Genomic DNA, 56,437 nt, shown 5'->3' with positions numbered 1-56,437 from the left:
TCTGTGAGGGGGCGGGCAGTCCGGCGGAGATCAACCTGCGCCGGACCGACATCGTGAATATGGGGATCGCCAGGAACGCCGGGCTGCCCGTGCTCGTGGTCGGGGACATCGACCGCGGGGGCGTCTTCGCCTCCTTCTTCGGGACCGTGGCACTGCTGTCGCCGGAGGACCAGGCCCTTGTCGCCGGGTTCCTGGTCAACAAGTTCCGGGGCGACGTCTCGCTGCTCGAACCGGGCCTCGACATGCTGCACGGGCTCACCGGGCGGCCCACCTACGGCGTCCTCCCCTTCCGGCACGGGCTCGGGATCGACGAGGAGGACGGGCTTCGGGTTTCTCTGCGGGGAACCGTCCGGGAGTCGAACACAGCCCCGCCCGTCGGGGAGGACGTGCTGCGGGTCGCCGTCTGCGCCATCCCCCTGATGTCCAACTTCACGGACGTGGACGCGCTGGCCGCCGAACCCGGCGTCGTGGTGCGGTTCGTGGACCGGGCGGAGGAACTCGCCGACGCCGACCTCGTCATCGTTCCCGGCACCCGGGGGACGGTCCGCGCCCTGGAGTGGCTGCACGAGCGGGGGCTCGCGGACCCGCTCCGGAGGCGCGCTGCCGACGGGCGGCCGGTGCTCGGCATCTGCGGTGGCTTCCAGATCCTCGGCGAGCACATCGAGGACGAGGTCGAGAGCCGCAAGGGGGCCGTCGACGGGCTCGGGGTGCTGCCCGTGCGCGTCCGGTTCGCCCGGGAGAAGACACTCACCCGGCCCGTCGGGGAGGCCCTCGGCGAGCGGGTCGAGGGGTACGAGATCCATCACGGGGTCGGCGAGGTGACCGGAGGCGAGCCGTTCCTGGACGGCTGCCGGGTCGGGCAGACCTGGGGCACGCACTGGCACGGCTCCCTGGAGTCGGACGGCTTCCGGCGGGCCTTCCTGCGCGAGGTGGCGGCCGCCGCGGGCCGCCGATTCGTGCCTGCCCCCGGCACCTCGTTCGCCGCGCTGCGCGAGGAGCAGCTCGACCGGCTCGGCGACCTGATCGAACAGCACGCGGACACGGACGCGCTCTGGCGGCTCATCGAGTCGGGCGCGCCGCAAGGACTGCCTTTCATTCCACCGGGAGCGCCCGCATGAGCACTGTGTTGTTGTTGTCGACCGCCGACACCGATCTGCTGGCGGCCCGGGCCGCCTCCGGTGCCGACTACCGGATCGGCAATCCGACGCGCGTCGACGTCGCGGAGGAGCTGCCCGCGCTGGTCGCGGGCGCGGACATCGCCGTCGTACGGCTGCTCGGCGGCAAGCGCGCCTGGGAGGACGGGCTCGCCGCGCTGAAGGCCGCCGCGATCCCGACCGTGCTGCTGGGCGGCGAGTCGGTGCCGGACGCCGAGCTGATGGCCGAGTCGTCGGTGCCGGCGGGCGTGGTCGCCGAGGCGCTCAGGTACCTCGTCGAGGGCGGCCCCGCCAACCTCACCGAGCTGGCCCGGTTCCTCTCCGACACGGTGCTGCTGACCGGCGAGGGATTCGCCGAGCCGCAGAAGATGCCCGAGTACGGCGTCCACGGCGCCCGTACCCGGCAGAGCGGCCGGCCGACGGTCGGGGTGCTCTTCTACCGGGCCCACGAGCTGAGCGGCAACACCGGCTTCGTGGACACCCTGTGCGACGCGATCGAGGCGCACGGCGCCAACGCCCTCCCGGTGTACTGCGGTTCGCTGCGCGGGGCGGACGCCGGGCTGTACGAGCTCCTCGCCGAGGCCGACGCGCTGGTCGCGACCGTGCTGGCGGCCGGCGGCGCGCACGCCTCGCAGGCCTCGGCCGGCGGCGACGAGGAGGCCTGGGACATCGGGGCGCTCGCCGACCTCGACGTGCCGGTGCTGCAGGGCCTCTGCCTGACCTCGTCGAAGAGCGCCTGGGACGAGTCCGACGCCGCCCTCTCCCCCATGGACGCGGCCATGCAGGTCGCGATCCCGGAGTTCGACGGACGGCTGATCACGGTGCCGTTCTCCTTCAAGGAGCAGGGGCCGGACGACGTCCCGGTGTACGTCGCCGACCCCGAGCGGGCCGGACGCGTCGCCGGGATCGCCGTACGGCACGCGAAGCTGAAGCACAAGCCGAACGCCGACAAAAAGCTCGCCCTGGTCTTCACCGCCTACCCGACCAAGCACTCCCGGGTCGGCAACGCGGTCGGCCTCGACACGCCCGCCTCGGCGGTACGGGTGCTGGACGCGCTGCGGGACGCCGGATACGTGGTCGAAGGTCACCCCGACGACGGCGACGAGCTGATCCACCGGCTCATCAACGCCGGTGGCCACGACGTCGAATGGCTCACCGAGGAGCAGCTGGCCGTCGCGCCCGCGCGGGTGCCGCTCGCCGACTACCGGGCGTGGTTCGAGAAGCTCGACCCGGAGCTCAGGGACGCGATGACGCGGGCGTGGGGTGAGCCGCCGGGCTCGCTGTACGTCGACGGCGAGGACATCGTGCTGGCCTCCCTGCAGTTCGGGAACGTCGTCGTGATGATCCAGCCGCCGCGCGGGTTCGGCGAGAACCCGATCGCGATCTACCACGACCCGGACATGCCGCCGTCGCACCACTACATGGCGGCGTACCGGTGGCTCGACGACTCCTTCGGCGCCGACGCGATCGTGCACATGGGCAAGCACGGCACGATGGAGTGGCTGCCAGGCAAGGGCCTCGGCCTGAGCGCCGGTTGCGCGCCGGACGCCGTGCTCGGCGACCTGCCGCTGGTCTACCCATTCATCGTCAACGACCCCGGCGAGGGCACCCAGGCCAAGCGGCGCGGGCACGCCACGGTCGTCGACCACCTGGTGCCGCCGATGGCCCGTGCCGACACCTACGGCGACCTGGCCAAACTGGAGCAGCTGCTCGACGAGTACGCGCTGGTGTCGGACCTGGACCCGACGAAGGCGCCGGCCGTCCGCGCCCAGATCTGGACGCTGGTGAAGGCGGCCGAGCTCCACCACGACCTGCACGTGGACGAGCAGCCGGAGGACGACGACTTCGACTCGTTCGTCATGCACATCGACGGCTACCTGTGCGAGATCAAGGACGTGCAGATCCGCGACGGCCTGCACATCCTCGGCGGCGGCCCGGTCGGCGAGCCGCGGGTGAACCTGGTGCTGGCCGTGCTGCGCGCCTCGCAGGTGTGGGGCGGGCAGGCGAACGCGCTGCCGGGGCTCAGGGCTTCGTTCGCGGCCCACTTCGGGCTCAGTGAGAAGGAGTTGCTGGCCGAGCCGGGTGCGCCGGTGAAGGTGCCGGTGGAGCTGTCGGACCTGGTCGAGGGTCCGGCGCGTACCGCGGCCGACGCGGTCGACCTGCTGGAGCAGCTGTGCCGCCGGGTCGCGGAGGGCATGGAGCAGCGGGGCTGGGCGGCGGCCGAGAGCCGCGCGCTGGTGCGGGAGGTCCTCGGCACCGAACTCGCCGACGCCGTCGCCGTGCTGGAGTTCGCGTGCACCGAGGTCGTGCCGCGGCTCGCGCGCACCACGGACGAGATCGGGCACATCCTGAAGGCCCTGGACGGCGGTTACGTCCCGGCCGGTCCGTCCGGCTCCCCCACCCGAGGGCTGGTCAACGTCCTGCCCACCGGCCGGAACTTCTACTCGGTCGACCCCAAGGCCATTCCCTCCCGGCTGAGTTGGGAGGTCGGCCAGTCGCTCGCGGACTCGCTGGTGCAGCGGTACCTGCAGGACACCGGCGCCTACCCGAAGTCCGTCGGCCTGACGGTCTGGGGCACCTCCGCGATGCGCACCCAGGGCGACGACATCGCCGAGATCCTGGCGCTGCTGGGCTGCCGTCCGGTCTGGGACGACGCGTCGCGGCGCGTCACCGGCTTCGAGGTGATCCCCCTGGCCGAGCTGGGCCGGCCCCGCGTCGACGTCACGGTCCGCATCTCCGGCTTCTTCCGGGACGCGTTCCCGCACGTGGTCGGGCTGATCGACGACGCGGTGCGCACGGTCGCCGAGCTGGACGAGCCGGCCGAGTCCAACTACGTGCGGGCGCACGCCGACGAGGACACCGCCGAGCACGGCGACCGGCGGCGCGCCACCGCCCGCATCTTCGGCTCCAAGCCGGGGGCCTACGGGGCCGGGCTGCTGCCGCTGATCGACGCCCGCAACTGGCGCTCCGACGCCGACCTCGCCGAGGTGTACGCGGTGTGGGGCGGTTACGCCTACGGGCGCGGGCTGGACGGGCGGGCGGCGCGCGGGGACATGGAGACCGCGTTCAGGCGGATCGCGGTCGCCGCGAAGAACGTGGACACCCGCGAGCACGACCTCGTGGACGCCGACGACTACTTCCAGTACCACGGCGGCATGGTCGCCATGGTGCGCCACCTGACCGGCGCCAACCCCGAGGCCTACGTGGGCGATTCGGCCACCCCGGACCAGGTGCGGACCCGGACGCTCGGCGAGGAGACGCACCGCGTCTTCCGGGCCCGGGTGGTCAACCCCCGCTGGATGGCGGCCATGCGCAGGCACGGCTACAAGGGTGCCTTCGAGATGGCGGCGACCGTCGACTACCTCTTCGGCTACGACGCCACCGCCGGGGTCGTGGACGACTGGATGTACGAGAAGCTCGCGTCCGAGTACGTGTTCTCGCCGGAGAACCAGGACTTCATGCGCAAGTCCAACCCGTGGGCGCTGCGCGGCATCACCGAACGGCTCCTGGAGGCCGCCGACCGGGGCCTGTGGGCCGAGCCGGACGCGGACACCCTGGAGCGGCTGCGGGCCACGTACCTGGAGCTCGAAGGCGACCTGGAAGGCAACTCGGAGGGCGACGACCAGTGAGTACCCCGTTCCCGTTCACCGCCGTCGTCGGCCAGGACGACCTGCGGCTCGCGCTGCTGCTGAACGCCGTCTCGCCGGCGGTCGGCGGCGTGCTGGTGCGCGGCGAGAAGGGCACGGCGAAGAGCACCGCCGTACGTGCCCTCTCGGCGCTGCTGCCCGCCGTGGACGTCGTCGCCGGCTGCCGTTTCTCGTGCGACCCGGCCGCCCCGGACCCGGCCTGCCCGGACGGACCGCACAACCCGCCCGGGGCCTTCGAGTCCCGCCCGGCGCGCATGGTCGAACTGCCGGTCGGCGCCTCCGAGGACCGGCTGGTCGGCGCCCTCGACATAGAACGCGCCCTGGCGGAGGGCGTGAAGGCCTTCGAGCCGGGCCTGCTCGCCGACGCGCACCGGGGCATCCTCTACGTCGACGAGGTCAACCTCCTCCACGACCACCTGGTCGACCTGCTGCTCGACGCGGCCGCGATGGGCGCGTCGTACGTGGAGCGCGAGGGCGTGTCGGTCCGGCACGCGGCGCGCTTCCTGCTCGTCGGCACGATGAACCCCGAAGAGGGCGAACTGCGGCCGCAGTTGCTCGACCGGTTCGGCCTCACGGTCGAGGTGGCCGCCTCCCGCGAACCCGACCAGCGGGTGGAGGTCGTACGGCGGCGGCTCGCGTACGACGACGACCCGGCGGGGTTCGCGGCGCGCTGGGCCGGCGAGGAGGCCGCCGTGAGGCAGCGGATCGTGGCGGCACGGGAGTTGCTTCCGTCGGTGCGGCTGGGCGACGGTGCGCTGCGGCAGATCGCGGCGACCTGCGCGGCCTTCGAGGTCGACGGGATGCGCGCCGACATCGTGATGGCCCGGACCGCGACCGCGCTGGCCGCGTGGGCCGGGCGGACCGAGGTGCTGGCGGAGGACGTGCGCCGGGCGGCGCTGCTCGCGCTGCCGCACCGACGGCGCCGCAACCCCTTCGACGCCCCCGGCCTCGACGAGGACAAGCTGGACCAGACGCTGGAGGAGTTCTCCGGGGAGGACGAGAACGAGAGCGACGACGATCCGGATCCGGACGGTCCCGGTGGGGGTGGCGGCCAGCCGGCGCCCGACGACGGCGGTCCGCAGGGCGGCGACACGGCTGCCCGGCCCGAGGCCGGAGCGGACGGCGAACCGCAGACCCCGGGCGGCACGTCGGGCGAGCAGGCCCCGGCGCCGGCCGCCGAGCCCTTTCGCACCAAGGTGCTGAGCGTGCCGGGGATCGGCGAGGGTGCCGCCGGGCGGCGCTCCCGGGCGCGGACCGAGCACGGCCGTACGACGGGTGCGCGACGGCCGCGGGGTGCCCTGACCAAGCTGCACCTGGCGGCGACCGTGCAGGCGGCCGCCCCGCACCAGCGGGCGCGCGGGCGGTCGGGACCGGGGCTCGTGATCCGGCGGGACGACCTGCGGCAGGCGGCCCGCGAGGGCCGCGAGGGGAACCTCGTGCTGTTCGTGGTCGACGCGTCCGGGTCGATGGCGGCCCGGCAGCGGATGAGCGCGGTGAAGGGGGCGGTGCTGTCGCTGCTCCTCGACGCCTACCAGCGGCGCGACAAGGTGGGGCTGGTGACCTTCCGGGGCGCGGCGGCCGAGGTGGCGCTGCCGCCGACCTCGTCCGTGGACGCGGCGGCGGCCCGCCTGGAGTCGCTGCCGACCGGCGGTCGTACGCCGCTCGCCGCCGGGCTGCTCAGGGCGCACGACGTGCTGCGGGTGGAGCGCTTGCGGGATCCGGCGCGGCGGGCGCTGGTGGTCGTGGTGACGGACGGCCGTGCCACCGGTGGCCCCGAGCCGGTCGCCCTCGCCGGACGGGCGGCGCGGCTGTTCGCCGCCGACGGGGTCGCCTCCGTGGTCGTGGACTGCGAGTCCGGGCCGGTACGGCTGGGGCTCGCCGGTCAGTTGGCGGTCGAGTTGGGCGCTGCCGCGGTGACGCTCGACGAGCTGCGGGCGGATTCGATCGCCGGGCTGGTGAAGGACGTTCAGGGTCGTTCGAGGAGGGCCGCGTAATGCCGCAGGGACAGCCGAGTGTCGTGCCCGACGACGGGCTGACGACCCGGCAGCGCCGTAACCGGCCGCTGGTGGTCGTGCACACCGGGATCGGGAAGGGCAAGTCCACCGCCGCGTTCGGGCTCGCGCTGCGGGCCTGGAACCAGGGGTGGCCCATCGGGGTGTTCCAGTTCGTCAAGTCGGCGAAGTGGAAGGTCGGCGAGGAGAACGCGCTGCGGGTCCTCGGCGCCTGTGGCGAGGGCGGGACCGTCGACTGGCACAAGATGGGCGAGGGCTGGTCCTGGGTGCAGCGCGACGCGCAGATGGACAACGAGGAGAAGGCCCGGGAGGGCTGGGAGCAGGTCAAGCGGGACCTGGCAGCCGAGACGTACCGGCTGTACGTCCTCGACGAGTTCGCGTACCCGATGCACTGGGGGTGGGTCGACACCGACGAGGTCGTCGACGTGCTGCGGAACCGGCCCGGGACCCAGCATGTCGTCATCACCGGGCGGAACGCGCCGGAGAAGCTCGTGGACCTCGCCGATCTCGTCACCGACATGTCCAAGGTCAAGCATCCGATGGACGCGGGGCAGAAGGGGCAGAGGGGCATCGAGTGGTGATGTCCTCGTCCGTGCCCCGGCTGGTCGTCGCCGCGCCGTCGTCCGGCAGCGGCAAGACCACCGTCGCCACCGGGCTGATGGCCGCGTTCGCCGCCCGCGGGCTCGCCGTGTCCCCGCACAAGGTGGGGCCCGACTACATCGACCCCGGGTACCACGCGCTCGCGACCGGGCGGGTGGGGCGGAACCTCGACGCGTACCTGTGCGGGCCGGAGCTGGTCGGCCCGCTGTTCGCGCACGGTGCGCGGGGCTGTGACCTGGCCGTCGTCGAGGGTGTGATGGGGCTGTACGACGGGGCCGCGGGGGAAGGGGAGCTGGCGTCCACCGCTCATGTCGCCAAGCTGCTGCGGGCGCCGGTGGTGCTGGTCGTGGACGCGTCGGCGCAGTCGCGGTCGGTGGCGGCGCTGGTGCACGGGTTCGCGTCGTGGGATCCGGAGGTGCGGGTCGGGGGTGTGATCCTGAACAAGGTGGGGTCGGACCGGCACGAGGAGTTGCTGCGGGAGGCGCTGGATTCGGCGGGGGTGCCGGTGTTCGGGGTGTTGCGGCGGGCTCCGCGGGTGGCTGTGCCCTCGCGGCACCTCGGGTTGGTTCCTGTCGCCGAACGGCGGTCGGCTGCGGTCGAGGCGGTTGCCGTGATGGCCGCGCAGGTCTCCGACGGGTGTGACCTGGAGGGGTTGCTGGGGCTTGCGCGGGGGGCCGGGGTGCTGCCGGGTGCGGCCTGGGATGCGGCCGAGGCGCTGGTTTCCTCGCCCCCGCCGCCCCTACCCGTCCCATCACCAGGGGCTGGCTCCCCTTCGACCCCGGCTTCGGGGGCTGCCGCCCCCGGACCCCCGCTTCGGCCCGAAGGGCCTCGTCCTCAAACGCCGGACGGGCTGAAGGGGGGGCGCAACGGCCTTCGACCTCGGACCCCGGACGGGCTGGAGGGGGTGCGGACGCCGGACGGGCTGGAGGGCGAGCAGGACCGGCTTCGTCCACAGGTGGTCGGGAGGCCGGTTGTCGCGGTTGCCGGTGGGGCTGCGTTCACGTTCTCCTACGCCGAGCACGCCGAGTTGCTTGCCGCTGCCGGGGCCGAGGTCGTCGTGTTCGATCCGCTGCGGGACGAGCGGCTGCCGGACGGGACGCGTGGGCTGGTCATCGGGGGCGGGTTTCCCGAGGTGTACGGCGGTGAGCTGGCGGCCAACGAGTTGCTGAGGAAGGACGTCGCCGCCCTCGCGGAGCGCGGTGGTCCGGTGGCCGCCGAGTGTGCGGGGCTGCTGTATCTGGGCCGGGAGCTGGACGGGCTGCCCATGTGCGGCGTGCTCGACGTGACCGCGCGGATGTCGGAGCGGCTCACGCTGGGGTACCGGGATGCCGTTGCCGTGAGTGACAGTGTGCTGGCCGCCGCCGGGACGCGGATGCGCGGGCACGAGTTCCACCGGACCGTGGTGGAGCCGGGGGCGGGGGCGGCTCCCGCGTGGGGGGTGCGTGCGCCCCGGCCGCGGGTCGAAGGTTTCGTACAGCGGGGTGTGCACGCCAGTTATCTGCACACGCACTGGGCGTCCGAGCCCGGTGTGGCCCGAAGGTTCGTGGAGAGGTGCCGGACGTCATGAGCAGCAGCAGGTTGATCGGAGTCGGGGTCGGGCCCGGTGACCCGGAGCTGGTGACCGTCAAGGGGGTCAATGCCCTGCGCGCGGCCGATGTCGTGGTGGTGCCCGTGATGGACACCGGCGAGCGGGGGCGGGCCGAGGCCACCGTGCTGCACTACGTCGGCGCGGAGAAGGTCGTACGGGTCGTCTTCGCGCTGAACGAGCGCAGTGACCGGGGGCGGCGGGAGGCCGCCTGGGACGCGGCCGGGACCAGGGTGGCCGAGTTGCTGCGGGAGCACGGGGTGGTCGCCTTCGCCACCATCGGGGACCCGAACGTGTACTCCACCTTCACCTACCTCGCGCAGACCGTCTCCGAACTGGTGCCGGACGTGGTGGTGGAGACCGTGCCCGGGATCACCGCCATGCAGGATCTCGCCGCCCGGTCGGGGGCCGTGCTCACCGAGGGGACCGAGCCGCTGACGCTGGTGCCGGTGACGGCGGGCGCCGAGGTGCTCAAGGAGGCGCTGAGCGGGGCGGGGACGGTCGTGGCGTACAAGTTCGGGCGGCAGGCCGGGGAGGTCGTGGCGGCGTTGCGGGAGGCCGGGCGGCTGGACGATGCCGTGTGGGGGTCGGCGCTGGGGCTGGCGGAGGAGTCCGTCCGGCCCGCCGCGGAGCTCGACGGCTCCCCGCTGCCGTACCTCTCCACGCTCATCGCGCCGCCGCGCCGGGACGGCGGCAGAGGCGGGAAGCTGTGAGCGGTCGGGCGTCAGCTGGAGATGCCCACCACCAGCCAGATGAAGGCCGCGCCGGCGACCGTGCACAGCAGCGTCGAGCGGGCCGGGTGCTCGTGGTGGGCCTCGGGGAGGATCTCGGCGGCGGCCAGGTAGAGCAGGACGCCGCCGAAGAGGCCGAGATAGCCGCCGAGCAGGGCCTCCGGGATGGTGAAGAAGATCGTGGAGAGGGCGCCCAGGACCGGTGCGCAGGCGTCGGCGACCAGCATCGCTATCGCCCGGCGGCGCGCGTTGCCGTACAGGCTCGTGATGGTGAAGGTGTTGAAGCCGTCCGCGAAGTCGTGCGCGACGACCGCGAGCGCCACCGCCGCGCCCATGCCGCCGCCCACCTGGAAGGCCGCGCCGATCGCCACGCCGTCCATCGCGCTGTGGCCGACCATCGCGCCGGCCGCCGTCAGGCCCACCTCGGGCGCCCGGTGCGCGTGCTCGCCGGCGCCGTGCGCGGCCTGGCGCAGGGCCAGGGTGCGTTCCACCAGATGGGCCAGCAGGAAGCCCGCCACGAACAGGAGCAGGGCGGCCGGCACCCCGAAGACCGCGCGGCCGGCGGCGCGCAGCGCCTCCGGCAGCAGGTCGAGGCCGACCACCCCGAGCATCAGACCGCCGGCCAGTCCGAGGACCAGGTGACGACGGTCGGTCACACGCTGTGCCGTCCAGCCGCCGGCCAGCGTCATCAGGAACGCGCCGAGCGCGACGAAGACCGCCATGTGCCCTTGCTATCCGATCGACCCGCCTCAGCGCACATCCAGCACCACCAGTAACACCCTTTGTCCAGAGAGGACCGAATTTCCATGGCCGATGCCGCCGCCTCCGGCGCTGTCCCCGCCGGCAAGGTGACCTTCGTCGGCGCCGGCCCCGGCGCCGCCGATCTGCTGACGTTCCGGGCCGCGCGCGCGATCGCCGAGGCCGACGTCGTGATCTGGGCCGCGAGCCTGGTCCAGGCGGAGGTCCTGCAGCACGCGCGCGAGGACGCGGAGGTCCTCGACTCCGCGACGATGTCGCTGGAGGACGTGGTCGCCGTGTACGAGAGGGCTCATGCCCACGGGCTGCGGGTGGCCCGGATCCACTCCGGGGACCCGGCGCTCTGGGGCGGTACCCAGGAGCAGGTCGACCGCTGTGCCGCCATCGGCATCGAGGTCGAGATCGTGCCCGGCGTCTCCTCCTTCTCGGCGGTGGCCGCGCTGGCCCAGCGCGAGCTGACGATTCCCGAGGTGGCCCAGTCCGTCGTGCTCACCCGGCTGGGCGGCGGCAAGACGCCGATGCCGCCCGGCGAGGAGGTACGGGAGTTCGCCCGGCACGGGACGACGATGGCGGTCTTCCTCTCCGCCGCGCGCAGCGGGCAGCTGGTGCGCGAGCTGCTGGAGGGCGGCTACCCGACGTCCACCCCGGTCGTCGTCGCCTACCAGGCGACCTGGCCGGAGGAGCTGGTCGTGCGGTGCACCATCGAGACGCTGGAGGAGACGGTAAAGGAGCACAAGCTCTGGAAGCACACCCTCTTCCTGGTCGGCCCGGCCCTGGCCGCGCACGGCACCCGCTCGCACCTCTACCACCCCGGCCACTTCCACGGCTTCCGCAAGGCCGACCCCGAGGCCCGGCGGGAGCTGCGCGAGCGGGGGGCCAGTACATGATCACGGTCGTCGGTACCGGGACGGGCGCCCCGCTGCCGCCCCGCGTGCTGGCCGGCGCCCGGCTGGTCGTCGGCGGGCGGCGGCACCTGGCGGCCGCGCCGGTTCCGGAGGATGCCGAGCGGGTGGTGCTCGGTCCGCTGGCGCCCGCCCTCGACGTCGTCGAACGGCATCGGGACAAGGGGCACCGGGTGGTCGTGCTGGCCTCCGGCGACCCCGGGTTCTTCGGGATCGTACGGGCGCTGGCCGAGCGGTTCGGGGCGGCGGCGCTGGACGTGCGCCCCGGTGTGTCCTCCGTGGCCGCCGCCTTCGCGCGTCTCGGGCTGCCCTGGGACGACGCGGTGGTGGTCAGCGCGCACGGGCGGGAACTGCGCACGGCGGTCCATGCCTGCCGGGCACATCCCAAGGTCGCCGTGCTGACCGGGCCGGGTGCCGGGCCCGCCGAGCTGGGGGCCGCGGTGCCCCAGGACCGGCTGCTCGTCGTGGCGAGCGCCCTCGGTGATCCGGAACGGGAGCGGGTGGAGCGGGTCACCCCGGCCGAGGCGGCCGCGCGTGACTGGGGTACGGCCGTGAGTGTCGTCCTCTGCCTCGACGAGGCACGGGCGCTGAGCGCGGTGCGGACGGTGGCGGGCGGCCGGGCGCAGCCCGCCGGGTGGGCCCTCGCCGAGGACGAGTTCGCGCACCGCGACTCGATGATCACCAAGTTCGAGGTACGGGCGCTGGCGCTGGCCCGGCTCGGGCCCCGTCTCGGCGACCTGGTCTGGGACGTCGGGGCGGGCTCCGGGTCGGTGGCGGTGGAGTGCGCGCGGCTCGGCGCCGCCGTCGTCGCGGTGGAGAAGGCGGCGGACGGGGTGGAGCGGATCGCGGCGAACGCGCGGGCGCACGGGGTGTACGTGGATGTGGTGTGTGACATTGCACCGGACGCCCTGACCGGACTCCCCGACCCCGATGCCGTGTTCGTCGGCGGGGGCGGGGCCGAACTGCCCGCGATCGTCGCCGCCTGCGCCGCGCGGGCCCGGCGGACGGTGGTGGTCGCGATGGCCGCCCTGGACCGGGTGCCGGCGGCGCGTGCGGCGCTGACCGGCGCCGGGTTCTCCTGCGACGGGGTGCTGCTCCAGTCCTCCCGTCTCGCACCGCTGCCGGGTGACGTGACCCGGCTGGCGGCGACCAACCCCGTGTTCCTGCTGTGGGGGACGCGAATCCCCGTTTCTGAAGAAGGAGTTGCCCAGTGATCGGCCTCATTTCCGCCACCGCGGCGGGGGCGGCGGCGCGCGACCGGCTGGCCGCGGCGTGGCCGGACCGCACGCGGGTGTACGACGGTCCCGTCAAGGACGCCGTCCGGTCGGCGTTCGCGGAGTGCGAGCAACTGGTGTGTTTCCTGGCCACGGGTGCGGTGGTCCGGCTGATCGCCCCGCTGCTGGGCCAGAAGGCGACCGACCCGGGTGTGGTGTGCGTCGACGAGGGCGGCCGGTTCGCCGTGTCGCTGGTCGGCGGGCATGGCGGTGGCGCGAACGAACTCGCCCGCGAGGTGGCTGAGTTGCTGGCCGCGCAGCCGGTGGTGACCACCGCGACCGACTCGGTCGGGCTGCCCGGCCTCGACACCCTCGGCTTCCCCGTCGAGGGCTCGGTGGCGACCGTGTCGCGGGCCCTGCTGGACGGCGAACCGGTGGCCCTGCGGGCCGAGTTGGCATGGCCGCTGCCGCCGCTGCCGCTGGCCGAGGAGGGCGCCTTCGCCGTCCGGCTTACCGACCGCGCGGTCGAACCCGCCGCCCACGAGGTGCTGTTGCGGCCGCCGTCCCTGGTCGTCGGCGTCGGCGCCTCCCAGGGCGCCCCGGTCGACGAGGTGCTCGGCCTCGTCGGGACGGCGTTGCGGGACGCGGGTCTTTCGCCCCGCAGCATCGCCGAACTCGCCACCGTCGACGCGAAGTCCGGGGAACCCGGGCTCGTCGAGGCGGCCGCGCGGCTCGGGGTCCCGCTCGTGACGTACTCCGCCGAGGAACTGGCCGCAGTGCAGGTCCCCAACCCCTCGGACGCCCCCCTCGCCGCCGTCGGCACCCCTTCGGTCGCCGAGGCGGCGGCCCTCGCACGAGGCGGCGAACTCCTCGTCCCCAAGCGGAAGTCGCAGCGGGAGGACGGCCGGCCCGCCATGGCGACCTGTGCCGTCGTACGGCGTCCGGCGCGCGGGCGGCTGGCGGTCGTCGGGCTCGGCCCCGGTGCCCGGGACCTGCTCACCCCGCGCGCCAAGGCCGAACTCCGGCGCGCCGCCGTGCTCGTCGGCCTCGACCAGTACGTCGACCAGATCCGCGACCTGCTGCGGCCCGGCACCAGGATCCTGGAGTCGGGCCTCGGCGCCGAGGAGGAGCGGGCGCGTACCGCGGTCGCCGAGGCGCGTGCCGGGCATGCCGTCGCGCTGATCGGCAGCGGGGACGCGGGCGTGTACGCGATGGCCTCCCCCGCGCTCGCCGAGGCCTCCGACGACATCGACGTGATCGGCGTGCCCGGGGTCACGGCGGCGCTCGCGGCCGGGGCGGTCCTGGGCGCGCCGCTCGGCCACGACCACGTCTCGATCAGCCTGTCCGACCTGCACACGCCGTGGGAGGTCATCGAGCGCCGGGTGCGCGCGGCGGCCGAGGCGGACATCGTCGTGACGTTCTACAACCCGCGTTCCCGGGGCCGCGACTGGCAGCTCCCCAAGGCGCTCGCGATCCTCGCCGGGCACCGGGAGCCCACGACGCCCGTCGGGGTCGTCCGCAACGCCTCGCGCCCCGACGAGTCGAGCAGGGTGACCACCCTGGCCGCGCTGGACCCGGCGTGGGTCGACATGATGACCGTCGTGACCGTGGGCAACACGGCGACCCGGAACGTCGCCGGGCGCATGGTCACCCCGCGCGGCTACCGCTGGCAGGAGAGCGCCCAGGAGGAGGGCAAGTGAACCGGGTCGTCCATCCCATCGAGCAGGAGTCCTACCGGCGGCTGCGCGCCCGCCTGGACACCTCGCACCTCCCGCCGCTGACCCGGGCGGTGGTGGAGCGGGTCGTCCACTCCGCCGCCGACCTGGAGTACGCGACCGACCTGGTGACCGACGAGGCCGACCTGGTGAAGGCGCATGCCGCGCTGCACGCCGGGGCGCCGGTCGTCGTGGACGTCGAGATGGTCGCCGCCGGCATCACCCGCCGCGAGACGGTGTGCAGACTGCGCGACGCCAAGTCCGTTGCCGGCCTGACCCGTTCGGCACACGCGATCCGGCTCGCCCACGAACAGGTCGGACCCGGCGCGCTCTGGGTGATCGGCAACGCGCCGACCGCGTTGGAGGAGCTGCTGACGCTGGACGCCGCCCCCGCGCTCGTCATCGGCCTGCCCGTCGGTTTCGTCGGCGCCGTCGAGTCCAAGGCCGCGTTGCGCGAGAGCGGGCTGCCCGCCGTCAGCAACGTGTCCGAGAAGGGCGGCTCGGCGGTCGCCGCCGCCGCGCTCAACGCCCTGCTGTACCACCCCACTTCCGAGGAGACCCTGTGACCACCCCGCCCGCCCTGCTCATCGCCGGCCACGGCACCCGGGACGAAGCCGGGGCCGAGGCGTTCCGCGACTTCGTGCGGGAGCTCGGGCGCCGCCACCCCGAACTGCCCGTCGCGGGCGGCTTCATCGAGCTGTCCCCGCCGCCGCTCGGCGACGCCGTGGCCGAACTGGTGGAGCAGGGCGTACGGCGGTTCGCCGCGGTGCCGCTGATGCTGGTCTCCGCCGGCCACGCCAAGGGTGACATCCCGGCCGCGCTGGCCCGGGAGAAGGAGCGGCACGCGGGGATCTCGTACACCTACGGCCGTCCGCTGGGCCCCCACCCCTCCCTGCTGTCGGTCCTCGAACGGCGCCTGGACGAGGCGCTGGGCGGTTCCTCGCGGGCCGCACAGGACCGCGCCGACGTGACCGTGCTGCTGGTGGGCCGGGGTTCGACGGACCCCGACGCCAACGCCGAGGTGCACAAGGCGGCCCGGCTGCTGTGGGAGGGCCGCGGGTACGCCGGGGTGGAGACGGCGTTCGTGTCGCTGGCGGCGCCGGACGTGCCGAGCGGCCTCGACCGGTGTCTGAAACTGGGGGCGCGCCGGATCGTCGTCCTGCCGTACTTTCTCTTCACCGGGATCCTGCCGGACCGGGTGCAGCAGCAGACCGAGGGCTGGGCGGCCGCGCACCCGGAGATCGAGGTGCGTTCGGCGGACGTCATCGGGCCCGAGCCGGAGCTGCTGGACCTGGTGATGGAGCGGTACCGGGAGGCGGTCGAGGGTGATCTGCGGATGAACTGCGACTCGTGCGTGTACCGGATCGCGCTGCCCGGCTTCGAGGACAAGGTCGGGCTGCCGCAGCAGCCGCACTTCCACCCGGACGACGACGGCCACGACCACGGACACGGACACCATCACCATGGCGGGCACGCGCATGCACACTGAGGACGCCTCCGGCGGATCCGGCAGCGCCGGAGGCGACAGAGGCTCCAGAGGCGGGCACGATCTGCGGCACCACGGCGACGCCGAGGTCCGGGACGGCGGTCCGGCCCTCGTCGACCTCGCGGTCAACGTGCGGACCGGCACTCCCCCGGTCTGGCTGCGGGAGCGGATAGCGGAGTCGCTCGTCGGGCTCGCCGCCTACCCGGACGGGCGGGCGGCGCGGGCGGCGGTCGCGGCGCGGCACGGGCTGCCGGTGGAGCGGGTGCTGCTGACGGCGGGCGCCGCGGAGGCGTTCGTGCTGCTGGCGAGGGCGCTGAAGGTGCGCCGGCCGGTGGTGGTGCACCCGCAGTTCACCGAGCCGGAGGCGGCGCTGCGGGACGCCGGGCACACCGTGGACCGGGTGCTGCTGCGGGAGGCGGACGGGTTCCGGCTGGATCCGGCGGCCGTCCCGGAGGACGCCGACCTGGTGGTGATCGGCAATCCGACGAACCCGACGTCGGTGCTGCATCCGGCCGGGGCGATCGCCCGGCTCGCGCGTCCGGGGCGGACGCTGGTGGTCGACGAGGCGTTCATGGACGCGGTGCCGGGCGAGCGGGAGGCGCTGGCCGGGCGGACCGACGTGCCGGGTCTGGTGGTGCTGCGGAGCCTGACGAAGACGTGGGGGCTGGCCGGGCTGCGGATCGGGTACGTGCTGGCCGCGCCGGAGGTCATCGCCGAGCTGGAGCGGGCGCAGCCGTTGTGGCCGGTGTCCACGCCGGCGCTGGCCGCGGCCGAGGCGTGTGTGGCGCCGCGCGCGCTGGCGGAGGCGGCGCACGCGGCGCACCGGGTCGCCGCGGACCGGGCGCATCTGGTGGCGGGTCTCGAGGAGTTCGCGCCGGAGGGGGTGCGGGTGGCGGGGCCCGCCGAGGGGCCGTTCGTGCTCGTCCGGATGGCGGGGGCGGCGGCCGTGCGGCGGCAGCTGCGGGTGCTGGGGTACGCCGTGCGGCGGGGGGACACGTTTCCCGGGCTCGACGAGGAGTGGGTGCGGATCGCGGTGCGGGACCGGGTGACGGTGAACGGGTTCCTGCTCGCGCTCGATCAGGCGTTGATGTTCGTTCGCGCGTGAGTGGGGAACTGCGCGCCGTGGACGACTGCGGGTGCGTCCTGGCTGGTCGCGCAGTTCCCCGCGCCCCTGACGGGGCGCTATCGCCTGCGTCGGACCACGGTCACCGCTCCTCCGCCCACCAGGATCAGCGCCAGCGCTCCTCCCAGCACGTACGGCGTCACCGAACTCCCGCCCGTCTCCGCGAGCTTCGTCTCCTTCTCCGGGGCGCCCTGGACCTTCACGTCGGAGACCGGGTCGGCGGGGTCGGCGGGGTCGGCCGGTGCTGCCGCGGGGGCGGGCGGCGTCTCGCACGTCGCCTTCGCCAGGGTCAGGGTTCCCTCCACCTCGGCCACGTTGAGCTTCAGCGGGTTGATGGAGACCTTGAGTTCGAGGGCGCTGGCCGCGGCCGTGGTCGAGGTCGTCTCGCGCCTGGACAGGTCGAGACGGACCTCGCCGACGCCGGGGACCTTGACGTCGGTGGGGCCGCCCGCGCTCAGTGTCACGCGCTTGCCGAGCACGGTGACGGCGCCGAGCACGTCGGCGTCGGCCTCCGGCCGTCTGCCGGTCTCGCAGGTGGCCTTGGACGTGACCGTGTCGAGTTCGACGAGGGAAAGCAGGGGCAGGCCCGGCAGGTGCAGCCGGGCGTGGGCGAGGTGGACGGCGGCCTCGGCGCGGTCGGCGGTGACGGTCGCCTTCGCCGAGGCGACGTCCGCGCCGAGGACGTTGAACGGCTTGCCGCCGTCGACTCCGTCGAGCGTCGCGGTCAGCGCCGTCCGGTCGGCGCTCCGCGGTGCCTGGACCTCGTTCAGGGAGACCGCGAGCGGGACGTTCACGGTCTTGTCGAGGAGGGAGACGTCGAGCCCGGTGCGCAGGACGACCGCGCCGGCGCGACCGTGGCCGGTGGTCGCGTGTGCGGTGCCCGCGCCGGCCAGGGCCGCGGGACCCGCGGCCAGGGCCGTGGCCGTGGCGAGGGTCGCGAGACGGCGTGCGGGCTTACGGAATGTGTCGCTGTTCAAGGTGGTGGGACCCCCAGAGGAAACTTGCTCGGGACCCGCCAAGAATTACGCACTGTGGGTGAACGGGCGGCAATCCTGCGTTACTTCACTCATTAGTGGACTTTCCGCGAATCTATTCGACTCGGTCGGGACAGGAGTTCCCTTACTCCACGACCTGCCCGTTCAGCACCACTCTCCGGGGGGATGCGAGGACGCGTACGTCCGCGCGCGGGTCGCTCTCGTACACCACCAGGTCCGCCGGCGCGCCCTCCTCGAGGCCGGGCCTGCCGAGCCAGGCGCGGGCCGCCCAGCTGGTCGCCGCGAGCGCGTCGAGGGGCGGGATCCCGGCGGTGACGAGTTCGGCGACCTCGCCCGCGACCAGGCCGTGGGCCAGGCTGCCGCCCGCGTCGGTGCCGACGTACACCGGGATCCCGGCGTCGTAGGCGGCCCGGACGGTGTCGTAGCGGCGCTCGTACAGCCGGCGCATGTGGGCCGACCAGCGCGGGAACCTGGCCTCGCCGCCCGCCGCCAGGTCCGGGAAGGTGGCGATGTTGACGAGGGTCGGGACGATCGCGACGCCACGGGCGGCGAAGAGGGGGATCAGGTCCTCGGTCAGTCCCGTGGCGTGCTCGATGCAGTCGATGCCGGCCTCGACCAGGTCCTGGAGCGAGTTCTCGGCGAAGCAGTGGGCGGTGACCCGGGCGCCGAGCCGGTGGGCCTCGGCGATGGCCGCCTCGACGGCGTCGCGGGGCCAGCTGGGGGCCAGGTCGCCGAGGTCGCGGTCGATCCAGTCGCCGACCAGCTTGACCCAGCCGTCGCCGCGCCGGGCCTCCTGGGCGACGTACGCGACCAGGTCGTCGGGCTCGATCTCGTGGGCGAAGTTCCTGATGTAGCGGCGGGTGCGGGCGATGTGCCGGCCTGCCCGGACGATCTTCGGGAGGTCGTCGCGGTCGTCGACCCAGCGGGTGTCGGACGGCGATCCGGCGTCCCGGATGAGGAGGGTGCCGGCCTCGCGGTCGGTGACGGCCTGCTTCTCGGCCGTCGCCGCGTCGACCGGGCCGTGCGGGCCGAGGCCGACGTGGCAGTGGGCGTCGACGAGACCGGGGAGCGTCCAGCCCTCGACGGTCCGGACGTCACGGGCGCCGGCGGGCCGGTCGTAGGAGATCCGGCCGTCCACCACCCACAGCTCGTCGCGGACGTCCTCGGGGCCCACGAGGACCCTGCCCTTCACGTGCAGCACCGCGTGATCGCTCATGGGGCTCAGCCTAGGACGACCGGCAGTCCCTCATCGATGCGGCCCGGCAGCCGGGCGCCGGCCCTTCCCGGCTAGTCCGGGGCCTCCTCCTCCACCTGGGCCATGGCCGGGTCCAGGAGGCGGGAGAGGAAGTGGCGGGTGCGCCCGTGGGTGGGGTTGCCGATGACCTGGTCCGGGGTGCCGTCCTCGACGACGACTCCGCCGTCCATGAAGACGACCCGGTCGGCGACCTCGCGGGCGAAGGACATCTCGTGGGTGACCACCATCATGGTCATGCCCTCCCGCGCCAGCATCCGCATCACCGCCAGGACGTCCCCGACCAGCTCCGGGTCGAGGGCGGAGGTCGGCTCGTCGAAGAGCATCACCTCGGGGCCCATGGACAGCGAGCGGGCGATCGCCACCCGCTGCTGCTGGCCGCCGGAGAGGGCGGCGGGGTAGGCGTCCGCCTTCTCGGTCAGACCCACGCGGGCGAGGTTCTCGGCGGCGACCCGTGCCGCCGTCGCCTTGTCCCGGCGCAGTACCCGGCGTTGCGGCAGGGTGAGGTTCTCGGTGACCGTGAGGTGCGGGAAGAGGTTGAACTGCTGGAAGACCATGCCGATCCGGCGGCGCACGGCGTCGATGTCGACGTCCGGGTCCGTCAACTCGGTGCCGCCCACGAACACCTGTCCCTGGGTGGGCTCTTCCAGGAGGTTGACGCAGCGCAGCAGGGTGGACTTGCCGGAGCCGGACGGGCCGATGACGCAGACGACCTCGCCCTGGCCGATCTCCAGGTCGATGCCCCGCAGCACCTCGTTGTCGCCGAAGGACTTGTGCAGGCCCTTCACCTCGATCTCGGGTCGGCTCACTTGACGGCCTCCTGGGCCTTCGCCTCCATGCGGCGCACGACGAAGCCGAGCGGGATCGTGACCAGCAGGTAGCACAGGCCGGCGACGAGGATCGGCGTGGAGTTGGCGGTCGTACTGGCCAGGTCGCGGCCGTACTTGGACAGTTCGCGCTCCTCCAGGGTGACGCCGAGGAAGAGCACCAGGGAGGAGTCCTTGAAGAGGAGCACCAGTTCGTTGGTCAGCGGCGGGAGGATGATGCGGAACGCCTGCGGGATGACGATCGAGACCATGGCGCGGGCGGGTGAGAAGCCCAGTGAACGGGCCGCCTCCAGCTGTCCCCTGGGGACGGCCTGGATGCCCGCGCGGATCGTCTCGGCCATGTAGGCGGCGGCGACCAGGCCGAGGGCGAGGGCCACCTTGCCGTAGGTGCCGCCGACGATCTCGGTGCCGGGGAAGGCGAGCGGGACGGCGACGCCGATGAAGATGAAGATCAGCAGGGCGGGCAGGCCGCGGAAGATCTCGATGTAGATGCCGGCCAGCCAGCGGTAGGGGCCGACCGACGACAGCCGCATGAGCGCGATCACCATGCCGAGGGCCAGCCCGACGACGAAGCCGGACAGGGTGTAGAGCACGGTGTTCTTCAGCGCCAGCGTGATGACGTCCGGGAACATCTGCCTGGCGATGTCCCACTGGGCGAACTGGTTCTGCAGCCGTCCCCAGTCGGCGCCGACGGCGAAGGCGACGACGGCGCCGACGAAGACGACGTACTGCGCCCCACGCGACAACCGGCGCTTCTGCCGCCGGGACAGGCCCTTGCGGCGCGGCTGGAGCTCCGTGTCCGTGCCTGCGGTCATGAGGCGGCGGGGGACGCGGCCGAGGCGTCGTAGGGACCGATCCACTTCTCGTACAGCTTCTTGTACGTGCCGTCGGCCTTGGCGTCGGCGATCGCCTTGTTGACGGCGGCGAGCAGCTTGGTGTTGCCCTTCTTGACCGTGAAGCCGTACTGCTCACCGGTGTTGATGTTGCCGGCGACCTGGAAGGCGTTCGCGTTGGCCTTGTCCTTCAGCCAGCCCTGGACCACCGGGTAGTCGATGACGACGGCCTTGACCTGGCCGGTGCGCAGGCCGTTGAGGACGGCGTCGGAGGACTCGAAGGAGACCGGGTCGAAGCCCTGCTTCTTGACGTAGTCCTCGCCGGTGGTCTGCGCCTGGGCACCCAGCTGGACCTTCTTGGCCTTGGCGTCGGCCAGCGAGGTGATGCCGCTGTTCTTGCCGACGAGCAGGGCCTGGGTGGCGTCGAAGTACGGGTCGGAGAAGTCGACGTTCTTCTTCCGCTCGGCGGTGATGGTCATGCCGGCCGCGGCCAGGTCGCACTCGCCCGAGTTGAGGAAGGCGCCGGTCTTGAAGTTCTCGAACGGCGTGTCGAGGATCTGCTGCTTCACGCCGAGGTTCTTGGCCACCAGGTCGATCATCGACACGTCGAAGCCCTGCACCTTGCCGCCGATCTCCGACTGGAACGGCGGGTACGGCAGGTGGGTGCAGGTGGTGAGCTGCCCTGCCTTGACGAGTACGACCCCGCCGACGGCCGTCCTGGAGGCGCTGGAGCCGTTGCCGCTCGACGTGCAGCCGGCCACGAGGGCCAGCCCGGCCGCGGCGGTGACGGCGGCCAGGGCGCGAGCCCGGCGGCGCCCGAGGAGCGTGGTCACGAGACCTCCCGTGAGTCTGTGGGTGAGCCCCCGGCGATCTGTGAGGGAGCTTTGGATTCCGGTTCTACGGGTTCCGATTATAAGGAGATGTTTGGGTTTCCCAAAACAAACCGATGGTCGGGTCGGTGTCCGGCCTAAGAAGTCGCCGGTCGAGGCGGTGGAGGGGTGCCGGTTACGCTCCTCGTGATCCGACCTGCCGCGACTGAGGAGAGCACCGCCGTGACCCACCCCTTCCTCGACCTGCCCCCGCTGACCGCCGCCCGCTTCGCCGCGATCGAGGACCGGGTGGCCCGGCTGCTGGACACCCGCCAGGACGTCGTGATCATGCAGGGCGAAGCGCTGCTGCCCCTGGAGGGGGCGATCAGGGCCGCGGCCGGGCCGGGGACGACCGCGCTGAACGTGATCACCGGCCCGTACGGGCAGACCTTCGGGAACTGGCTGCGGGACTGCGGCGCGACGGTGATCGACCTCTCCGTGCCGTTCCACACGGCGGTGACGGCCGAGCAGATCCGGGAGGCGTTCGCCGAGCACCCGGAGATCGACTTCGTGTCCCTGGTGCACGCGGAGGCGGCGACCGGCAACACCAACCCCGTCGCGGAGATCGGCGAGGTGGTACGGGCCCACGGCGCCCTCTTCTACCTGGACGCGGTCGCCTCGGTCGGGGCCGAGCCGGTGCTGCCGGACGCGTGGGGCGTGGACCTGTGCGTGATCGGGGCACAGAAGGCGATGGGCGGCCCGGCCGGCGTCTCGGCGGTGTCGGTGAGCGCGCGGGCGTGGGCCCGGATGGCGGCGAACCCGAACGCCCCGCGCCGCTCCTACCTCTCCCTGCTGGACTGGAAGGAGCGCTGGGTCGACGGCGGCCGCAAGGTGCTGCTGCACGCGCCGGCGCAGCTGGAGATGCTGGCGCTGGAGGCGTGCGTCGAGCGGATCGAGGCGGACGGCCCGGAGACCGTGATGGCCCGGCACCGTACGGCGGCACTGGCCACCAGGGCCGGGGCGGTGGCCCTCGGCGGCGGCCTGGAGCCGTACGTGTACGCGGAGTCCGACGCGGCACCGGTCGCCACGACGCTGCGGGTGCCGTCGGGCGTGGTGGCGTCGGAGCTGGTCGCCGAGGCGCTGGCGGGCGACGGCACCCTGCCGCTGGCCGCGGGCGGGGGCGCCCTGGCCGGGGAGATGATCCGGGTCAACCACTACGGGGTGGACGCGACGGCCGGCGCCGTCCGGTCGAGCCTGGCGGCGATCGGCGCGGGGCTGGCGAAGCGGGGGCTCGCGGTGGACCCGGAGGGCGCCCTGCGGGCGGTCGAGTCCGCCTGGCATTAGCGGTCCGGACGGTTGCGGGAGCGGGCATCCGGCGTTATCGGCGCCTGAATTCAAGGAAATCTCGAATTCCTTTTCGGTGGATGGCTTTCCCGAGTTCTCCTGCCCGCTTTTTGCGCAGCTAAACAGGGGGAATTTCGTCCAGGTTTCAACCCTGTGACACACTCCACATGGCAGGATCATATGCCCGATTTGTGGCGGGCTATATCGGGACATACAGGTAGCCGAGATTCGGCCGCCGTCGGCACTCGCCGTGCATTTTTGCATTTGCCTCGCTAAATTCGATTCGCATGACTGCCCCACAAGCAGACCTGATCGTCGACCGCCCGGTGGTGACCGACGGTGCCGCTCTCTGGCGTATCGCCAAGGATTCCGGAAGCCTCGATCTGAACTCCTCGTACAGCTATCTGCTGTGGTGCCGGGATTTCGCCGGCACCTCGGCGGTGGCGCGGGGTGCGGACGGCGAGCCCGTCGGGTTCGTGACCGGATACACCCGGCCGGACCGGCCGGACACGCTGCTCGTCTGGCAGGTGGCCGTGGACGCCGCGCAGCGCGGACGCGGCATCGCGGCCCGGCTGCTGGACGGGCTCACGGCGCGGGTGGCCGCCGACCGGCCGCTCACCGCCGTCGAGACCACCATCACGCCCGGCAACACCGCCTCCGAGCGCCTGTTCACCTCGTACGCCGCCCGGCACGGCGCCGTCGTGGAACGCACGGTGCTGTTCGAGGCCGGTGAGTTCCCCGACGGTCCGCACGACCCCGAAGTCCTGTACCGCATCGGCCCCTTGACCCCCACATCGCACTGAGGAGCCCCGCCGTGACCATCATCCAGCCCGACCTGAGTGTCTTCGAGACCCTGGAGTCCGAGGTCCGCAGCTACTGCCGCGGCTGGCCGACCGTGTTCGACCGGGCCCGGGGCAGCCGCATGTACGACGAGGACGGCCACGAGTACCTCGACTTCTTCGCCGGCGCCGGATCACTCAACTACGGCCACAACAACCCCGTGCTGAAACGGGCGCTGCTCGACTACCTGGAACGGGACGGCGTCACCCACGGCCTCGACATGTCGACCACGGCCAAGCGGTCGTTCCTGCAGACGTTCCAGGACCTGGTGCTGCGGCCGCGGGAGCTGCCGTACAAGGTCATGTTCCCGGGGCCGACGGGGACGAACGCCGTCGAGTCGGCGCTCAAGCTCGCCCGGAAGGTGAAGGGGCGCGAGGCGATCGTGTCGTTCACCAACGCCTTCCACGGGATGTCCCTCGGCTCGCTCGCCGTCACCGGCAACGCGTTCAAGCGGGCCGGGGCCGGGATCCCGCTGGTGCACGGGACGCCGATGCCGTTCGACAACTACTTCGAGGGGACCGTGCCGGACTTCCTCTGGTTCGAGCGGCTGCTCGAGGACCAGGGGTCCGGGCTCAACAAGCCGGCCGCGGTGATCGTGGAGACCGTGCAGGGCGAGGGCGGCATCAACGTCGCCCGGCCCGAGTGGCTGCGCGCCCTCAAGGAGCTCTGCGAACGGCAGGACATGCTGCTGATCGTGGACGACATCCAGATGGGCTGCGGACGCACCGGCGCCTTCTTCTCCTTCGAGGAGGCGGGCATCGTCCCGGACATCGTCACCGTGTCCAAGTCCATCAGCGGCTACGGGCTGCCGATGTCGCTGTGCCTGTTCCGGCCCGAGCTGGACGTGTGGGAGCCGGGCGAGCACAACGGCACCTTCCGCGGCAACAACCCCGCCTTCGTCACCGCGGCCGCCGCCCTGGAGAGCTACTGGACCGACGGCCCGGCGATGGAGAAGCAGACCCGGACCAAGGGCGAGCAGGTCGAGCAGGGGCTCATCGCGATCGTCGAGGAGAACCTGGCCGACGTGCGCGAGTACCGGGGGCGGGGCCTGGTGTGGGGCCTGGAGTTCCACGACAAGGAACGGGCCGGCCGGATCGCCAGGCGCGCTTTCGAACTCGGGCTGCTCATCGAGACGTCGGGGCCGGAGAGCGAGGTCGTCAAGCTGCTGCCCGCCCTGACCGTCACCCCGGACGAGCTGGACGAGGGGCTGAGCATCCTCGCCCGCGCCGTCCGCGAGACCGTCTGACCGGATCAGAACCAAGGAGGCTGTACACCACCGTGATCGTCCGTTCGTTCAAGGAGATCGAAGGCACCGACCGGCATGTGAAGTCGGCGTCCGGGACCTGGGAGAGCAAACGCATCGTCCTCGCGAAGGAGCGGGTCGGCTTCTCGCTGCACGAGACGATCCTGTACGCGGGCACCGAGACGTCGATGTGGTACGCCAACCACATAGAGGCCGTCGTCTGCGTCGAGGGCGAGGCCGAGCTGACCGACCACGAGACCGGGAGGTCGTACACGATCACCCCCGGGACCATGTACCTCCTCGACGGGCACGAGCGGCACTCGCTGCGCGTCAAGGAGGACTTCCGCTGCGTCTGCGTGTTCAACCCGCCGGTCACCGGCCGGGAGGACCACGACGAGAACGGGGTCTATCCCCTGCTGACGGAGGAGGGCTGACCATGACCACCATCACCGACCTCTACCCGAGCCGCGGCCCCGTCGAGGTCGCCGTCCCCCGCAAGGACCCGGTCGTCTGGTCGGGGCCCGGCGCGCCCGGGCCGATCGCCACCGACCAGCTGGAGGCGTTCGAGCGGGACGGCTTCCTCACCGTCGACCAGCTCATCGGGGACGACGAGGTCGCCGTGTACCAGCGGGAGCTGGAGCGGCTGATCACCGACCCGGCGATCCGGGCCGACGAACGCTCCATCGTGGAGCCGAAGTCCAAGGAGATCCGGTCCGTCTTCGAGGTGCACCGGATCAGCGAGGTGTTCGCGAACCTGGTGCGCGACGAGCGGGTGGTCGGCCGGGCCCGGCAGATCCTCGGCTCGGACGTGTACGTCCACCAGTCCCGGATCAACGTCAAGCCGGGGTTCGGCGCCAGCGGCTTCTACTGGCACTCGGACTTCGAGACCTGGCACGCCGAGGACGGCCTGCCGAACATGCGCACGGTGTCCGTCTCGATCGCCCTGACCGAGAACCACGACACCAACGGCGGCCTGATGATCATGCCGGGCTCGCACCGGACGTTCCTGGGCTGCGCCGGCGCCACACCGGAGGACAACTACAAGAAGTCGCTGCAGATGCAGGACGCGGGCACGCCGTCGGACGAGGCGCTGACGGAACTGGCCTCGCGGCACGGCATCAAGCTGTTCACCGGCAGGGCCGGGTCGGCGACCTGGTTCGACTGCAACTGCATGCACGGTTCCGGCGACAACATCACGCCGTTCCCGCGCAGCAACGTCTTCATCGTGTTCAACAGCGTGGAGAACACGGCGGTGGAGCCGTTCGCCGCGCCGGTACGCAGGCCCGAGTTCATCGGGGCGCGGGACTTCACGCCGGTCCGCTGAGCGTCCGCCCCCTCCCCCTCAGGGGCCGTCACGTCCGTCGTGGCGGCCCCTTCGCCGTGTCACAGTGCGGCTTGAGCAGACCGGCCAGGTACGGCGGCTGCCGGACCCGGCGGACCGGCGTGCGGTGCTGGTAGAGGCGACGGAGTGCGGCGGCCGGCTGCCGGCCGAGGTGGAGCGGATGCGGACCGCCCTGGCGGAGGAGAGCCTTGCCGGGGTCAGCCCGCGAGGGCGTCGAGCAGGCGGTCCACGTCGGCGGGCGTGTTGAAGAGGTGGAAGGCCGCGCGCAGGTTGCCCGCACGGTCGGAGACCTCGATGCCGGCCCGGCTCAGTGCGGGCTGACGGCCGCCGAGCCCGGGGACCGAGACGATCGCCGAGCCGGGGGCGGGCACCGGCTCGTGCCCGAGGGCGGCGAGCCCGGCACGGAACCGGTCGGCGAGGCCCACGTCGTGGGCGTGCACGGCGGCCATGCCGAGTTCCTCGATCAGGTCGAGCGAGCGGCGCAGTCCGGCGAACGTGAACAGGGCATGGGTGAGGTCGAACCTGCGGGCGGAGTGGGCGAGTTCGGCGACCGGGCCGTAGCAGCTGTGCCACGGCTCCTCGCCCGCGACCCAACCCGCGAGCAGCGGGGTCAGGCCGCCGAAGTCCTCGGGGAGCACGAGGAAGGCCACGCCGTGCGGGCCGAGCAGCCACTTGAAGGAGACGGACGCGGTGAAGTCGTACGCGTCGGCGTCCATCGGGAGCCAGCCGGCCGCCTGGGAGAAGTCGACGTAGGTGCGGGCCCCGTGCGCGCCGGCGGCCTCGCGGAGCGCGGGCAGGTCGGCGAGCCGGCCGTCCGCCGACTGGACCGCGCTGACCGCGACGAGGGCGGTGTCCGGGCGGACGGAGTCCGCGATGCGCTCCAGCGGCACCGCCCGGACCTTCAGGTCACCGCGGACGTGGAACGGGTTCAGTACGGAGGTGAAGTCGTCCTCGGCGGTGAGGACTTCGGCGCCGGCCGGCAGCGAGGCGGCGATCACGCCGGAGTGCGCGGCGACCGAGGCGCCCGCCGCGACCCGGGTCACCGGGACGCCGGCGAGCCGGGCGTAGGCGGCCCGGCACGCCTCCACGTCCTCGTACAGCGGGGTCAGCGGCCGGCCCTCGGCCCGCAGCAGCGCCGCCTCGTGCAGGGCTGCCACGGCACGGGCGGGGAGCAGGCTGTTGCTGGCGGTGTTGAGGTAGATGGTCTTCGGGGCGAACTCGGCGCGGACGAGGCTCTCGAACGTCTCCGTGGTCTCCATGCGTCCACTCTGCGGCCCGGGGAACCCCCCGTCCATTGCGGATTTCTACGTGGATTCGCCAAGCAACGCTTATACGACAGCCCTGACCTGGCCCTTCTCAGTGCTGCGGGACCGCGCACCCGTCCGGGCCGCAGGCCTGCGCGCCGCCCTCGTCGATCAGCTTCAGCGGGGACCGCGCGTCCCATGCCTGGGTGAGCGCCTGGGTGAACACCTCGGCGGGCTGGGCCCCCGAGACCCCGTACTTCCGGTCGAGGACGAAGAACGGCACCCCGTTGGCACCGAGCTCGGCGGCCTCGCGCTCGTCGGCGCGGACCTCGTCGGCGTAGCGGGACGGGTCGGCGAGCACCGCACGCACGGCCGCCGCGTCCAGCCCGGCCTCCACGGCCAGCTCCACGAGCCGGTCCTCGCCCTCGCTGAAGAGGGAACGCTCCTCGGCGAAGTTCGCCCGGTAGAGGATCTGGATCAGCTCGTCCTGGCGGCCCTGCTCCTTGGCGAAGTGCAGCAGCCGGTGCAGGTCGAAGGTGTTGCCGTGGTCGCGGCCCCGGGTCTGGTACGCGAGGCCCTCGGCCGCGGCCTGCGCGCCCAGGTTCTCCTCGCCCGCCTGGGCCTGGGCCTCGCTCATGCCGTACTTCTTGCTGAGCATGGCCAGCACCGGCTGGACGTCGTCCTTGGCGCGGCCGGGGTCCAGCTCGAAGGAGCGGTGCACGACCTCGACGTCGTCGCGGTGCGGGAAGGCGGCCAGTGCCTTCTCGAAGCGCGCCTTTCCGACATAGCACCAGGGGCAAGCGATATCGGACCAGATCTCGACGCGCATGGTGGTGGCTCTCCAGGATGAGGGAATCGTTCAACTGCCTGAACCTTCAAGCAGCCCGCTTCATTCCCCGCTCACCGGGTACCGCAGGTACAGGTGGTGGTCCTCCTCGGCCGGCGGGTTCTCCGGGTCCGGGACCCAGCCCTGGCGAGCGTAGAAGGCCTGGGCCCGCCGGTTGTCCACGTGCACGTCCAGCACGGCGGTCCGCCTGCCCTCGGCCCGCCACTGCTCCAGGCAGGCGCCGTGCAGGGCGGTACCGACCCCGGCCCGCCAGCGGCCGGGGTCGACGTGGAACTGGAACAGCTTGACCGTTTCGGCGGTGGCGCCTTCCGGGGTACGGAAGGAGGCGACCGCGATGACCACGCCCGCCTCCACCACGATCAGCACCTGCCCGTCGGGCCGTTCGACGGCACCGCGCCAGGCGGCCGTCCAGTCGACGCCGTCGTCCGGGAGGCCGTCCGGGTAGTACGTCGACCGGGCCCGGTGGTGCAGCGCGGCGATGGTCTCCGCCTCGGCGGACAGGGCCGTTCGGATCACCCGGATCCCTCTCACGTGGTCACTGATCACGCAACGGAGGACGAGACCGGGTCCGCGCCGGTTCCGAGCCGGGTGAACTGGGCGCGGTAGGCGCTCGGGGTCAGTCCGGTGCGGCGCACCAGGTGGACGCGGAGGGAGTCGGCAGAGCCGAGGCCACAGGCGGCGGCCACCTGGTCCATGGGCAGCGTGGTGCTCTCCAGCAGTTCCCTGGCCCGCTCGACGCGCTGGTGCAGCAGCCACTGCAGCGGGCTGACCCCGCTCTCCGCGTGGAACCGGCGGGTGAGGGTGCGCACCGAGACCCCGGCGTGCCGGGCCAGGTCGGTGAGGGTGAGCGGCTTGTCGAGGTTGCGCATGGCCCAGCCCCGGGTGTCGGCGCAGGCGATGCCGCGCTCGGGCGGCAGCGGGGTGTGGGTGAACTGGGTCTGGCCGCCCGGCCGTACCGGCGCGACCAGGGCGAGGCGGGCGACCTCGTTGGCGACGGCGGCGCCGTAGTCGGTGCGGATGAGGTGCAGGCACAGGTCGATGCCGGCGGCGTAGCCGGAGGAGGTGAGGAAGGGCCCGTCCTGGGCGTAGAGGACGTCGCCCTGGACCTCGACGTCGGGGTGCCGGCGGCGCAGTTCGCCGGCGTGCGTCCAGTAGGTGGTCGCCCTGCGGCCCTTGAGCAGTCCGGCCTCGGCGAGCGAGAAGGCGCCGGTGCAGATGGAGGCGATCCGCACGCCGGCGTCGGCGGCCTCGCGCAGCGCCGCCAGCACCCGGGGATCCGGCGAGTGGAGCTTGCCGGTACCGGCCACGATCACGGTGTCCGCCTCCCGCAGCGCCTCGAGGCCGCGCGGGACGTGCAGGTCGAGGCCGCCCGTGGTGGGGACCGGGCCGGGGTCGGGCGTGCAGATCACCACCTCGTACCCGGGCCGTCCGTCGACCTCCGCCTTGTCGAACAGCATTTCCGGGATGGCGAGGTTGAACATCGACACGGGCGGGGACGCGACGACCGCGACTCGCAGCATGGCCAGAACCTCCGGATGCATGGCGTTCGGGCCACTACTGTACGCCGCGGCCGGTCAGCAGCATGGAGTCATGCCAACAGACCAGACCCGACGGCCCGCCCGGACCGGCACCGGGAAGAGCGAATCGGCGAAGGGCCAGGACCACACCCCTGCCCTCGCTCTGACCGCCGCCCTGCTGGGGTTCGCCCTCATCACCCTCGACGCGTCCGTGGTGAACGTGGCCCTGCCCGCGATCGGCTCGGCGCTCGGCGGCGGCCTGTCCGGACTGCAGTGGACGGTGGACGCCTACACGCTTCCCTTCGCCGCCCTGATGCTCTCCACGGGCGCCTTCGCGGACCGGGCCGGGGCGAGCCGGGCGTACGGGCTCGGCATCGCCGTCTTCACCCTCGCCTCGGCGGCCTGCGGTCTGGCGCCGACCTTCCCGGTGCTGATCGGCGGGCGCGTGGTGCAGGGCGCCGCGGCGGCCGTCGTCCTGCCCGCCTCCCTCTCCCTGGTGCGGCAGGCGTACGCGGATCCGGCCCAGCGCACGCGGGCGGTGGCGCTGTGGGGGGCCGGCGGCTCGATCGCGCTGGCACTGGGGCCGGTGGCGGGCGGCGCGCTGACCGCGGCCTGGGACTGGCGCGGGATCTTCTTCATCAACCTGCCGCTCGGGGCGGCCGCACTGCTCCTGCTGGTGCGCGCACCGCGCTCGGAGCGCCGCCCGGCCCCGCTGGACCTGCCGGGCCAGTTCACCGCCGTCGTCACGCTGACCGCCCTCACCTTCGCGGTCATCGAGGGCGGTACGACGGGACTCGCGGCCTTCGCCGTGGCGCTGGCCGGCGCCGCCCTGTTCGTCCGCGTCGAGCGCCGGCAGCCGCATCCGGTCGTCCCGCCGACGCTGTTCCGGGACCGCGCGGTACGGGTGGCCGTGACGACCGGGGCCGCGTGCAGCGTGGCCTTCTACGGCGTGGTGTTCGTCTTCTCGCTCTTCTTCCAGCAGGTCCAGGGCCGTTCGGCGCTGTACACCGGGCTGCTGTTCCTGCCGATGTCCGGGCTGATCGGCCTGACCAACGTGGTGTCCGGAAGACTGGCCGCCCGCCACGGGCCACGGCTGCCGATGCTGATCGGCCAGGCACTGGCCGCGGCCGGCCTGCTGGGTCTGCTCGTCGTCGGCTCCGGCACGCCCGCCGCCTGGGTGGCCGTCCTGCTCGTCCCGATGGCGGTCGGCTGCGCGCTGACCGTGCCGCCGCTGACGGTCGTGATGATGGACGCCGTACCGGCCGAGCGGGCGGGCCTGGCGGCCGGGGTGCTCAACGCGGCACGGCAGGTGGCCGGCGGGCTCGGGATCGCGGTGTTCGGCGCCCTGGTCGGCGGCGGCTTCGTGGCCGGGATGCGGGCGAGCCTGGCACTGGCCGCGGCCTTGTTCGCGGTGAGCTTCGTGCTCAGCTTCCGTCGCGCAGGTCGGCCGGCCAGTCGGGCCTGAACTCGATGTGGTCGTAGGTCACCACGCACCCCTCCCCCATCGGCGACTGGGTCATGAAGCCGACCAGCGCGTCCTCCGTCTCCTTCTCGCCGCCCAGGGTGAACAGCCGGACGAAGACCCACTTCTTGCCGTCCCGGGAGGCGTGGAAGGCGAACGCCCGGCCGGTCCGGCTGATCCGCAGCCAGACCGAACTGCCCTCCACCGTGAAGGCGTTGGCGTCGTCGGAGTGTCCCCGGGTGACCACCGTGCAAACGGTGGGCACGTCCGGGGAGTTCTCCAGGCAGAGCTTGGCCCAGGCCCGGTCACCCACGTGCACGTACAGCACACCGGCGTCGAAGGCGGCACCGAACCCGACGGTGACCCGGGCGATCAGCTGGAAGTCCCCTTCGGGCGCCCCCAGCAGCCGGGGCGCGTCCGAGGCGGGGTCCAGCGCCTCCCCGGTCGGCGACACGAACCGATCCTGCCGGGCCCCCGCCCACCCGGTGAGCACCCCGTCCTCGTGGAACCAGTGCCCGTCGGGCCCGTAGGTACGAAGCGGGAAAGGAAGTTCGGGAAGTTCGACGTCCATGGTCGGATTGTGTCAGCAGAACCATTGAACTCGCTCAGGGGGCAGCCGACCTTAAGGGGCGCGGGGAACTGCGCGACCAGCCACGGCGAACCGGCACTCCGGGGCGCACCCCACGCCCCGACGGCGCTACCGCTCCAGCACTCCGTTGAACCGCCGAGGAAGCCCCAGCGGATTGCCGTCCTTCAACTCGGCAGGCAGGAGAGCCTCCGGCGCCCCCTGATAGGCCACCGGCCGCAGCCACCGCTCAATGGCCGTACCGCCCACGGAAGTCGACGTGGACGTCGTCGCCGGGTAGGGCCCGCCATGATGCTGGGCCGGGGCCACGGCGACCCCCGTCGGCCACCCGTTCACCAGCACGCGACCCGCCAGCGGCGTCAGCTCCGCCAGGATCTCCGCCCCCAGCCCCTCCCCCGCGGCCTCCCCGGCGGAGACGTGCACCGTCGCCGTGAGGTTCCCCGGCAGCCGCGACAGCACCGCCGTCGCCTCGCTCCGGTCCTCGTAGCGGACCACCACGGTCACCGGCCCGAAGCACTCCTCCAGGAGCAGGTCGTACGCCCCGGCCTCGGCCAGCCGGCCCGCCGGCACCGTCAGGAACCCGGCGCTCACGGTGTGCTCGCCGCCCGCCCCCGGCGTCACCGGGCTCTCCACGTCGGGGAGTCCGGCGCGCTCGGCGACCCCGGCGACGAAGTTGTCCCGCATCCGGTGGTCGAGCAGCACGCCCGCGTCGGTGTTGCTGACCGCGTCCGTGAGGGACTTGACCAGACCGTCACCGGCGGCGCCGGCCGGCACCAGCACCAGACCGGGCTTCACGCAGAACTGCCCGACGCCCATGGTCATCGACCCGGCGAGCCCGGTGCCGATCTCCTCGGCCCGCTCGGTGGCCGCGGCCTCCGTGACGAGGACCGGGTTCAGGGAGCCCAGCTCGCCGTGGAAGGGGATCGGCACCGGACGCGCGGCGGCCGCGTCGAAGAGCGCGCGCCCGCCCCGGACGGAACCGGTGAAGCCCGCGGCGGCGATCAGCGGATGCCTGATCAGCTCGATGCCGGCCTGGAAGCCGTGCACGAGACCGACCACGGCCTCGGGGATGCCGTGCCCGGCCGCGGCCCGGCGCAGCACCCTGGCGACCAGCTCGGACAGGGCCGGGTGGTCGGGGTGCGCCTTGACGACGACCGGGTTGCCGGCGGCCAGCGCGCTCGCGGCGTCGCCGCCCGCGACGGAGAAGGCGAAGGGGAAGTTGGAGGCCGAGTAGACGGCGACGACGCCCAGCGGGACCTTGTAGCGGCGCAGGTCCGGGACGGGCGGGGTGGCGGTGGCGTCGGGGTGGTTGATGATGACGTCGAGGAAGGCGCCCTCGTCGACGATGTCCGCGAACGCCCGCAGCTGGTAGACGGTACGGGCGAGTTCCCCGGTCAGCCGGACGGGGCCGAGCGCGGTCTCCGCGTCGGCGGCCTCGACCAGCCGGTCCTTGGCCGCGTCGAGTCCGGCGGCGGCCGAGCGCAGGAAGGCCGCGCGGACGGTGCGGTCGGCGAGGGAGCCACGGGCGGCGTGCGCGGCCGTGACGACGGCGTCGACCTCCTCCGCTGTGGCCTCCACCGCAACCTGTTCACGCTGCTTCCCGGTGCGCGGGTCGACGCTCCAGACTGGTGCTGCTGCCACCGCGGGTCCCTCCATGATTGCGTTCTGCCGCAGTATCCGGATCATATTCAGGTCACATCCGGGTCGTTCACCAGCGGCGTTCGATATACTGAACGCTGTCTCTGATGATGAATATGCTGTTGGAGACTATAACCTCGGTTTCTCGTCCAACGAAGGGGTCAAGGGCGATGTCGGCAGGCGAGACAGGCGGCGGGGCACAGGTCAAGTCCGCGGTGCGGACCGTGGAGTTGCTGGAGTACTTCGCCGGCCGGCCCGGCATGCACTCCCTCGCGGCCGTCCAGGAGGCCGTCGGGTATCCCAAGTCCAGCCTCTACATGTTGCTGCGCACCCTGGTGGAGCTGGGCTGGGTGGAGACGGACGCGACCGGCACCCGGTACGGCATCGGGGTGCGGGCCCTGCTGGTCGGCACGTCGTACATCGACGGCGACGAGGTGGTCGCGGCGGCCCGCCCGACCCTGGACCGGCTCTCCGACGACACCACGGAGACCATCCACCTGGCGCGCCTCGACGGCACGAACGTGGTCTACCTCGCCACCCGCCAGTCGCAGCACTACCTGCGCCCCTTCACCCGGGTCGGCCGCCGGCTGCCCGCGCACTCCACCTCGCTCGGCAAGGCACTGCTCGCCACCCACACCGACGAGCAGGTCCGCAAGCTGCTGCCGGAGACCCTGCCGGCGCTCACCGAGCACACCCTCACCGACCGCGAGAAGCTCATCGAGGAGCTGCACCAGATCCGCGAGCAGGGCTTCGCTATCGACCGCGAGGAGAACACGCTGGGGCTGCGCTGCTTCGGCGTCGCGATCCCCTACCGCACGCCGGCCCGCGACGCGATCAGCTGCTCGGTCCCCGTGGCCCGCCTCACCCCCGCCCACGAACAGATGATCAAGGACGCCCTGTTCGACGCGCGGGACCGCCTGACGCTGGCCACCCGGCGGCTCTGACCCCGGCGGGGGCCCGGCGGCCCGTATGAGCGGACGATGAGAATAAGGCCGTACGGGAACGCGCACCCCACCTTCGCTCGTCTGTCTGAGCGGGATGAACAAGACGATCAGGCGGGCGTCCGTCTTCGCGCTGCTGCTCGTGCTCGCTCTGCTGGTCAGGGCGACATGGGTGCAGTTCTACGACGGCCAGGCCCTCGCGGACGACACGAAGAACCGGCGCAACGTCATCGAGACGTACTCGCAGCCGCTCGGGAACATCATCGTGGCCGGTGCGTCGATCACCGGCTCGGCCAGGACGTCGGGCGGCAGCGACCTCAAGTACAAGCGCACGTACACGAACGGCAAGCTGTACGCGGCGGTGACGGGCTACGCCTCGCAGAGCTATGCCCCGACCCAGCTGGAGGGGATCTACCAGAACCTGCTGAACGGCACCGACAGCAAGCTCAAGACGGTCATGGACACGGTCACCGGGAAGCGCGCCGCGCCGGGCAACGTGATCACGACGATCGACCCGGCCGTGCAGAAGGCCGCGTACGACGCGCTCGGGAACAAGAAGGGCGCGGCGGTCGCGATCGACCCGAAGACCGGCAAGATCCTCGCGGTCGTGTCGACCCCGTCGTACGACCCCTCCTCGCTCACCGACGCCAACAGTGCCGGTACGGCCTGGAAGCAGTTGAACGCCGACAGCGACAAGCCGCTCACCAACCGGGCGCTGCGCCAGCCGCTGCCGCCGGGCTCGACGTTCAAGCTGGTGGTCGCGGCGGCTGCCCTGGAGGACGGCCTCTACGCGAACGTCGACGCCAGAACCGACAGTCCCAACCCGTACACCCTGCCGGGCTCGACGACCCCCCTGCGGAACGAGAGCGCCTCGGCGCCCTGCGAGAACGCCTCGATCCGCACGGCCCTGCGCTACTCCTGCAACAACGTCTTCGGGAAGATGGCCGTCGACCTGGGCCAGGACAAGGTCAGGGCGATGGCGGAGAAGTTCGGCTTCAACGACGACAAGCTGGACATCCCGGTGCGCGCCTACGCCAGCGTCTACCCGTCGGACATGGACAAGGCCCAGACCGGCCTCTCCGGCATCGGTCAGTTCGACGTCACGGCGACCCCGCTCCAGATGGCCATGGTGTCGGCCGCGATAGCCGACGGCGGCAAGCTGGTCTCCCCGCACATGGTCTCGCAGATCACCGACAGCGGCGGCGACGTGCTGAAGAACTACGACGACGAGGCGGAGAGCAAGGAGATCGTCAGCTCCTCGACCGCGGAGCAGCTGCAGTCCGCGATGGAGACGGTCGTCAAGGAGGGCACGGGCACGAACGCGCTCATCGACGGCGTGACGGTGGGCGGCAAGACGGGCACGGCCCAGCACGGCGAGAACAACAGCAAGACGCCGTACGCCTGGTTCACGTCGTACGGCAAGTCCGACAGCACCGGCAAGGAGGTCGCGGTGGCGGTCCTGGTCGAGCAGTCGGACGCGGCCCGGTCGGAGGTCAGCGGCAACGGGCTGGCGGCGCCGGTGGCCAAGGCCATGATGGAGGCGGCTCTGAAGTGAACGCCCCGAGCTGAAGCGCCCCGTCAGGGGCGCGGGGAACCGCGCGACCAGCCACGACGGCGCCGCAGCCAAGGACGCACCCCGCGCCCCACCCCCTACTTCACCCCCAGCACCTGCTCCACCGGATCGATCGCGAAGTACACCAGGAACAGTGCGGACACCGCCCACAACAGCCAGTTGACCTCCTTCGCCTTCCCCAGCACCGCCTTGATCACGACGTACGCCAGGAACCCCGCCCCGATGCCGTCGGTGATGGAGTAGGTGAACGGCATCGCGGCGATCGTCAGGAACGCCGGGATCGCGATCTCGTACCTGTCCCAGTCGATGTGCTTGACGTGGGTCATCATCAGGAAGCCCACGGCGATCAGCGCGGGCGCCGCCGCCTGCAGCGGGACGATGGTCAGCAACGGCGTGAGGAAGAGCGCGAGACCGAACAGGCCGCCGGTGATCAGGTTGGCGAACCCGGTGCGGGCCCCCTCTCCCACCCCCGCCGCCGACTCGATGTACGCGGTGTTGGAGGAGGCCGAGCCGAGGCCGCCGGCCACCGCCGCCGCGCCGTCGATGAAGAGCACCCGTCCGATGCCCGGTACCTGCCCCTGCTCGTCGAGCAGTCCGGCCTCCGCGCTGATGCCGACGATCGTGCCCATGGCGTCGAAGAAATCGGACAGGATCAGGGTGAAGACGAGCAGTACGGCGGTGAGCACACCGGCCTTGCCGAAGCCGCCGAACAGGCTGAAGTGACCGATGAGCCCGAAGTCGGGCGTGCCCACGACCTTGTCGGGGATCTTCGGTGTGGTCAGGCCCCAGCTCTTGATGTCCGCGGCGGAGTTGATGACGATCGCGACCACGGTCATCGTGACGATGCTGATCAGGATCGCGCCCTTCACCTTCCGCGCGACCAGCGCGATGGTCAGGAGCACGCCGACGCAGAAGACGAGCACGGGCCAGCCGGTGAGCCGTCCGACGGCACCGAGCTGCACCGGCACGGTGGTGTCCGCGGCGTCCGGGATCCGGCTGACGAAGCCCGCGTCGACGAAACCGATGAACGCGATGAACAGGCCGATGCCGACGCCGATCGCCTGCTTCAGCTGCTGCGGAATGGCGTTCATGATGGCCTCGCGCAGGCCGGTGAGGACCAGTACGCAGATCAGCAGGCCTTCGAGGACGACCAGGCCCATCGCGTCGGACCAGCTCATCAGCGGCGCCAGCTGGAAGGCCACGACGGCGTTGAGGCCGAGTCCGGCCGCGATGGCCAGGGGCAGGTTGCCGCCGACGCCCATGATGACCGTCATCACGCAGGCCACCAGCGCGGTGGCGGTGACGAGTTGGCCGGTGTCGAGGGTGTGGCCGAACTTGTCCTTGGCGCTGCCGAGGATGATGGGGTTCAGGACAAGGATGTAGGCCATGGTGAAGAACGTGGCGAAGCCGCCGCGTATCTCCCGGCCGAAGGTGGATCCCCGTTCGGAGATCCTGAAGAACCGGTCGACGCCGTTCCCGGCAGGTGGCGCGGCCCCCTGCGGCCGGGCCGCCTTCTGCGTCTCGGACATGGTCGAACTCCTCGTCCCCTGAGCGTGCGTGTGCGGATGCTGGCTGGATTGTTCCCGCGCCGAACCGGTTTCAGGTTTTCCCCGTGTTACGGAATCGGGCCCGGTGTGGTTCGGTGGACCACACCGCGTCCGGCCCCTCGCCGACGCTCAAGCCGGGCAGCAGGGTCGCGGCCGGCGAGTGGGTGTTCGCGGGCCAGTACCACCACGAACAGGGCGGCCGCGACGCGAAGCACGACAGCTGCACCATCACCGCCACCGCGGCCGGCAAGCAGTACGCGGTGACGGGCGACTTCGCGACCCGCACGACAGCCGACGGCGACTCCTGACCGACGGGAGGTACGCGCCCCGAAAGGGCGCGGGGGACTGCTGGACGTGTCCGGCGAGGGAGCGAAACGGGCCGGAGGGGCCGCCCCGGCCCGTTTCCGTCTCCCAGTCGCCGCCGGGACCGGAAAGGGTTGCCGCCCTCGCCGCTACGACACGAAGTACGTCGGGTTCGGCAGCTTGTACGTGCGGTCCGCGTGGCCGCCGTCCAGGTCCGAGTACTGGTCGCCGAAGTTGGCGATGATGTCGTACCCGAGGTCCTTCTCGATGTGCTGTCGGGTGCCGGACTTGTACTGCACGGTCGTGCAGTTCCAGGTGCCCGCGGTGGCGCAGGAGCTCAGGTAGGACGGCGGGTTGGCCTTGTCCTTGAGGAACATGTGGGCGGCGTCGAGGTTGACGTCGGCGCCGATCTTCTTCAGGTTCTCGACGGCGGCGGTGCGCTGCGCCTCGCTGAGCCCGGAGTTGTAGAAGACCTCGACGCCCTCGCTCTGCGCGTACTGGACCAGCTCGGCGCTGCCGAACACGCCAGGTCGGTCGGCCTTGTTGACGTAGTCGGCCCACGTGGTCGAGTTGTACGTGTAGTTGTAGCGCTTCTCGTAGTCCAGGCTGAGCAGCAGCGTGTCGTCGATGTCGAAGACGACCGCGGGCTTCTCGCCCTTGCGGTGCGCCTTGCGCGCGGCCCGGTCGATGTAGCGCCTGGCGTCCGCGTCGATGCGCGCCAGGTCCTTGGCGTACGGGCTGGCCGGCGAGGCCTGGTAGACGCCGTTGGCGTCGGCGGCGGTGCCGTAGTAGGCGTCGATGTCCTTCACCAGGAGCCCGATGTTGTACGGCTCGTGGGTGGAGTTCGCGGTCGACTGGCCGGCCGTGGCGGCACCGGCGCCGTAGAGGGCACCGCCGGCGAGCGCGCAGGCAGCGGTGACAGCGACTGCTCTGAGTGGGTTCCGCATGTAATCTCCGCGTCTGGGTTGGTAGGTGTTGCACCAGGTCACGCAATGTCTACGCGCATCACGCGGAGTTCGGCGAGCCTGTTATCTGATTGATACTCACCACCGGCTGCACGGCTGGTCAGCCGTGCGGCCGACGCCGACGCGGCTCCCCGCCCTCCCCACCTGCTCGCGCCACGTGGCGCAGGACACGTTCATGACAGGATTGCGTCGAGGAAGGCTCAGGGAAGTCATAGGGGCGCCCATGATTGCCGCGAAGGGATGACCCGTGACGTCCAAGGCGCCTCCCCCCATACCCCGAGCCGCAGGATCGTTTCCGTTCATCGGCCACGCGTTGAAGATGCGCGACAACCTCGGCTTCATCGACTCGCTGCGCGAGACACGCGAGCCACTCGTGGAGATCGTCCTGCAACCCGGGACGCGCACCGTCGTGGTCCAGGACCCGGCCCTCATCCACCAGATGCTCAAGGCCCTGGGGCCCACCCTCGACAAGGGCCGGCTCTACGACAAGCTGGGCCAGCTGCTGGGCGACAGTGTCGTCACCGCGGTCGGCCGCAACCACGTGCGCAAGCGCCGCCAGCTGCAACCGGCGTTCGCCCACACCGAGATCAGCCGGTACGTCGACATCATGCGCGGCGAGGTGACGGCCACGGTCGCCGGCTGGGAGCCCGGGAGGCCCCTCGACGTACGTGAGGCGATGGTCGGGCTCAGCCTCGACATGCTGGCCAAGACCGTGTTCGCCGGCAGCCTCGACGACGCCGTCTTCCGCCGGCTGCGCAGCGACCTGTCGGTGGTGTTGAACGACGTAGGTGTCCGCATCATGGTGCCCGACTGGGCCGAACGCCTGCCGCTGCCCTTCAACCGCCGCTTCGACCGGGCCCGGGACGGCGTACGCGCCACCATCAACACGGCCGTCGAAGAGCTGCAGGCCTCCGGGCACGACACCGGGGACATGCTCTCCATGCTGCTGCGCGCCGTCGACGAGGAGACCGGCGAGCCGCTGACCGGGCATCAGATCTGCTCGGAGATCCTCACCCTGGCCGTCGCGGGCACCGAGACCACCGCGTCGGTGATGTCCTGGACCCTCTACGAACTCGCCCGCCACCCCGAGATCGAGGACCGGGTCCTGGCCGAGCTGGACGAGGTCCTCGGCGAACGGCCGGTCACCTTCGACGACGTGCCCCGGCTGCCGTACCTGAACCGGGTGATCACCGAGACCCTGCGGCTGCACCACCCCGGCTGGCTGGTCACCCGCCGCACCACCGAGGAGACCCGGCTCGGCAAGTGGACGCTGCCCGCAGGCACCGAACTGGCCTACTGCCAGCACGCCCTGCACCGCGACCCCGAGCGCTTCCCCGACCCGCTTGCCTTCTTCCCGGACCGGTGGGCCGACCCCGCGCAGGAGCTTCCGCCGGGTGCGTTCCTGCCCTTCGGGGACGGCAAGCACAAGTGCATGGGGGACCGTCTCGCCCTCACCGAGCTGGTCACGGCGCTCGCGACGATGCTGCGTTCGGTACGGCTGGAGCTCTCCGAGGGCCAGGCCGTCCGCCAGGTGGCCCGGCTCACCGTGCGGCCGCACACCCTGCGGATGACCGTCCGCCCCCGGATCCGTGCCGGAGCCGGGGCCGGCCTCTAGCGCGTGCTTCCTCGGCGGGTCGGTCGACCGGCCCGCCGAGGCATCCCCGCGGTCGTCCCGGAGCCGACAGCGGCCAAGGAGAAGGCGTAGGCGGCGTCCGGGTCCTCGCTGCTGATGCGGCTCCGGCTCACCAGGAAGCCGTGCGGGTTGGCGACGGCCGTCGACGGGGCGAGGACGAACCCGTACGGGCGCTCGCCAGGTCGGTCCGGTTCGGGGTGCGGAAGTGGCAGCCCTCGTACACGGCCGTGGCCCGCCCGACGATGTCGACGTCACGCGCGACGTGGCAGCGTGCGAAGTACTGGCGGGCGAGGACCTCCGGGACCGTCGAGTCGGCGGATTGTCGCTGCGGACACCGCCGTTGTCGTCCCAGAAGGTGATCGTGCCCTTCCCGGAGCCCTCGCCGCCCCTGTCGCCCGCGGATGCTGCTCTTCATCGATCGGCTCCTGTGTCTGGGGTCAGCAGGGAGTGACGCGGAAGTGCGGGGAGGCGGCGGCCCAGGCAGCGGCCGCGGCACCCGGCCGACGCTCGCCCCTCATCGGCTCACCTCCTCGGGCGGGGCCCAGGGGGCGCCCAGTTCGGAGTAGAGGGAGAGAGTGTCGGCGCTGGCCGCGACCAGGGCGTCGATGCCGGTCACGACCCGGCGGCCGTCCTCGGGCCGGCGGTGCCAGGCGCCGGCGGGCAGCGCTGCCGGGTCGCCGGCCAGACGAATCGCTTCGACGACCTTCATGAAGGCGCCGGTCGCGTCCGGCTCCACCAGCAGGGCCGCGCCGGTGGTGAGGTGGTCGGCGAGGTTCTCCAGCAGGTCCGTGCTGCCGTACTCGGTCTCCTCCGGGCCGTGGCCGGCCCGCTGCACCAGCACCCGGTCCTGCTTGTACCAGTGGGTGATCCGGCCGCCGGTGCCGTGCACCACGACGTACGGGTCCCCCGGTTCCTCGGCGCAGAGCGTGGCCGCGACCGTGACCGGGCCGCGCGGGGTGGTGACGCGGACGCAGGAGGTGTCGTCGGACTCGATGTCGTTGGCGCGCAGCAGTTCGGTCTGGATGCCGGTGACGTCCTCGGCGCGGTCGGTGCCGAGCAGGGCGAGGCCGGTGGCGACGGCGTGCGCGAGGGGGTTGGTGAGGACCCCGTCGACGACGTCGACGCCGTTCAGCCGCCGCTTGCCGGCCCAGGGCGCCCGCCGGTAGTAGGCCTCGGGGCGGGCCCAGGCGCCCGCGCCGCCCACTCCCACCACGTCGCCGACGGCGCCCTCCTCGATCAGCCGCCGGATCGCGGGCACGGCGTGCGAGCCGAGCGACTGGAAGCCGATCTGGCAGGCCACGCCCGCCTTCGCGACCCCGTCGGCCATCCGCCGGAACTCGGCGTACGACGGCGCCGGCGGCTTCTCCAGGAGCACGTGCACGCCCCGCTCGGCGGCCGTCAGGGCGAGGTCCGTGTGGGTGGGGATGGGCGTGCAGATCACGGCGATCCGGGCGCCGGTCGTATCGAGCAGGGCGCCGAAGTCCGCCGACTGGGCGGGCTGCCCGAGTCCTTCCGGCAGCTCGTCGGCGCCCAGCGGGGTCAGCTCGCAGATCCCGGCGAGGCGTACGACCCCCTTCTCCTGGAGCCGGCGGATGTTCTCCAGGTGCCATCGGCCGTGGCCGCGCGCCCCCGCCAGTACGAGGTCGATGGGCGAAGAGTTCACAGCGTCCTCCCTGCGTCGTCGATCAGTGCGAGCAGAGTAAGCGTTTTCCCCGGTCCGCCCGCGAGGTGTCTCATGCCTTCACCGCCCCCACGCCGAAGCCGGTGATCAGCCACTTCTGGACGAAGGCGAAGACGACCACGAGCAGCGGCGGAACGAGGATGGGGAAGGCCGTGAGCCGGTTGCAGCCGTCGGCCCAGACGGCCTCCTCCGGGGAGTACGGCACGTTCCCGATGAAGCCGCTGATTCAGGATCATCGGCCGGGGTCAGCCCGCGTACGGGTCAGGGACTTCGCCCGGCCGGGCCAGGAACTCGAAGTCGCAGCCGGTGTCGGCCTGGGTGATCTGCTGGTCGTAGAGGGCGCCGTACCCGCGCTCGTACCTGACCGGCGGCGGTGTCCACGCGGCCCGGCGCCGCGCCAGCTCCGCTTCGTCGATGTCGAGCCGGAGGGTGCGCGCCTCGACGTCCAGGGTGATGGAGTCCCCGGTGCGGACCAGGGCGAGCGGCCCGCCGACGTACGCCTCGGGCGCGATGTGCAGCACGCAGGCGCCGTAACTGGTGCCGCTCATCCGGGCGTCGGAGATCCGCACCATGTCCCGCACGCCCTGCTCGAGGAGGTGGCCGGGGATGGGCAGCATGCCGTACTCGGGCATGCCGGGGCCGCCCCTGGGCCCGGCGTTGCGCAGGACCAGCACGCTGTCGGCGGTGATCCCGAGGGAGGGGTCGTCGATGGTGCGCTGCATGGTCCGGTAGTCGTCGAAGACGACGGCAGGACCGGTGTGCTTGAGCAGCCGCGGCTCGGCGGCGATGTGCTTGATGACCGCGCCGTCCGGGCAGAGGTTGCCGCGCAGCACGGCGACCCCGCCCTCGGCGGCCACCGGATTGCCACGGGTCCTGATGACGTCGTCGTCGTGCACCCGGGCACCGGCGAGCTGCTCGCGGTAGGTGTCGTACGACACCGTCGGCCGGTCGAGGTGGAGCAGGTCCTGGATGCGGGAGAGGAAACCGGGGAGGCCGCCCGCGAAGTGGAAGTCCTCCATGAGGTACCGCTGTCCGCCGGGGCGGACGTTGGCGAGGACGGGCACGGTGCGGGCGATGCGGTCGAAGTCGTCGAGGGTGAGGCGCACCCCGGCCCGGCCGGCCATGGCGATGAGGTGGATGACGGCGTTGGTGGAGCCGCCGAGCCCGAGGACGGTGGTGACCGCGTCCTCGAAGGCGTCGCGGGTGAGGAGGTGGGAGAGCCGCCGGTCGCGGTGCACGAGGTCGACGATCCGCATCCCCGCCCTGGCCGCCATCCGGTCGTGCCCGGAGTCGACGGCCGGGATGCTGGACGCGCCCGGGACGGTCACGCCGAGCGCCTCGGCGGCGGCGGTGAGGGTGGAGGCCGTCCCCATGGTCATGCAGTGACCGGGCGAACGGGCCAGCCCGCTCTCCAGCTCCGTCATCTCGCAGTCGCCGATGAGCCCGGCACGCTTGTCGTCCCAGTACTTCCACATGTCGGTGCCGGAGCCGAGGACCTCGCCCCGCCAGTGGCCCGGGAGCATGGGGCCGGCCGGCACGAAGACGGCCGGCAGGTCCACCGAGGCCGCGCCCATGAGGAGGGCCGGGGTGGACTTGTCGCAGCCGCCCATCAGCACGGCCCCGTCGACCGGGTACGACCGCAGCAGCTCCTCCGTCTCCATGGCGAGGAGGTTGCGGTAGAGCATCGGGGTCGGCTTCTGGAAGGTCTCCGAGAGCGTGGCGACCGGGAACTCCAGCGGGAACCCGCCCGCCTGCCACACGCCCCGCTTGACCGCCTGCGCCCGGTCACGGAGGTGCGCATGACAGGGGTTGATGTCCGACCAGGTGTTGAGGACGGCGATGACCGGCTTGCCGAGGTGTTCCTCGGGGAGGTAGCCGAGCTGGCGGGTGCGGGCGCGGTGACTGAAGGAGCGGAGCCCTTCGGTGCCGTACCACTGGTGGCTCCGCAGCTCCTCGGGCCGCCTGCGCGGGACGCTCTCACCGCTGCTCACAGCGACCACCCGGCGGCTATGGCGGCGACCTCTGCGCGCCGTTCCTCCGGAAGCTGCCTGCTGGGCGGCCGGACGTCGCGGCGGCACAGGCCGAGGGCGGCGAGGGCCTCCTTGACGACGGTGACGTTGTCGGCGGAGCCGTTCGCGGCCCGGAGTTCCTCGAACCGGCGGATCTGCTCCCAGACCTTCATGGCGGCCGGGTAGTCACCGGATCGAAGCGCTTCGATCATGTTCAGCGAAACGGCCGGCGCGACGTTCACGAGGCCGGAGGTGAAGCCGGTGGCGCCGGCCGAGAAGTAGGAGGGTGCGTAGGGCTCGGCGAGCCCGGCGACCCAGACGAACCGGTCGAGTCCCGCGTCCCTCGCGAAGGCGGCGAACCTGGCGGCGTCCGGGACGGCGTACTTGACCCCGATCACGTTGGGGCAGGCGTCGGCGAGTTCGGCGAGCCGGGCGCCGGGGAGCTGGGCGTTGCGGATGTACGGGACGACGCCGAGCTCGGGGACGGCCGCGGCGACGGCCCGGTGGTAGTCGACCCAGCCCGCCTGCGACACGTACGGATGGACGGGCTGATGGACCATCACCATCTGGGCGCCGTGCTCGCGGGCGTGGCGGGCGGTGGCGACGGCGGTCGCGATGTCGTGCCCGACCCCGGCCAGGACGGCCGCCCGGTCCCCGGCCTCGTCGAGGGTCAGCTCGGTGACCAGCTGCCGCTCCTGCGGGGCGAGGGCGTAGAACTCGCCGGTGTTGCCGTTGGGGGTGAGGGTGCGGACGCCGCCGTCGAGGAGCCGGCGCAGCAGGGCCCGGTGGGCGTCCTGGTCCACGCCGCCGTCCGCGGCGAACGGGGTCACCGGGATGGCCACCACGTCGGCCAGCGCCGCCCGTTGGCTCTCGAACACCACGCTGCTCACTCCTGGTCCGCCTGGCCGGCCGGCCGGGGAAACGCCCGGTCGACGAAGGACGCGATATGGGTGTGCAGGGCGCGGGCGGCACCGTCGGCGTCACCGTCCAGCGCCAGCCGCAGGATCTCCCGGTGCTCGCCGGCCTCCCGCTCCCAGGAGGGGGAGGCGGCCCAGGCGACGGCGGAGACGAGGGCGGCCTGGTCGCGGACCTCGTCGAGCATCCGGCCGAGGAGCGGGTTGCCGCACGGAAGGTAGAGGGCGCGGTGGAAGTCGCGGTTGGCGAGGGAGCGTTCGGCGGTGTCGGTGGCGTCCTCGGCGCGGGTGAGGGCGTCCCGGGCGGCGTCGAGGGAGGCGCTTCGCCGCACGGCCCGCCGCAGCGCCTCGGGCTCCAGGAGCAGCCGCACGTCGTAGACCTCCCGCGCCATGTCCGCGTCCACCATGCGCACCGTGACGCCCTTGTACTGGCTCATCATGACCAGCCCGGTCCCGGCGAGGGTCTTGAGCGCCTCCCGCACGGGCGTCTTGGACACCCCGAACTGCGCGGCGAGCTCGGTCTCCACCAGGGCCTGACCGGGCGTCAGCTGCCCTGTCAGGATGCGGTGTTTGATCGCGTCCAGCACGAACTGCGTGCGCGACGGAATCGGCACGGGCACAGAGGTCATGCGCGCCTCTCGGGGTCACGTGTCAGGTGCGGGACCTGATCTGACGTATCTGATCTCGCGTATCGCGTCTCATATATGACGTACGAGGTACGACGCGGATGAAGGTAGGAGGACGGCTGTGTCTCGTCAATGCCTTTGACAGAGAACGTGGTTGGAGGGCGGGAGCCCGATCGCAGGGTCGGCGGCCGGCCGACGCCGGACTGCGGTGGGCCACTTCCGCGAGAAGGAGGAGGTCCGCGGGCCGACGAGCTGTCCCCGGGCGAGGTGCTGAGCGCCGCGGAGCGGAGTCTGCGGCCGTGGTGGGCGGATCGGGACGAGGCCGCCCGCGAGGAGTGACGCGGCTTCGGCCACCGCCTCAGAACCCCCTCGCCTCCCCCTCCCGGGCCACGCTGGTGAGACGTCCCGACACCGCGCCTGCTCGGGTCGCCGCCATCTCGCGGGTCAGGGACGGGCCCACGTGGGTGATGAGGAGTTCGCGCGCTCCCGCCTGCCGGGCGATCCGCCCGGCGTCCTCCGGGGTCAGATGTACTCGTTCGCCTTCGCGATGCCGGTCGAGGTCGGCCTCGCACAGGAAGACGTCCGCGCGGGTGGCCAGCTCGGTCAGGGCGGCGCACGGGCCGCTGTCGCCGGAGTAGGCGAGCACGCTGCCCTGGCACTCGGCGCGCAGCCCGTAGGCCTCCGTGCCGTGGGCGACCGCGCGGGCGGCGAGCCGCAGGTTCCAGTGCTGGACGGCGTGGCCGTCGTACAGGGGACGGAAGTCGAAGATCCCGCTCAGGAAGCCCGGGTCGGGACGGCCGAAGAAGCCGGCCAGGCGTGCCGCGCACTCCTGCGGCGCGTAGACCGGGATCGGTGCGGCCGGGGTCAGGCCGCCGAAGGCGTACGCGTACGCGGCCGCCGCCAGATCCGCGGTGTGGTCCGCGTGCAGGTGCGAGAGCCAGATCGCGGTGAGCCGCGCCGGATCAGTGTGCCGCTGCAACTCCGCGAAGGTTCCGGTCCCCGCGTCCACCCACACCTCGGCGCCGCCGCCCCGCACCAGGTAACCGGAGCACGGGCGGCCGGGCCGAGGGTAGGGGGCGGCGGTGCCGAGGACGGTGAGGCTCAAGGGCATGGCGAGGAGAGTACGGATCCGGGTCCCCGCCCGCTCACCGTTTGCGCCCCTTCACGGCTTCCACTCCGGGTGCCGGCCGCTCAGCCCCACCGCCCGGTCCAGCAGCCGCGCGCCCTCCGGCACCGGCACGAGGGGACCGAACGGGCCGCGGCCGCCCTCCGCTGCCATCCGCAGGAAGCCGTACGCCGCCTCCAGGGCCGCGGGATCGGGGACGTACTCCTGGCCGGTGGCGCGGGCCAGGTCCCAGCCGTGGATCACCAGTTCGTCGGTGGCGACCGCGCCCGCCACCGCGCCGGGCAGATCGATCCCGCCCGCACGCGTCATGCCGTCCCACGCGGACGGGTCCCGCCAGGCCTCCGCCAGGGCGTCCAGCGCCTTGGGCAGTTCCTGCCGCCAATCAGGTCCGAGGACCGGCAGCGCCGCGCCCGGGCGGTGGTCGGTGGTGGCCCCCAGCTCCTTGCGGGCCGCGTCCTGGAAGGCCACGGACAGGCCCGCCACATGCCCCAGCAGGTGGCGGACGGCGTAGTCAGGACAGGGCGTCGGCACCGCGAGCTGCCCGTCCGCCACCCGCTCCGCGAGCTCCGCCACGATCCTCGCCTGCGGGCCGAGGTCGATCATGGTCGTACCAGTCATCGTGCTGCCTCCCGGTGCGTCGCCGCATTCAGGAGGTGGACCGCACGGCCTTGCGAAACTCATCGGTCCGCCACACCGACATCCCGCCCAGGAAGCACCACAGCGCGATCACCGGGTCGCAGAGCGCGCACCCGAACGACGAGTCGAGGAAGAACGGGATCAGCGGCGAGCCCTTGATGTCGTGGACGACGTCCCACGCGGTGTGCAGCAGCCAGCCGACGCCGACGAAGGTCCAGGAGTCCAGGCCCCGGTAGGCGACGTACGTGGCCAGTGCGGTGAACGCGAACTCCCAGCCGCCCAGGCCGCCGCCGCTCAGGTACGCGGCACCCGCGCCGGCCACCATCACCGCGTTGAGGCGGCGCCGGTGCGGTTCGCGGACGAGGGACATGACGAGGACGTAGCCGAGGCCGATGAGGATCGGTGCGATGTAGCGCATGGGGCCGACGGTAGGGTCGCGGCCCCGCCGGCCCCAGGGGCACCGGCGACAGGTTCCGACGGATTCCCGCCGGGCGGCCCGCAGGAGGAGCTCACGCCCTGCCCGGCGCCCTTCCAAGGCACCTTCCCGATCCCCCCACCCCCGTCTTAGGGCCACGATGAGCAGGCATGACGACCAGCACCTCGTGGGCCGTGGCCCGCCTGCTGCGCGACCGCAACGCGGCCCTGTACCTCACCGGCGTCGTGATGTCCGGCTTCGGCACCTCCGCGCTCGGGCTACGGCTGCTGTTGCCCGTCTTCGGCGCAGCGCTGCTGCTCACCGCCGGGGCACTGGGTCAGCGCAGTGCCTCCCGGACTGCGGCCAGGTCGCCGTCGGACGCCAACCCGGCGTGATACAGCCGCAGTTCGGTCGCGCCCTGCGCACGGGCGCGGTCCCTGTCGGCCGCGAGGGTCGCGGGGCTGCCGCCCATGCCGGAGACCACCGTGAAGTTGGCGGCCAGGACGGTGTCCGCACGCGCGTGTTCGGCGAAGGGCGCGAGCAGGCCCGTACCGGAGGCGCAGGGGACCACGACGCCGTCCGCGACGGACAGGATCCAGGCCGGGTCCACCCCGGCGTTGGCTCCGCAGTGGTACGTCACCGGGTCGGCGTGCAGCAGCACCTGGAAGCCTTCCGGGGCCGCGGCCCGGACCGCGGTCACGGCGGTCTCCTGGAGCGTGCGGGCCTGTCCGTCGCGCCACGCGCGCGTGGCCGCCGCAACCGGCTCGCCGAGCAGCTTCTCCACCGTCGGCCAGCCGGTGTCGTCGCCCGTGCCCCGCCACAGCGGCTCCAGTGCCTCCCGTACGGCGGCGGCCAGTTCGTCGGCGTCCAGGCCCTGTTCGCCGTACCCGGTCCGGCACGCGGGGCAGAAGCACAGTGCCATCAGGTACTGGCCGGCGTCGCCGAGGCCGACCCCGGCGGTCTTGTCGTGGGCGTGCAGGTGCTGGAGGCCGTACCAGCCGAGGGACTCCAGTTCGGTACCGGCCGCGCCGGGGCGGACGGCGGCCTCGGCGGCGAGGTCGGCCAGGTACGCGCGCGTGGCGGGCTGGGCGATGCAGGGCGCCCAGGGGTAGCGGTCGCCGTAGGCGTTGACGACGGAGGTGTCCGGGTGCTCGGCGCCCAGGCGGGAGTTGTGGGCGAGGACCACCCAGGTGTGGACTTCGAGGCCGGCGCCGCGCAGGGCGTCGGCCGCTTCGCCGTGGGCGTCGCCGGGGGCCCAGTCGCCGGCCGGGTGGGGGCGCAGCTCGCGGCCCGCCCAGCGGTCGCCGTCGGCCGGGTAGTAGACGGCGGCGTGTTCGGCGGTGACGATGCGGTGGCGGGGGTGGCGGGGGGTCAGGGCGCGGGTGGAGTGGTAGGCGGAGGCCAGGGTGACCTGGTCGACGCCGAGTGCGGCGATGCGTTCCGGGGCGGCGGGGTCCCCGTTGACGTCCCAGGGGTACACGAACGCCGAGGTCTTCGGCCGCCCTGCCCGGCTCGCTCCGGAGTGCGTCACGCGCCCTCCTCCAGCAGTGCGTACCCGCGCTCGATCAGCTGGGCGAGCTGCTTCACGTGGTCCTCGGCCGGCTCGTGCAGCGGGGGGCGGACCTCGCCGACGTCCAGGCCGCGCAGCCGTACGCCCGCCTTGACCAGCGAGACGGCGTATCCCCGGCCCTGGGCGCGGAGCTCGACGAACGGGCGATAGAAGCCGTCCAGCAGGCGCTCGGCGGTCGCCCTGTCCCCCTCGCGCAGGGCTGCGTGGAAGGCGAGGGCGATCTCGGGGACGAAGCAGAACACGGCGGAGGAGTAGAGGTCGATGCCGATGGCCTGGTAGGCGAGCTGGGTCTGTTCGGCGGTGGGCAGGCCGTTGAAGTAGAGGAAGTCGCCGGGGGCCTCGGTGCGGACGGCGCTGACGATGCGCTGCATGAGGTCCAGGTCGCCGAGGCCGTCCTTGAAGCCGATGACGCCCTCGGTGCGGGCGAGTTCGACGACCGCGGGCGGGGTGAACACGGAGTTGTCGCGCTGGTAGACGATCACCGGGAGGGCGGTGGCCGCCGCCACCTCGCGGTAGTGCCGGAGCAGGCCCTCCTGTCCTGCGACGACCAGGTAGGGCGGCATGGCGAGGAGGCCGTCGGCGCCCGCGGCCTCGGCGAGACGCGCGTAGCGCACGGCGAGTGCGGTGCCGTAGCCGGCGCCGGCCACCACCGGTACCCGGCCGCCGGCCGCCGCCACGGCCGCGCCCACGCAGGCCTCGAACTCCTCCGGGAGCAGCGCGTGGAACTCCCCGGTGCCGCAGCAGGCGAAGACGGCGGCGGCACCGGCCTCGACGCCACGGCGGACGTGCTCGCGGTAGGCGTCGAGGTCGAGGGAGCCGTCGGGGCCGTAGGCGGTGACGGGGAAGAAGAGCGGCCCGCGCGGGTCACGGAGCCGGGCGGCGAGAGGGGCTGGCGTCACGGGCGCTCCCTGTCGAGGCGGTCGACGCAGATCGTGCTGCTGATGCATGTCTCTGATCGGCGTCCATATTCATGAACGTGACCACGTTACGAGGCCGCCTTGGGGCCGGTCAAGGCGGCAAACGACCAACAGTCGAGCGGATTCCCGCACTCCACGGCACACTTGACTCGGCGCGCCGCATCTCCCTAGCGTGTCCATGAATGTGAATGTCAGACACGTACGCGACCGGTGTCGATCCAAGGAGACCGTGCAATGCCCACGCCCCGCACGCTACTGCTCACCGGTGCCGCCGGCGGACTCGGCACCCTGATGCGGTCCCTGCTCCCGGAGTACGGCTACGAGCTGCGCCTGTTCGACGTGCGCCCGGTCGAGGGCGCACCGGACGCGATCACCGCCGACCTCGGCGACAAGGACGCGCTGCGGGCCGCCGTCCAGGGCGTGGACGCGGTCCTGCACCTGGCGGGCATCTCCCTGGAGGCACCGTTCGAGAAGATCCTCCGCTCGAACATCGAGGGCACCTACAACCTGTACGAGGCCGCGCGCGAGGCCGGCGTGCCGCGCATCGTCTTCGCCTCCTCCAACCACGCCGTCGGCTTCACCCCGGCCCCGCGCGCGGGCGACCCGCTGATCCCGGTCGACACCCCGCGCCGCCCGGACACCTTCTACGGCCTGTCCAAGTCGTTCGGCGAGGACCTCGCCCAGCTGTACTGGGACAAGCACGGCCTGGAGACGGTCTCCGTGCGCATCGGCTCCTGCTTCGCCGAGCCGGCCGACGTGCGGATGCTCTCGGTGTGGATGAGCCCCGCCGACGGCGCCCGCCTCTTCCACGCGGCGCTGACCGCAGAGGAGGTCGGCCACACCGTCGTCTACGGCTCGTCCGCCAACACCCGGTTGTGGTGGGACCTGAGCACCGCACGCGCGCTCGGCTACGAGCCGCAGGACGACTCCGAGCAGTTCGCCGCGAAGCTGATCGCCGAGCACGGCGAACTGGACCCGGGGAAGCCGGCCCACACCCACCTCGGCGGCCGGTTCGTCGACGACCCGCCCGTCTGGCCGTACTGAGCGACGGGCCGGGCGGCGGAAAACGATCGCTCACGGCGGCGGGCGGGCACCGAACGGGCCCGCCCGCCGCCGCGTTCGGGCATCCGGGGCGCCCGCTCCCACCCCTCCCGCCACAGCCGCGCAGGTCCGCGGCGGGCACTCCGCCCGGCAAACGGGCGCACACGGGCAGTATCGGGCCCGCAACAGGCCTGGTCAGCCTCGCACACCCGCTGTAGAACTTGCTGCATGGCCCGAACGGGCAGCTCCACGCAGCCGCACGCGACTCCACACGGCTCCGTGCGGTTCCACAAGGAAGTGGGTGACGAGATGAGCACGCAGACGGCGGAAGAACGCCAGCGCGAGATCGTGCGGGCCGCGCGCGCCACGGGCTCCGTCGACGTCACCGCGCTCGCCGGCGCCCTGGGCGTGGCCAAGGAGACCATCCGGCGCGACCTGCGCGCCCTGGAGGACCACGGCCTGGTGCGCCGTACCCATGGGGGCGCGTATCCCGTCGAGAGCGCCGGCTTCGAGACCACGCTCGCCTTCCGCTCGACCAGCCACGTGCCGGAGAAGCGGCGGATCGCGGCGGCCGCCGCCGAGCTGCTGGGCGACGCCGAGACCGTCTTCGTCGACGAGGGCTTCACCCCCCAGCTCATCGCCGAGGCACTGCCGACGGACCGGCCGCTGACCGTGGTCACGGCGTCGCTGCCGGTCGCGGGCGCGCTGGCCGAGACCGAGAACATGTCGGTCCTGCTGCTGGGCGGCCGGGTCCGGGCCGGCACGCTGGCCACCGTCGACCACTGGACGACGAAGATGCTCGCCGGCTTCGTTCTCGATCTCGCCTACATCGGAGCCAACGGCATCTCGCGCGAGCACGGGCTGACCACGCCCGATCCGGCCGTCGGCGAGGTCAAGGCGCAGGCCATCCGGGCCGCACGCCGGACGGTCTTCGCGGGCGTGCACACCAAGTTCGGAGCCGTCAGCTTCTGCCGCTTCGCCGAGGTCGGCGCCCTGGAGGCGATCGTGACGAGCACCCTGCTCCCGACGGCCGAGGCCCACCGCTACTCCCTGCTGGGCCCGCAGGTCATCCGGGTCTGACCCACCACCGCCCTCCCCCGAGGGCTTTCCACACCCATCACTGCCCCATATCTCCCGATTCCTCCAGGAGCGATCCATGCGAACCCCGAGCCGACGGAGGCCGCGAGTCACTCTCGCCATGGCCGCCGCAGGGACGCTGCTCGCCCCGCTGCTCTCCGGCTGCTGGGTCGGCGCGGGCGGGTCCGGTTCCGGCGGCGATTCGATCAACGTGCTGATGGTCAACAACCCCCAGATGACGGAACTCCAGAAGCTCGCCCCGCGCTTCACCCAGGAGACCGGCATCAAGGTCAACTTCACCGTCCTGCCCGAGAACGACGTCCGCGACAAGATCAGCCAGGACTTCGCCAACCAGGCCGGCCAGTACGACGTGGCCACCCTGTCCAACTACGAGATCCCGATCTACGCCCGCAACGGCTGGCTGCACGAGATGGACTCGTACGTCGCGAAGGACCCGGGCTTCGACCAGCAGGACATCCTGCAGCCGATGCGCGAGTCCCTGACCGCCGACGACGGCAAGCTCTACGGCGAGCCCTTCTACGGCGAGTCGTCGTTCCTGATGTACCGCAAGGACGTGTTCGCGGCGAAGGGCCTGACGATGCCCGCGCATCCCACCTGGCAGCAGGTCGCCGACCTGGCCGCCAAGGTGGACGGCGCCCAGTCCGGCATGCGCGGCATCTGCCTGCGCGGCCTGCCCGGCTGGGGCGAGCTGATGGCACCGCTGACCACGGTCGTGAACACCTTCGGCGGCACCTGGTTCGACAAGGACTGGAAGGCGCAGCTGACCGGGTCCGGCTTCGAGAAGGCGACTAAGTTCTATGTCGACCTGGTCCGCAAGCACGGCGAGTCCGGCGCCCCGCAGTCCGGCTTCGCCGAGTGCCTCAACAACATGACCCAGGGCAAGGTCGCCATGTGGTACGACGCCACCAGCGCGGCCGGCCTCCTGGAGGCGAACGGCTCCCCGGTCAAGGGCAAGCTCGGCTACGTCCCCGCGCCCGTGGAGCAGACCAAGTCCTCCGGCTGGCTCTACACCTGGGCCTGGGGCATCCAGAAGGCCTCCCGCAACCCCGGCAAGGCCTGGAAGTTCGTCTCCTGGGCGTCCAGCAAGCAGTACGAGGAGCTGGTCGGCCGGAGCGACGGCCAGACCGGCGGCTGGTCCAACGTCCCGGCGGGCAAGCGCGCGTCGACGTACACGAACCCGGACTACGTGAAGACGGCCGCGGCCTTCCAGGAGATGACCAAGGAGGCCATCGAGAGCGCCCGCCCGAACGACCCCGGCGTCCAGCCGCGGCCCGCGCCCGGCATCCAGTTCGTCGACATCCCCGAGTTCACCGATCTCGGCACCAAGGTCTCCCAGGAGATCAGCTCGGCCATCGCCGGACGGCAGTCCGTCGACTCGGCCCTCAAGAAGTCCCAGCAGCTCGCCGAGAAGATCTCCAAGGAGTACAAGGGACGATGACCGCGACGACAGCCCCCTACGCAGCGACACCCGCACGCGCCACGCGGCCGCCCTCTGCCCGCCTGCGCGCCTGGGCCACCCGGGCCCCCCTCCTGCCCGCCCTGGTCTTCATGATCGTCGTGACCCAGCTGCCCTTCGTGGCCACGGTGGTCATCTCCTTCTTCGACTGGAACGCCCTCTACCCGAAGGCCCGTCACTTCGCCGGCGTCGACAACTACCGCCAGGTCCTGACCGACGCCGACCTGCGCCACTCGGTCTGGACGACCGTGCTGCTCACGGTGACCGTGGTGCTGGTCAGCCTGGTCCTCGGCCTCGCGCTCGCGCTGCTCCTGAACAACAGGTTCCGCGGCCGGGGCGTCGTCCGCACCCTGCTGATCGCCCCGTTCCTGGTGGTCCCGGTGGCCGCCGCCCTGCTCTGGAAGCACGTCCTCTACAACCCGGAGTACGGCCTGCTCAACGGCCTGTTGCACTATGTCGGCGGGCCGCAGCCCGACTGGATCTCCAACACCCCGCTGCTGGCCGTGGAGGCCGCCCTGGTGTGGCAGTGGACGCCGTTCATGATGCTGATCCTGCTCGCCGGACTGCAGAGCCGGGACCCCGAGCAGATCGAGGCGGCGCGGGTCGACGGCGCGAACGAATGGCAGGTCTTCCGCCACCTCACCCTCCCCCACCTGCGCCGCTACCTCGAACTCGGCGCCCTGCTCGGCTGCATCTACATCGTCCAGAACTTCGACGCGGTCTTCACGATCACGTCCGGCGGCCTGGGCACCGCCAACCTCCCCTACACCGTCTACCAGAGCTTCTACCAGGCCCACGAGAACGGCCTCGCCTCGGCCGCGGGCGTCCTGGTGGTCATCGGCTCGATCATCATCGCGACCTTCGCCCTGCGCGTGGTGTCGTCCCTGTTCCGAGAGGAGGCGTCCCGCGCATGAGCAGTCTCGCCCTACGCGTCAGGAAGCACCGGGGTCTCAGCATCGGCCTGGTGGCCTGGCTGGTCGGCATCGTCTTCTTCTTCCCCATCGCCTGGATGGCTCTGACGTCCTTCCACTCCGAGGCGGACGCGGCGACCAACCCGCCCTCCTTCGGCGCCGCCCTGACCCTGGACGGCTACCGGGAGTTCTTCGGCGCGGGCGGCGGCGCGAGCCCCTGGCCGGCGCTCGTCAACTCGGCGGTCGCCTCGATCGTCTCGACCCTCTTCGTCCTCGTGCTGGCCTTCCCGGCGGCGTACGCGCTGTCGATCCGGCGGGTGAAGAAGTGGACCGACGTCCTGTTCTTCTTCCTCTCCACGAAGATGCTGCCGGTGGTGGCAGGGCTGCTGCCGATCTACCTCTTCGCGAAGAACACCGGGATGCTCGACAACATCTGGTTCCTGGTCATCCTCTACACCTCCATGAACCTGCCGATCGCGGTGTGGATGATGCAGTCCTTCCTCGCCGAGGTCCCGGTCGCGGTGATCGAGGCGGCGCAGATCGACGGCGCCCGCCTGCCGACGATCCTCGCGCGCGTGGTCGCCCCGATCGCCCTGCCCGGCATCGCCGCCACCTCGCTGATCTGCTTCATCTTCAGCTGGAACGAACTTCTCTTCGCCCGAGTCCTGACGGGCGTGGTCGCCGAGACCGCCCCCGTCTTCCTGACCGGCTTCATCACCAGCCAGGGCCTGTTCCTGGCCAAGGTGTGCGCCGCGTCGCTCGTCGTCTCCCTGCCGGTGCTCGCCGCGGGGTTCGCCGCCCAGGACAAGCTGGTCCAGGGCCTGTCGTTGGGAGCCGTGAAATGAAGGCCGCCGTCATCGAGTCCGTGGGCCGTGCCGTCGTCACCGAGGTCCCCGACCCCACGCCGGGGCCTCGCGAGGTGGTCGTCGAGGTGGCCGCGTGCGGGCTGTGCGGCACCGACCTGCACATCCTCCAGGGCGAGTTCGCGCCCAAGCTGCCGATCGTGCCGGGCCACGAGTTCGCCGGCGAGGTGGTCGGCGTCGGCACCCAGGTCACCGAGGTCGCGGTCGGCGACCGGGTCGCGGTTGATCCGTCCCTGTACTGCTACGAGTGCCGCTACTGCCGCGACGGCCACAACAACCTGTGCGAACGCTGGGCTGCGATCGGCGTGACCGTGCCGGGCGGCGCCGCCCAGTACGCGGTGGCCCCCGTCGCCAACTGCGTGAAGCTCCCCGAGCACGTCCGCACCCAGGACGCGGCCCTGGTCGAGCCGCTGTCGTGCGCGGTGCGCGGCTACGACGTCCTCAACTCCCGCCTGGGCGCGCACGTGCTCATCTACGGCTCCGGGACCATGGGCCTGATGATGCTGGA

General features: G+C 72.3%; 53 protein-coding genes (2 of these 53 running past the window's edge). 29 read left to right on the top strand and 24 right to left on the bottom strand.

All coding sequences use genetic code 11. The features are described 5' to 3' along the window. The 6 genes in view from ACFY0K_RS10025 to cobI are tightly spaced (each overlapping or abutting the next) and all read left to right on the top strand, a layout consistent with a single transcriptional unit that may run on beyond the window. On the top strand, positions 1-1,118 hold the 3' portion of the coding sequence (locus ACFY0K_RS10025; RefSeq protein ID WP_390639399.1) for a cobyric acid synthase. It extends 394 nt beyond the left edge of the window; 1,118 of the gene's 1,512 nt are visible here — the last part of the coding sequence; its start codon lies off the left edge, out of view; its stop codon occupies positions 1,116-1,118. After that, on the top strand, positions 1,115-4,783 hold the full coding sequence (cobN, locus tag ACFY0K_RS10020) for a cobaltochelatase subunit CobN (RefSeq protein WP_390639398.1): 3,669 nt from the start codon (positions 1,115-1,117) through the stop codon (positions 4,781-4,783). Before ACFY0K_RS10025 ends, cobN begins: the two co-directional genes overlap by 4 nt. Continuing rightward, positions 4,780-6,795 (top strand): putative cobaltochelatase, encoded by a 2,016-nt coding sequence (locus ACFY0K_RS10015; RefSeq protein ID WP_390639397.1) that lies wholly within the window; start codon positions 4,780-4,782, stop codon positions 6,793-6,795. The genes cobN and ACFY0K_RS10015 overlap by 4 nt, the downstream gene beginning before the upstream one ends. Continuing rightward, positions 6,795-7,394, top strand: coding sequence for a cob(I)yrinic acid a,c-diamide adenosyltransferase (cobO, locus tag ACFY0K_RS10010; RefSeq protein WP_382730363.1), 600 nt, complete (start codon positions 6,795-6,797; stop codon positions 7,392-7,394). Before ACFY0K_RS10015 ends, cobO begins: the two co-directional genes overlap by 1 nt. After that, complete coding sequence (locus tag ACFY0K_RS10005) at positions 7,394-8,980, top strand: cobyrinate a,c-diamide synthase (protein WP_390639396.1); 1,587 nt, start codon at positions 7,394-7,396, stop codon at positions 8,978-8,980. Before cobO ends, ACFY0K_RS10005 begins: the two co-directional genes overlap by 1 nt. Continuing rightward, positions 8,965-9,711 (top strand): precorrin-2 C(20)-methyltransferase, encoded by a 747-nt coding sequence (gene cobI / locus ACFY0K_RS10000; protein ID WP_388710589.1) that lies wholly within the window; start codon positions 8,965-8,967, stop codon positions 9,709-9,711. Before ACFY0K_RS10005 ends, cobI begins: the two co-directional genes overlap by 16 nt. Before the next feature lie 11 nt (positions 9,712-9,722). Here cobI and ACFY0K_RS09995 read toward each other — a convergent pair whose 3' ends face one another. Further along, complete coding sequence (locus ACFY0K_RS09995; protein ID WP_390639395.1) at positions 9,723-10,451, bottom strand: ZIP family metal transporter; 729 nt, start codon at positions 10,449-10,451, stop codon at positions 9,723-9,725. Positions 10,452-10,535: 84 nt separating this feature from the next. Between ACFY0K_RS09995 and cobM the strand changes: the two genes are divergently transcribed. From cobM to cobC, 6 genes are read left to right on the top strand one after another with little or no spacing between them, the layout of a single operon-like run. Next, positions 10,536-11,372, top strand: coding sequence for a precorrin-4 C(11)-methyltransferase (gene cobM / locus ACFY0K_RS09990; protein WP_390639394.1), 837 nt, complete (start codon positions 10,536-10,538; stop codon positions 11,370-11,372). Beyond that, complete coding sequence (gene cbiE, locus ACFY0K_RS09985; RefSeq protein ID WP_390639393.1) at positions 11,369-12,601, top strand: precorrin-6y C5,15-methyltransferase (decarboxylating) subunit CbiE; 1,233 nt, start codon at positions 11,369-11,371, stop codon at positions 12,599-12,601. Before cobM ends, cbiE begins: the two co-directional genes overlap by 4 nt. Next, complete coding sequence (gene cobJ / locus ACFY0K_RS09980; protein WP_390639392.1) at positions 12,598-14,301, top strand: precorrin-3B C(17)-methyltransferase; 1,704 nt, start codon at positions 12,598-12,600, stop codon at positions 14,299-14,301. The genes cbiE and cobJ overlap by 4 nt, the downstream gene beginning before the upstream one ends. Then, positions 14,298-14,882 (top strand): precorrin-8X methylmutase, encoded by a 585-nt coding sequence (locus tag ACFY0K_RS09975; protein WP_351958477.1) that lies wholly within the window; start codon positions 14,298-14,300, stop codon positions 14,880-14,882. Before cobJ ends, ACFY0K_RS09975 begins: the two co-directional genes overlap by 4 nt. Next, positions 14,879-15,805 carry a sirohydrochlorin chelatase gene (locus ACFY0K_RS09970; RefSeq protein WP_390639391.1) on the top strand — a complete coding sequence of 309 codons (927 nt, stop codon included), beginning with the start codon at positions 14,879-14,881 and terminating at the stop codon, positions 15,803-15,805. Before ACFY0K_RS09975 ends, ACFY0K_RS09970 begins: the two co-directional genes overlap by 4 nt. Further along, positions 15,795-16,907: an Rv2231c family pyridoxal phosphate-dependent protein CobC gene (cobC, locus tag ACFY0K_RS09965; RefSeq protein ID WP_390639390.1), complete on the top strand. Its 1,113-nt coding sequence runs from the start codon at positions 15,795-15,797 to the stop codon at positions 16,905-16,907. Before ACFY0K_RS09970 ends, cobC begins: the two co-directional genes overlap by 11 nt. Positions 16,908-16,984: 77 nt before the next feature. Here the strand turns inward: cobC and ACFY0K_RS09960 are convergent, their stop codons facing one another. The 5 genes from ACFY0K_RS09960 to ACFY0K_RS09940 all read right to left on the bottom strand — a co-directional run bounded on the left by ACFY0K_RS09960 (position 16,985) and on the right by ACFY0K_RS09940 (position 21,665). Beyond that, complete coding sequence (locus tag ACFY0K_RS09960; protein WP_390639389.1) at positions 16,985-17,902, bottom strand: SCO1860 family LAETG-anchored protein; 918 nt, start codon at positions 17,900-17,902, stop codon at positions 16,985-16,987. Positions 17,903-18,044: 142 nt separating this feature from the next. Further along, positions 18,045-19,136, bottom strand: coding sequence for an amidohydrolase family protein (locus ACFY0K_RS09955; RefSeq protein ID WP_390639388.1), 1,092 nt, complete (start codon positions 19,134-19,136; stop codon positions 18,045-18,047). Positions 19,137-19,207: 71 nt separating this feature from the next. Further along, positions 19,208-19,981, bottom strand: a complete 774-nt coding sequence (locus ACFY0K_RS09950) for an amino acid ABC transporter ATP-binding protein (RefSeq protein ID WP_390639387.1) — start codon at positions 19,979-19,981, stop codon at positions 19,208-19,210. Beyond that, the gene (locus ACFY0K_RS09945; protein ID WP_351958471.1) at positions 19,978-20,814 is read right to left on the bottom strand and encodes an amino acid ABC transporter permease; all 837 of its coding nucleotides are present in this window, start codon (positions 20,812-20,814) and stop codon (positions 19,978-19,980) included. Before ACFY0K_RS09945 ends, ACFY0K_RS09950 begins: the two co-directional genes overlap by 4 nt. After that, on the bottom strand, positions 20,811-21,665 hold the full coding sequence (locus ACFY0K_RS09940; RefSeq protein WP_390639386.1) for a transporter substrate-binding domain-containing protein: 855 nt from the start codon (positions 21,663-21,665) through the stop codon (positions 20,811-20,813). Before ACFY0K_RS09940 ends, ACFY0K_RS09945 begins: the two co-directional genes overlap by 4 nt. 219 nt (positions 21,666-21,884) lie before the next feature. Between ACFY0K_RS09940 and ACFY0K_RS09935 the strand changes: the two genes are divergently transcribed. The 5 genes from ACFY0K_RS09935 (at position 21,885) to thpD (ending at position 26,392) form a co-directional block, all read left to right on the top strand. Next, a complete protein-coding gene (locus tag ACFY0K_RS09935) occupies positions 21,885-22,985 on the top strand; it encodes a pyridoxal-phosphate-dependent aminotransferase family protein (protein ID WP_390639385.1) in 1,101 nt (366 codons plus the stop codon). A gap of 287 nt (positions 22,986-23,272) precedes the next feature. After that, complete coding sequence (gene ectA / locus ACFY0K_RS09930) at positions 23,273-23,788, top strand: diaminobutyrate acetyltransferase (protein WP_352360498.1); 516 nt, start codon at positions 23,273-23,275, stop codon at positions 23,786-23,788. An 11-nt stretch (positions 23,789-23,799) separates the two neighbouring features. Continuing rightward, positions 23,800-25,071, top strand: coding sequence for a diaminobutyrate--2-oxoglutarate transaminase (gene ectB, locus ACFY0K_RS09925; RefSeq protein WP_390639384.1), 1,272 nt, complete (start codon positions 23,800-23,802; stop codon positions 25,069-25,071). A gap of 32 nt (positions 25,072-25,103) precedes the next feature. Further along, the gene (locus ACFY0K_RS09920; protein ID WP_390639383.1) at positions 25,104-25,502 is read left to right on the top strand and encodes an ectoine synthase; all 399 of its coding nucleotides are present in this window, start codon (positions 25,104-25,106) and stop codon (positions 25,500-25,502) included. Positions 25,503-25,504: 2 nt separating this feature from the next. Then, complete coding sequence (gene thpD, locus ACFY0K_RS09915) at positions 25,505-26,392, top strand: ectoine hydroxylase (protein ID WP_390639382.1); 888 nt, start codon at positions 25,505-25,507, stop codon at positions 26,390-26,392. Between the two features lie 215 nt (positions 26,393-26,607). Here thpD and ACFY0K_RS09910 read toward each other — a convergent pair whose 3' ends face one another. From ACFY0K_RS09910 to ACFY0K_RS09895, 4 genes are all read right to left on the bottom strand, one after another. Continuing rightward, on the bottom strand, positions 26,608-27,669 hold the full coding sequence (locus ACFY0K_RS09910; protein WP_390639381.1) for an aminotransferase class V-fold PLP-dependent enzyme: 1,062 nt from the start codon (positions 27,667-27,669) through the stop codon (positions 26,608-26,610). A 97-nt stretch (positions 27,670-27,766) separates the two neighbouring features. Continuing rightward, positions 27,767-28,483, bottom strand: a complete 717-nt coding sequence (locus ACFY0K_RS09905; RefSeq protein WP_390639380.1) for a DsbA family oxidoreductase — start codon at positions 28,481-28,483, stop codon at positions 27,767-27,769. A 60-nt stretch (positions 28,484-28,543) separates the two neighbouring features. Continuing rightward, a complete protein-coding gene (locus ACFY0K_RS09900; protein ID WP_390639379.1) occupies positions 28,544-29,017 on the bottom strand; it encodes a GNAT family N-acetyltransferase in 474 nt (157 codons plus the stop codon). Positions 29,018-29,043: 26 nt separating this feature from the next. Next, positions 29,044-30,021, bottom strand: a complete 978-nt coding sequence (locus ACFY0K_RS09895) for a GlxA family transcriptional regulator (RefSeq protein WP_390639378.1) — start codon at positions 30,019-30,021, stop codon at positions 29,044-29,046. Between the two features lie 70 nt (positions 30,022-30,091). On the opposite strand from ACFY0K_RS09895, the gene ACFY0K_RS09890 reads away from it, so the two are divergent. After that, positions 30,092-31,483, top strand: coding sequence for an MFS transporter (locus ACFY0K_RS09890; RefSeq protein WP_390639377.1), 1,392 nt, complete (start codon positions 30,092-30,094; stop codon positions 31,481-31,483). Here ACFY0K_RS09890 and ACFY0K_RS09885 read toward each other — a convergent pair. Both ACFY0K_RS09885 and ACFY0K_RS09880 read right to left on the bottom strand, forming a co-directional pair. Further along, the gene (locus ACFY0K_RS09885; protein ID WP_351958461.1) at positions 31,443-32,051 is read right to left on the bottom strand and encodes a DUF1349 domain-containing protein; all 609 of its coding nucleotides are present in this window, start codon (positions 32,049-32,051) and stop codon (positions 31,443-31,445) included. The two genes, ACFY0K_RS09890 and ACFY0K_RS09885, sit on opposite strands and share 41 nt — an antisense overlap. A 126-nt stretch (positions 32,052-32,177) precedes the next feature. Then, the gene (locus tag ACFY0K_RS09880) at positions 32,178-33,707 is read right to left on the bottom strand and encodes an aldehyde dehydrogenase (NADP(+)) (RefSeq protein WP_390639376.1); all 1,530 of its coding nucleotides are present in this window, start codon (positions 33,705-33,707) and stop codon (positions 32,178-32,180) included. Positions 33,708-33,874: 167 nt separating this feature from the next. Between ACFY0K_RS09880 and ACFY0K_RS09875 the strand changes: the two genes are divergently transcribed. Both ACFY0K_RS09875 and ACFY0K_RS09870 read left to right on the top strand, forming a co-directional pair. Next, the gene (locus ACFY0K_RS09875) at positions 33,875-34,648 is read left to right on the top strand and encodes an IclR family transcriptional regulator (protein WP_351694752.1); all 774 of its coding nucleotides are present in this window, start codon (positions 33,875-33,877) and stop codon (positions 34,646-34,648) included. Between the two features lie 94 nt (positions 34,649-34,742). Further along, positions 34,743-36,200: a peptidoglycan D,D-transpeptidase FtsI family protein gene (locus ACFY0K_RS09870; protein ID WP_390639375.1), complete on the top strand. Its 1,458-nt coding sequence runs from the start codon at positions 34,743-34,745 to the stop codon at positions 36,198-36,200. A gap of 95 nt (positions 36,201-36,295) precedes the next feature. Here ACFY0K_RS09870 and ACFY0K_RS09865 read toward each other — a convergent pair whose 3' ends face one another. Further along, a complete protein-coding gene (locus tag ACFY0K_RS09865) occupies positions 36,296-37,747 on the bottom strand; it encodes an NCS2 family permease (RefSeq protein WP_382730438.1) in 1,452 nt (483 codons plus the stop codon). Between the two features lie 113 nt (positions 37,748-37,860). On the opposite strand from ACFY0K_RS09865, the gene ACFY0K_RS09860 reads away from it, so the two are divergent. Then, complete coding sequence (locus ACFY0K_RS09860) at positions 37,861-38,073, top strand: hypothetical protein (protein WP_390639374.1); 213 nt, start codon at positions 37,861-37,863, stop codon at positions 38,071-38,073. A 144-nt stretch (positions 38,074-38,217) separates the two neighbouring features. Here the strand turns inward: ACFY0K_RS09860 and ACFY0K_RS09855 are convergent, their stop codons facing one another. Next, positions 38,218-39,015, bottom strand: a complete 798-nt coding sequence (locus ACFY0K_RS09855; protein ID WP_390639373.1) for an HAD family acid phosphatase — start codon at positions 39,013-39,015, stop codon at positions 38,218-38,220. Positions 39,016-39,280: 265 nt separating this feature from the next. Between ACFY0K_RS09855 and ACFY0K_RS09850 the strand changes: the two genes are divergently transcribed. Beyond that, complete coding sequence (locus tag ACFY0K_RS09850) at positions 39,281-40,648, top strand: cytochrome P450 (protein WP_390639372.1); 1,368 nt, start codon at positions 39,281-39,283, stop codon at positions 40,646-40,648. Between the two features lie 532 nt (positions 40,649-41,180). Here ACFY0K_RS09850 and ACFY0K_RS09845 read toward each other — a convergent pair. The 8 genes from ACFY0K_RS09845 to ACFY0K_RS09810 all read right to left on the bottom strand — a co-directional run bounded on the left by ACFY0K_RS09845 (position 41,181) and on the right by ACFY0K_RS09810 (position 48,076). After that, entirely contained in the window at positions 41,181-42,329 is a 1,149-nt protein-coding gene (locus ACFY0K_RS09845) for a Gfo/Idh/MocA family protein (RefSeq protein ID WP_390639371.1), read from the bottom strand. A 70-nt stretch (positions 42,330-42,399) separates the two neighbouring features. Further along, the gene (locus ACFY0K_RS09840; RefSeq protein WP_390639370.1) at positions 42,400-42,552 is read right to left on the bottom strand and encodes a hypothetical protein; all 153 of its coding nucleotides are present in this window, start codon (positions 42,550-42,552) and stop codon (positions 42,400-42,402) included. 40 nt (positions 42,553-42,592) lie between these two features. Beyond that, positions 42,593-44,338, bottom strand: coding sequence for an L-arabinonate dehydratase (gene araD / locus ACFY0K_RS09835; protein WP_390639369.1), 1,746 nt, complete (start codon positions 44,336-44,338; stop codon positions 42,593-42,595). Further along, positions 44,335-45,246 (bottom strand): dihydrodipicolinate synthase family protein, encoded by a 912-nt coding sequence (locus tag ACFY0K_RS09830; RefSeq protein WP_382730465.1) that lies wholly within the window; start codon positions 45,244-45,246, stop codon positions 44,335-44,337. The genes araD and ACFY0K_RS09830 overlap by 4 nt, the downstream gene beginning before the upstream one ends. Further along, positions 45,243-45,899, bottom strand: coding sequence for a GntR family transcriptional regulator (locus ACFY0K_RS09825; protein WP_390639368.1), 657 nt, complete (start codon positions 45,897-45,899; stop codon positions 45,243-45,245). Before ACFY0K_RS09825 ends, ACFY0K_RS09830 begins: the two co-directional genes overlap by 4 nt. A 355-nt stretch (positions 45,900-46,254) precedes the next feature. Continuing rightward, positions 46,255-47,007: an MBL fold metallo-hydrolase gene (locus ACFY0K_RS09820; RefSeq protein WP_390639367.1), complete on the bottom strand. Its 753-nt coding sequence runs from the start codon at positions 47,005-47,007 to the stop codon at positions 46,255-46,257. Positions 47,008-47,058: 51 nt separating this feature from the next. Continuing rightward, positions 47,059-47,640 (bottom strand): TIGR03086 family metal-binding protein, encoded by a 582-nt coding sequence (locus ACFY0K_RS09815; protein ID WP_390639366.1) that lies wholly within the window; start codon positions 47,638-47,640, stop codon positions 47,059-47,061. Between the two features lie 28 nt (positions 47,641-47,668). Continuing rightward, positions 47,669-48,076 carry a DUF6010 family protein gene (locus tag ACFY0K_RS09810; RefSeq protein ID WP_390639365.1) on the bottom strand — a complete coding sequence of 136 codons (408 nt, stop codon included), beginning with the start codon at positions 48,074-48,076 and terminating at the stop codon, positions 47,669-47,671. Positions 48,077-48,243: 167 nt separating this feature from the next. Between ACFY0K_RS09810 and ACFY0K_RS09805 the strand changes: the two genes are divergently transcribed. Beyond that, entirely contained in the window at positions 48,244-48,468 is a 225-nt protein-coding gene (locus ACFY0K_RS09805; RefSeq protein WP_390639364.1) for a hypothetical protein, read from the top strand. Here ACFY0K_RS09805 and ACFY0K_RS09800 read toward each other — a convergent pair. Beyond that, the gene (locus ACFY0K_RS09800) at positions 48,411-49,604 is read right to left on the bottom strand and encodes a hypothetical protein (protein WP_390639363.1); all 1,194 of its coding nucleotides are present in this window, start codon (positions 49,602-49,604) and stop codon (positions 48,411-48,413) included. The genes ACFY0K_RS09805 and ACFY0K_RS09800 overlap by 58 nt on opposite strands. Continuing rightward, on the bottom strand, positions 49,601-50,542 hold the full coding sequence (locus ACFY0K_RS09795) for a 5-dehydro-4-deoxyglucarate dehydratase (RefSeq protein ID WP_390639362.1): 942 nt from the start codon (positions 50,540-50,542) through the stop codon (positions 49,601-49,603). The genes ACFY0K_RS09800 and ACFY0K_RS09795 overlap by 4 nt, the downstream gene beginning before the upstream one ends. 252 nt (positions 50,543-50,794) lie before the next feature. Between ACFY0K_RS09795 and ACFY0K_RS09790 the strand changes: the two genes are divergently transcribed. From ACFY0K_RS09790 to ACFY0K_RS09765, 6 genes are all read left to right on the top strand, one after another. Continuing rightward, positions 50,795-51,604: an NAD-dependent epimerase/dehydratase family protein gene (locus ACFY0K_RS09790; protein WP_390639361.1), complete on the top strand. Its 810-nt coding sequence runs from the start codon at positions 50,795-50,797 to the stop codon at positions 51,602-51,604. Between the two features lie 306 nt (positions 51,605-51,910). After that, positions 51,911-52,681 carry a DeoR/GlpR family DNA-binding transcription regulator gene (locus tag ACFY0K_RS09785; RefSeq protein ID WP_390639360.1) on the top strand — a complete coding sequence of 257 codons (771 nt, stop codon included), beginning with the start codon at positions 51,911-51,913 and terminating at the stop codon, positions 52,679-52,681. Positions 52,682-52,757: 76 nt separating this feature from the next. After that, entirely contained in the window at positions 52,758-54,137 is a 1,380-nt protein-coding gene (locus tag ACFY0K_RS09780) for an ABC transporter substrate-binding protein (RefSeq protein ID WP_390639359.1), read from the top strand. After that, on the top strand, positions 54,134-55,069 hold the full coding sequence (locus ACFY0K_RS09775) for a sugar ABC transporter permease (protein WP_351958442.1): 936 nt from the start codon (positions 54,134-54,136) through the stop codon (positions 55,067-55,069). Before ACFY0K_RS09780 ends, ACFY0K_RS09775 begins: the two co-directional genes overlap by 4 nt. Beyond that, complete coding sequence (locus tag ACFY0K_RS09770) at positions 55,066-55,911, top strand: carbohydrate ABC transporter permease (protein ID WP_351958441.1); 846 nt, start codon at positions 55,066-55,068, stop codon at positions 55,909-55,911. Before ACFY0K_RS09775 ends, ACFY0K_RS09770 begins: the two co-directional genes overlap by 4 nt. Next, a protein-coding gene (locus ACFY0K_RS09765) for a zinc-dependent alcohol dehydrogenase family protein (RefSeq protein WP_390639358.1) crosses the window boundary here: on the top strand, positions 55,908-56,437 show its 5' portion. 460 nt of this gene lie beyond the right edge of the window; only the first 530 of its 990 coding nucleotides appear in the window; its start codon is at positions 55,908-55,910; the stop codon falls past the right edge of the window. Before ACFY0K_RS09770 ends, ACFY0K_RS09765 begins: the two co-directional genes overlap by 4 nt.

Origin of the sequence: Streptomyces sp. NPDC001507, assembly GCF_042894765.1 — a bacterium.
Classification (GTDB): Bacteria; Actinomycetota; Actinomycetes; order Streptomycetales; family Streptomycetaceae; genus Streptomyces.
This window is presented reverse-complemented; position numbering and strand designations above follow the sequence as displayed.

What these genes read in the sequence shown, in the direction of transcription:
- cobN (WP_390639398.1), top strand. Translation starts at nt 1,115, where the DNA reads ATGAGCACTGTGTTGTTGTTGTCGACCGCCGACACCGATCTGCTGGCG.
- cobO (WP_382730363.1), top strand. Translation starts at nt 6,795, where the DNA reads ATGCCGCAGGGACAGCCGAGTGTCGTGCCCGACGACGGGCTGACGACC.
- ACFY0K_RS10005 (WP_390639396.1), top strand. Translation starts at nt 7,394, where the DNA reads ATGTCCTCGTCCGTGCCCCGGCTGGTCGTCGCCGCGCCGTCGTCCGGC.
- ACFY0K_RS09995 (WP_390639395.1), bottom strand. Translation starts at nt 10,451, where the DNA reads ATGGCGGTCTTCGTCGCGCTCGGCGCGTTCCTGATGACGCTGGCCGGC.
- cobM (WP_390639394.1), top strand. Translation starts at nt 10,536, where the DNA reads ATGGCCGATGCCGCCGCCTCCGGCGCTGTCCCCGCCGGCAAGGTGACC.
- cbiE (WP_390639393.1), top strand. Translation starts at nt 11,369, where the DNA reads ATGATCACGGTCGTCGGTACCGGGACGGGCGCCCCGCTGCCGCCCCGC.
- cobC (WP_390639390.1), top strand. Translation starts at nt 15,795, where the DNA reads ATGCACACTGAGGACGCCTCCGGCGGATCCGGCAGCGCCGGAGGCGAC.
- ACFY0K_RS09955 (WP_390639388.1), bottom strand. Translation starts at nt 19,136, where the DNA reads ATGAGCGATCACGCGGTGCTGCACGTGAAGGGCAGGGTCCTCGTGGGC.
- ACFY0K_RS09945 (WP_351958471.1), bottom strand. Translation starts at nt 20,814, where the DNA reads ATGACCGCAGGCACGGACACGGAGCTCCAGCCGCGCCGCAAGGGCCTG.
- ectA (WP_352360498.1), top strand. Translation starts at nt 23,273, where the DNA reads ATGACTGCCCCACAAGCAGACCTGATCGTCGACCGCCCGGTGGTGACC.
- thpD (WP_390639382.1), top strand. Translation starts at nt 25,505, where the DNA reads ATGACCACCATCACCGACCTCTACCCGAGCCGCGGCCCCGTCGAGGTC.
- ACFY0K_RS09910 (WP_390639381.1), bottom strand. Translation starts at nt 27,669, where the DNA reads ATGGAGACCACGGAGACGTTCGAGAGCCTCGTCCGCGCCGAGTTCGCC.
- ACFY0K_RS09905 (WP_390639380.1), bottom strand. Translation starts at nt 28,483, where the DNA reads ATGCGCGTCGAGATCTGGTCCGATATCGCTTGCCCCTGGTGCTATGTC.
- ACFY0K_RS09895 (WP_390639378.1), bottom strand. Translation starts at nt 30,021, where the DNA reads ATGCTGCGAGTCGCGGTCGTCGCGTCCCCGCCCGTGTCGATGTTCAAC.
- ACFY0K_RS09890 (WP_390639377.1), top strand. Translation starts at nt 30,092, where the DNA reads ATGCCAACAGACCAGACCCGACGGCCCGCCCGGACCGGCACCGGGAAG.
- ACFY0K_RS09885 (WP_351958461.1), bottom strand. Translation starts at nt 32,051, where the DNA reads ATGGACGTCGAACTTCCCGAACTTCCTTTCCCGCTTCGTACCTACGGG.
- ACFY0K_RS09875 (WP_351694752.1), top strand. Translation starts at nt 33,875, where the DNA reads ATGTCGGCAGGCGAGACAGGCGGCGGGGCACAGGTCAAGTCCGCGGTG.
- ACFY0K_RS09870 (WP_390639375.1), top strand. Translation starts at nt 34,743, where the DNA reads ATGAACAAGACGATCAGGCGGGCGTCCGTCTTCGCGCTGCTGCTCGTG.
- ACFY0K_RS09865 (WP_382730438.1), bottom strand. Translation starts at nt 37,747, where the DNA reads ATGTCCGAGACGCAGAAGGCGGCCCGGCCGCAGGGGGCCGCGCCACCT.
- ACFY0K_RS09855 (WP_390639373.1), bottom strand. Translation starts at nt 39,015, where the DNA reads ATGCGGAACCCACTCAGAGCAGTCGCTGTCACCGCTGCCTGCGCGCTC.
- ACFY0K_RS09825 (WP_390639368.1), bottom strand. Translation starts at nt 45,899, where the DNA reads ATGACCTCTGTGCCCGTGCCGATTCCGTCGCGCACGCAGTTCGTGCTG.
- ACFY0K_RS09820 (WP_390639367.1), bottom strand. Translation starts at nt 47,007, where the DNA reads ATGCCCTTGAGCCTCACCGTCCTCGGCACCGCCGCCCCCTACCCTCGG.
- ACFY0K_RS09815 (WP_390639366.1), bottom strand. Translation starts at nt 47,640, where the DNA reads ATGACTGGTACGACCATGATCGACCTCGGCCCGCAGGCGAGGATCGTG.
- ACFY0K_RS09810 (WP_390639365.1), bottom strand. Translation starts at nt 48,076, where the DNA reads ATGCGCTACATCGCACCGATCCTCATCGGCCTCGGCTACGTCCTCGTC.
- ACFY0K_RS09805 (WP_390639364.1), top strand. Translation starts at nt 48,244, where the DNA reads ATGACGACCAGCACCTCGTGGGCCGTGGCCCGCCTGCTGCGCGACCGC.
- ACFY0K_RS09790 (WP_390639361.1), top strand. Translation starts at nt 50,795, where the DNA reads ATGCCCACGCCCCGCACGCTACTGCTCACCGGTGCCGCCGGCGGACTC.
- ACFY0K_RS09785 (WP_390639360.1), top strand. Translation starts at nt 51,911, where the DNA reads ATGAGCACGCAGACGGCGGAAGAACGCCAGCGCGAGATCGTGCGGGCC.
- ACFY0K_RS09780 (WP_390639359.1), top strand. Translation starts at nt 52,758, where the DNA reads ATGCGAACCCCGAGCCGACGGAGGCCGCGAGTCACTCTCGCCATGGCC.
- ACFY0K_RS09775 (WP_351958442.1), top strand. Translation starts at nt 54,134, where the DNA reads ATGACCGCGACGACAGCCCCCTACGCAGCGACACCCGCACGCGCCACG.
- ACFY0K_RS09770 (WP_351958441.1), top strand. Translation starts at nt 55,066, where the DNA reads ATGAGCAGTCTCGCCCTACGCGTCAGGAAGCACCGGGGTCTCAGCATC.